At 71.6% G+C, this 56,653-nt stretch carries 50 protein-coding genes and 1 other RNA gene (2 of these 51 only partly in view); 25 read left to right on the plus strand and 26 right to left on the minus strand.

From position 1 onward, the window contains the following. The 7 genes from AC5WRL_RS14285 to AC5WRL_RS14315 form a co-directional block, all read right to left on the minus strand. On the minus strand, nt 1–1,940 hold the 5' portion of the coding sequence (locus AC5WRL_RS14285; RefSeq protein WP_496088869.1) for a CDP-glycerol glycerophosphotransferase family protein. It extends 229 nt beyond the left edge of the window; 1,940 of the gene's 2,169 nt are visible here — the first part of the coding sequence; the start codon lies at nt 1,938–1,940; the stop codon falls past the left edge of the window. 174 nt (nt 1,941–2,114) lie between these two features. Next, nucleotides 2,115–3,299: a methyltransferase domain-containing protein gene (locus AC5WRL_RS14290; RefSeq protein WP_496088870.1), complete on the minus strand. Its 1,185-nt coding sequence runs from the start codon at nt 3,297–3,299 to the stop codon at nt 2,115–2,117. Further along, the gene (gene tgmB, locus AC5WRL_RS14295) at nt 3,296–4,264 is read right to left on the minus strand and encodes an ATP-grasp ribosomal peptide maturase (protein ID WP_496088871.1); all 969 of its coding nucleotides are present in this window, start codon (nt 4,262–4,264) and stop codon (nt 3,296–3,298) included. Before tgmB ends, AC5WRL_RS14290 begins: the two co-directional genes overlap by 4 nt. Nucleotides 4,265–4,267: 3 nt before the next feature. Next, on the minus strand, nt 4,268–4,555 hold the full coding sequence (gene tgmA / locus AC5WRL_RS14300; RefSeq protein ID WP_496088872.1) for a putative ATP-grasp-modified RiPP: 288 nt from the start codon (nt 4,553–4,555) through the stop codon (nt 4,268–4,270). A gap of 47 nt (nt 4,556–4,602) precedes the next feature. Further along, nucleotides 4,603–4,968: a hypothetical protein gene (locus tag AC5WRL_RS14305; protein WP_496088873.1), complete on the minus strand. Its 366-nt coding sequence runs from the start codon at nt 4,966–4,968 to the stop codon at nt 4,603–4,605. Then, nucleotides 4,965–5,225, minus strand: coding sequence for a hypothetical protein (locus AC5WRL_RS14310; protein WP_496088874.1), 261 nt, complete (start codon nt 5,223–5,225; stop codon nt 4,965–4,967). Before AC5WRL_RS14310 ends, AC5WRL_RS14305 begins: the two co-directional genes overlap by 4 nt. After that, nucleotides 5,222–5,602 (minus strand): ATP-binding protein, encoded by a 381-nt coding sequence (locus tag AC5WRL_RS14315; protein ID WP_496088875.1) that lies wholly within the window; start codon nt 5,600–5,602, stop codon nt 5,222–5,224. The genes AC5WRL_RS14310 and AC5WRL_RS14315 overlap by 4 nt, the downstream gene beginning before the upstream one ends. A gap of 240 nt (nt 5,603–5,842) precedes the next feature. On the opposite strand from AC5WRL_RS14315, the gene AC5WRL_RS14320 reads away from it, so the two are divergent. The 3 genes from AC5WRL_RS14320 to AC5WRL_RS14330 all read left to right on the plus strand — a co-directional run bounded on the left by AC5WRL_RS14320 (nt 5,843) and on the right by AC5WRL_RS14330 (nt 8,250). Beyond that, on the plus strand, nt 5,843–7,108 hold the full coding sequence (locus tag AC5WRL_RS14320; protein WP_496088876.1) for an NsdA family TPR-like regulatory protein: 1,266 nt from the start codon (nt 5,843–5,845) through the stop codon (nt 7,106–7,108). Beyond that, nucleotides 7,105–7,671, plus strand: coding sequence for a GNAT family N-acetyltransferase (locus AC5WRL_RS14325; RefSeq protein WP_496088877.1), 567 nt, complete (start codon nt 7,105–7,107; stop codon nt 7,669–7,671). Before AC5WRL_RS14320 ends, AC5WRL_RS14325 begins: the two co-directional genes overlap by 4 nt. Before the next feature lie 93 nt (nt 7,672–7,764). Next, nucleotides 7,765–8,250 carry an SAM-dependent methyltransferase gene (locus tag AC5WRL_RS14330; RefSeq protein ID WP_496088878.1) on the plus strand — a complete coding sequence of 162 codons (486 nt, stop codon included), beginning with the start codon at nt 7,765–7,767 and terminating at the stop codon, nt 8,248–8,250. Nucleotides 8,251–8,404: 154 nt separating this feature from the next. Here AC5WRL_RS14330 and AC5WRL_RS14335 read toward each other — a convergent pair whose 3' ends face one another. After that, a complete protein-coding gene (locus AC5WRL_RS14335; RefSeq protein ID WP_496088879.1) occupies nt 8,405–8,959 on the minus strand; it encodes a TetR/AcrR family transcriptional regulator in 555 nt (184 codons plus the stop codon). A gap of 103 nt (nt 8,960–9,062) precedes the next feature. Between AC5WRL_RS14335 and AC5WRL_RS14340 the strand changes: the two genes are divergently transcribed. After that, the gene (locus AC5WRL_RS14340; RefSeq protein ID WP_496088880.1) at nt 9,063–9,986 is read left to right on the plus strand and encodes an NmrA family NAD(P)-binding protein; all 924 of its coding nucleotides are present in this window, start codon (nt 9,063–9,065) and stop codon (nt 9,984–9,986) included. A 62-nt stretch (nt 9,987–10,048) separates the two neighbouring features. On the opposite strand, the gene AC5WRL_RS14345 is transcribed toward AC5WRL_RS14340, so the two are convergent. Then, entirely contained in the window at nt 10,049–10,660 is a 612-nt protein-coding gene (locus AC5WRL_RS14345; RefSeq protein WP_496089151.1) for a DinB family protein, read from the minus strand. 100 nt (nt 10,661–10,760) lie between these two features. Between AC5WRL_RS14345 and AC5WRL_RS14350 the strand changes: the two genes are divergently transcribed. Continuing rightward, nucleotides 10,761–11,618 (plus strand): alpha/beta hydrolase, encoded by an 858-nt coding sequence (locus tag AC5WRL_RS14350; protein WP_496088881.1) that lies wholly within the window; start codon nt 10,761–10,763, stop codon nt 11,616–11,618. Between the two features lie 3 nt (nt 11,619–11,621). Here the strand turns inward: AC5WRL_RS14350 and cutA are convergent, their stop codons facing one another. The 5 genes from cutA to AC5WRL_RS14375 form a co-directional block, all read right to left on the minus strand. Beyond that, nucleotides 11,622–11,945 carry a divalent-cation tolerance protein CutA gene (cutA, locus tag AC5WRL_RS14355; protein ID WP_496088882.1) on the minus strand — a complete coding sequence of 108 codons (324 nt, stop codon included), beginning with the start codon at nt 11,943–11,945 and terminating at the stop codon, nt 11,622–11,624. Between the two features lie 118 nt (nt 11,946–12,063). Next, on the minus strand, nt 12,064–12,990 hold the full coding sequence (locus AC5WRL_RS14360; RefSeq protein WP_496088883.1) for a carbohydrate ABC transporter permease: 927 nt from the start codon (nt 12,988–12,990) through the stop codon (nt 12,064–12,066). Beyond that, complete coding sequence (locus AC5WRL_RS14365; RefSeq protein WP_496088884.1) at nt 12,987–14,297, minus strand: carbohydrate ABC transporter permease; 1,311 nt, start codon at nt 14,295–14,297, stop codon at nt 12,987–12,989. Before AC5WRL_RS14365 ends, AC5WRL_RS14360 begins: the two co-directional genes overlap by 4 nt. A 25-nt stretch (nt 14,298–14,322) precedes the next feature. Beyond that, entirely contained in the window at nt 14,323–15,723 is a 1,401-nt protein-coding gene (locus tag AC5WRL_RS14370; RefSeq protein WP_496088885.1) for an ABC transporter substrate-binding protein, read from the minus strand. A gap of 226 nt (nt 15,724–15,949) precedes the next feature. Then, nucleotides 15,950–19,390, minus strand: coding sequence for an FHA domain-containing protein (locus AC5WRL_RS14375; RefSeq protein ID WP_496088886.1), 3,441 nt, complete (start codon nt 19,388–19,390; stop codon nt 15,950–15,952). Between the two features lie 337 nt (nt 19,391–19,727). Between AC5WRL_RS14375 and AC5WRL_RS14380 the strand changes: the two genes are divergently transcribed. The 4 genes from AC5WRL_RS14380 to AC5WRL_RS14395 all read left to right on the plus strand — a co-directional run bounded on the left by AC5WRL_RS14380 (nt 19,728) and on the right by AC5WRL_RS14395 (nt 24,896). Then, on the plus strand, nt 19,728–21,428 hold the full coding sequence (locus AC5WRL_RS14380; protein WP_496088887.1) for a serine/threonine-protein kinase: 1,701 nt from the start codon (nt 19,728–19,730) through the stop codon (nt 21,426–21,428). Between the two features lie 136 nt (nt 21,429–21,564). Next, entirely contained in the window at nt 21,565–22,794 is a 1,230-nt protein-coding gene (locus tag AC5WRL_RS14385; RefSeq protein ID WP_496088888.1) for a serine/threonine-protein kinase, read from the plus strand. 46 nt (nt 22,795–22,840) lie between these two features. Further along, complete coding sequence (gene prfB / locus AC5WRL_RS14390; protein WP_496088889.1) at nt 22,841–23,947, plus strand: peptide chain release factor 2; 1,107 nt, start codon at nt 22,841–22,843, stop codon at nt 23,945–23,947. Nucleotides 23,948–24,197: 250 nt separating this feature from the next. Beyond that, nucleotides 24,198–24,896, plus strand: coding sequence for a hypothetical protein (locus AC5WRL_RS14395; protein WP_496088890.1), 699 nt, complete (start codon nt 24,198–24,200; stop codon nt 24,894–24,896). Between the two features lie 117 nt (nt 24,897–25,013). On the opposite strand, the gene AC5WRL_RS14400 is transcribed toward AC5WRL_RS14395, so the two are convergent. After that, complete coding sequence (locus AC5WRL_RS14400) at nt 25,014–25,214, minus strand: hypothetical protein (RefSeq protein WP_496088891.1); 201 nt, start codon at nt 25,212–25,214, stop codon at nt 25,014–25,016. A gap of 227 nt (nt 25,215–25,441) precedes the next feature. Here AC5WRL_RS14400 and ftsE point away from each other — a divergent pair, with 227 nt between their 5' ends. The 6 genes from ftsE (at nt 25,442) to AC5WRL_RS14430 (ending at nt 31,419) form a co-directional block, all read left to right on the plus strand. Next, nucleotides 25,442–26,131 (plus strand): cell division ATP-binding protein FtsE, encoded by a 690-nt coding sequence (ftsE, locus tag AC5WRL_RS14405; protein ID WP_496088892.1) that lies wholly within the window; start codon nt 25,442–25,444, stop codon nt 26,129–26,131. A gap of 46 nt (nt 26,132–26,177) precedes the next feature. Continuing rightward, nucleotides 26,178–27,089, plus strand: a complete 912-nt coding sequence (gene ftsX, locus AC5WRL_RS14410; RefSeq protein ID WP_496088893.1) for a permease-like cell division protein FtsX — start codon at nt 26,178–26,180, stop codon at nt 27,087–27,089. A 78-nt stretch (nt 27,090–27,167) separates the two neighbouring features. Next, complete coding sequence (locus tag AC5WRL_RS14415; RefSeq protein WP_496088894.1) at nt 27,168–28,343, plus strand: S41 family peptidase; 1,176 nt, start codon at nt 27,168–27,170, stop codon at nt 28,341–28,343. Between the two features lie 52 nt (nt 28,344–28,395). Beyond that, a complete protein-coding gene (gene smpB, locus AC5WRL_RS14420) occupies nt 28,396–28,896 on the plus strand; it encodes an SsrA-binding protein SmpB (protein ID WP_496088895.1) in 501 nt (166 codons plus the stop codon). 99 nt (nt 28,897–28,995) lie between these two features. After that, nucleotides 28,996–29,366, plus strand: a transfer-messenger RNA (tmRNA) gene (ssrA, locus tag AC5WRL_RS14425). 112 nt (nt 29,367–29,478) lie between these two features. Then, nucleotides 29,479–31,419: a penicillin-binding transpeptidase domain-containing protein gene (locus AC5WRL_RS14430; protein WP_496088896.1), complete on the plus strand. Its 1,941-nt coding sequence runs from the start codon at nt 29,479–29,481 to the stop codon at nt 31,417–31,419. On the opposite strand, the gene AC5WRL_RS14435 is transcribed toward AC5WRL_RS14430, so the two are convergent. Next, nucleotides 31,311–32,687, minus strand: a complete 1,377-nt coding sequence (locus AC5WRL_RS14435) for an MFS transporter (RefSeq protein WP_496088897.1) — start codon at nt 32,685–32,687, stop codon at nt 31,311–31,313. The genes AC5WRL_RS14430 and AC5WRL_RS14435 overlap by 109 nt on opposite strands. Nucleotides 32,688–32,790: 103 nt before the next feature. Between AC5WRL_RS14435 and AC5WRL_RS14440 the strand changes: the two genes are divergently transcribed. Then, the gene (locus AC5WRL_RS14440) at nt 32,791–33,789 is read left to right on the plus strand and encodes a LysR family transcriptional regulator (RefSeq protein ID WP_496088898.1); all 999 of its coding nucleotides are present in this window, start codon (nt 32,791–32,793) and stop codon (nt 33,787–33,789) included. A 428-nt stretch (nt 33,790–34,217) separates the two neighbouring features. Here the strand turns inward: AC5WRL_RS14440 and AC5WRL_RS14445 are convergent, their stop codons facing one another. Both AC5WRL_RS14445 and AC5WRL_RS14450 read right to left on the minus strand, forming a co-directional pair. Then, a complete protein-coding gene (locus AC5WRL_RS14445; protein WP_496088899.1) occupies nt 34,218–35,219 on the minus strand; it encodes a LuxR C-terminal-related transcriptional regulator in 1,002 nt (333 codons plus the stop codon). Then, nucleotides 35,220–36,149, minus strand: coding sequence for a helix-turn-helix transcriptional regulator (locus AC5WRL_RS14450; protein ID WP_496088900.1), 930 nt, complete (start codon nt 36,147–36,149; stop codon nt 35,220–35,222). A 402-nt stretch (nt 36,150–36,551) separates the two neighbouring features. Between AC5WRL_RS14450 and AC5WRL_RS14455 the strand changes: the two genes are divergently transcribed. The 5 genes from AC5WRL_RS14455 to AC5WRL_RS14475 all read left to right on the plus strand — a co-directional run bounded on the left by AC5WRL_RS14455 (nt 36,552) and on the right by AC5WRL_RS14475 (nt 43,773). Continuing rightward, nucleotides 36,552–37,832, plus strand: a complete 1,281-nt coding sequence (locus tag AC5WRL_RS14455) for an ATP-grasp domain-containing protein (RefSeq protein ID WP_496088901.1) — start codon at nt 36,552–36,554, stop codon at nt 37,830–37,832. Between the two features lie 13 nt (nt 37,833–37,845). Beyond that, nucleotides 37,846–38,856, plus strand: coding sequence for a DUF1015 family protein (locus AC5WRL_RS14460; RefSeq protein ID WP_496088902.1), 1,011 nt, complete (start codon nt 37,846–37,848; stop codon nt 38,854–38,856). Between the two features lie 43 nt (nt 38,857–38,899). Further along, nucleotides 38,900–39,859, plus strand: coding sequence for an LLM class flavin-dependent oxidoreductase (locus AC5WRL_RS14465; RefSeq protein WP_496088903.1), 960 nt, complete (start codon nt 38,900–38,902; stop codon nt 39,857–39,859). A 173-nt stretch (nt 39,860–40,032) separates the two neighbouring features. Then, nucleotides 40,033–42,243 carry an SF1B family DNA helicase RecD2 gene (gene recD2 / locus AC5WRL_RS14470; RefSeq protein ID WP_496088904.1) on the plus strand — a complete coding sequence of 737 codons (2,211 nt, stop codon included), beginning with the start codon at nt 40,033–40,035 and terminating at the stop codon, nt 42,241–42,243. Between the two features lie 225 nt (nt 42,244–42,468). Continuing rightward, nucleotides 42,469–43,773, plus strand: coding sequence for a citrate synthase (locus AC5WRL_RS14475; RefSeq protein WP_496089152.1), 1,305 nt, complete (start codon nt 42,469–42,471; stop codon nt 43,771–43,773). A 270-nt stretch (nt 43,774–44,043) separates the two neighbouring features. Here AC5WRL_RS14475 and AC5WRL_RS14480 read toward each other — a convergent pair whose 3' ends face one another. The 7 genes from AC5WRL_RS14480 to iolC form a co-directional block, all read right to left on the minus strand. Then, complete coding sequence (locus AC5WRL_RS14480) at nt 44,044–44,262, minus strand: heavy-metal-associated domain-containing protein (protein WP_496088905.1); 219 nt, start codon at nt 44,260–44,262, stop codon at nt 44,044–44,046. A 122-nt stretch (nt 44,263–44,384) separates the two neighbouring features. Continuing rightward, a complete protein-coding gene (locus AC5WRL_RS14485; RefSeq protein ID WP_496088906.1) occupies nt 44,385–44,573 on the minus strand; it encodes a helix-turn-helix transcriptional regulator in 189 nt (62 codons plus the stop codon). A gap of 207 nt (nt 44,574–44,780) precedes the next feature. Beyond that, nucleotides 44,781–46,274 (minus strand): CoA-acylating methylmalonate-semialdehyde dehydrogenase, encoded by a 1,494-nt coding sequence (locus tag AC5WRL_RS14490; RefSeq protein ID WP_496088907.1) that lies wholly within the window; start codon nt 46,272–46,274, stop codon nt 44,781–44,783. Between the two features lie 20 nt (nt 46,275–46,294). Continuing rightward, nucleotides 46,295–48,175: a 3D-(3,5/4)-trihydroxycyclohexane-1,2-dione acylhydrolase (decyclizing) gene (gene iolD, locus AC5WRL_RS14495; RefSeq protein ID WP_496088908.1), complete on the minus strand. Its 1,881-nt coding sequence runs from the start codon at nt 48,173–48,175 to the stop codon at nt 46,295–46,297. Next, nucleotides 48,172–49,098: a 5-deoxy-glucuronate isomerase gene (gene iolB, locus AC5WRL_RS14500; protein ID WP_496088909.1), complete on the minus strand. Its 927-nt coding sequence runs from the start codon at nt 49,096–49,098 to the stop codon at nt 48,172–48,174. Before iolB ends, iolD begins: the two co-directional genes overlap by 4 nt. Nucleotides 49,099–49,116: 18 nt before the next feature. Then, a complete protein-coding gene (locus AC5WRL_RS14505; protein WP_496088910.1) occupies nt 49,117–49,998 on the minus strand; it encodes a Cgl0159 family (beta/alpha)8-fold protein in 882 nt (293 codons plus the stop codon). Then, nucleotides 49,995–51,062, minus strand: coding sequence for a 5-dehydro-2-deoxygluconokinase (gene iolC / locus AC5WRL_RS14510; protein WP_496088911.1), 1,068 nt, complete (start codon nt 51,060–51,062; stop codon nt 49,995–49,997). The genes AC5WRL_RS14505 and iolC overlap by 4 nt, the downstream gene beginning before the upstream one ends. Nucleotides 51,063–51,246: 184 nt before the next feature. On the opposite strand from iolC, the gene AC5WRL_RS14515 reads away from it, so the two are divergent. The 4 genes from AC5WRL_RS14515 (at nt 51,247) to AC5WRL_RS14530 (ending at nt 55,246) form a co-directional block, all read left to right on the plus strand. After that, nucleotides 51,247–52,143: a sugar phosphate isomerase/epimerase family protein gene (locus tag AC5WRL_RS14515; protein WP_496088912.1), complete on the plus strand. Its 897-nt coding sequence runs from the start codon at nt 51,247–51,249 to the stop codon at nt 52,141–52,143. A gap of 31 nt (nt 52,144–52,174) precedes the next feature. Further along, nucleotides 52,175–53,221: a Gfo/Idh/MocA family protein gene (locus AC5WRL_RS14520; protein WP_496088913.1), complete on the plus strand. Its 1,047-nt coding sequence runs from the start codon at nt 52,175–52,177 to the stop codon at nt 53,219–53,221. Between the two features lie 34 nt (nt 53,222–53,255). Beyond that, nucleotides 53,256–53,996: a GntR family transcriptional regulator gene (locus AC5WRL_RS14525; RefSeq protein ID WP_496088914.1), complete on the plus strand. Its 741-nt coding sequence runs from the start codon at nt 53,256–53,258 to the stop codon at nt 53,994–53,996. A gap of 128 nt (nt 53,997–54,124) precedes the next feature. Then, nucleotides 54,125–55,246 (plus strand): DUF1996 domain-containing protein, encoded by a 1,122-nt coding sequence (locus tag AC5WRL_RS14530; RefSeq protein ID WP_496088915.1) that lies wholly within the window; start codon nt 54,125–54,127, stop codon nt 55,244–55,246. Between the two features lie 74 nt (nt 55,247–55,320). Here the strand turns inward: AC5WRL_RS14530 and AC5WRL_RS14535 are convergent, their stop codons facing one another. After that, on the minus strand, nt 55,321–56,653 hold the 3' portion of the coding sequence (locus AC5WRL_RS14535; protein WP_496089153.1) for a discoidin domain-containing protein. Its footprint extends 413 nt past the window's final position; the window shows 1,333 of its 1,746 coding nt (coding positions 414–1,746); the start codon falls outside the window, past its right edge; it ends in the stop codon at nt 55,321–55,323.

A 56,653-nucleotide genomic window follows, 5' to 3' on the forward strand; every position in this document is an offset into this window, starting at 1 on the left:
GGGGCGGCGGGGTCGGTGAACAGGGCGAGGAGTTCGTCCTCGGTACGCGTCACCGGTCCCGGCGGGCAGTCCGGCAGTTCCAGGCAGACGCCCTGGGCGGTGCGGTAGTCGGCCCAGTCGGCGGCGTGCACGACGATCGGCCGGTCCAGCAGCGCGTAGTCGAACAGGATGGGGTGGTAGTCGGTGATCAGCGCGTCGGCGGCCAGGCACAGCTCGACGAGGGAGGGGTGTTCGGCGGCGGGCACCTCGCGTACGCCGGGCGCGGGGTGCCCGAGCGGGGCGCGGGTCAGTAGCAGATGACCGGGGCCGAGGCGGGCGGCGAGGCCGGCCACATCGAGGTGCGGGATGGCCGGGGCCGGCTCGTACGGGCGCTCGACCGGCGCGTACAGCACGGCGAGCACCCCCGGCGGGATCCCGAGCCGGGCGCGCGCGGCGCGTACGTCCTCGGCGGTGGCGGTGAGCAGCCGGTCGGCGTGCGGGGAACCATACTCCAGCAGGGTGTACGCGCCGGGGTGCGCGCGGCGCGCGGTGCGGGTGGCGTGCGGGCCGGCGGACAGGGCGGACGTCCAGCAGTCGATCTGCCGCAGTGGGGTGCTTGGGGGGCGGGCGACGGTGCTGCCGGTGTGGGTCTGGAGCCGCTGCTGGCCGGCGCGGGGGGCGCGCGGCACCGGGTCGGGGAACGGGGCGTCGCTGATCAGATAGCGGGCGCGGGCCAGGGCGCGGGCGGCGGCGGGGGAGTGCGGGTGCAGGCGGCGCGGGCCGTCCGGAGGGAGGTGCGGGGCGTGTTCGGGGCCGGCCACCCAGACGGTACGGAGGTGGGGGGCGAGTGCGCGGGCCTTCGCCTCCAGGGCGGCGGGGTGGCCGGTGTAGGCGCCGGTGGCGGGCAGGAACACGGCCAGGTCGGGGAGGAGGGGGCGGTGCCGGTGGACCTGGTAGTGCAGGCGGAGCGCGGCGGCCCGCAGGTGGCGGGCGCCCGCGCGGGCGTGCGGCCGGAGGAACCGTACGGCGCGCCGCACGGCGTGGGCGGTGGCGGCGCGCAACCGGCGGGTGAGAACGGGGAGGCTGCGGGTACGGTCCCGGCCGTCGCTGAGCGCGGTGGCCCCGGCGGTGGTGCGGTGCCGGGCGCACAGCGCGGCGGCCTGCCGGAAGAACTCGGCGCGGGTGGCGGGCGGCAGCGGTCCCGGCCGCTGGTGGAGCTGGGTGAGGTCGGCCAGCATCCGCTGATAGAGCCGGGCCCGCCAGCGCGGCGCCGTTACCTGCTCGAACAGCCGGTCGTACTGGCGCAGGATGTCGAGATGCTCCCGGCCGTGCGGGCCGGTGGCGGGCGCGGCCGTACGGCGTACGCAGTCGCGATCCAGCACGGCGATGGACGTGGCGGCGAGCAGCGCGGACTGGGAGAACGGCAGATCCGCGTAATGGCCGGGCGGAAACCGCAGCCCGAGCCGGTTCAGCAACTCCCGCCGGTGCGCGCGACCGGCGACGTCCGGGTCCAGCCACAGCAGGCCGGGGCGGCCGGCGAGGGTCATGACGTCGGGGGGCTGCTGGCAGTACAGGGCGCGGTGCGTACTGCCATGCAGTGGGAAAAGCAGCACCTCGGGGTCACCGGTGGCCCGCAGCCGACGGTCCATGGCGGGCAGGGCGCCGGGGGCGAGGGCATGGGCGGCGGCGTCCAGAAACAGCACGTACTCCCCCCGCGCCCGCTCCACCCCGGCATTACGGGCGGCCCCCGCCCCGCCCGGGTACGGCAGCCGCACCCGAACGACGCGGTGGTCGACGGCCGCGTACCCCCGGATGACCTGGTCGCTGTCGCCGGAGGCGACATCGTCGACGGCGATGAGTTCGAGATCGTCGAGCCGCTGTCCGAGAACGGAGACGAGGGCGGCATGCACCTGCTCGGGCGGCGCCTGGCGGACGGTCACAATGACGCTGAAGCGAGGCACGGCACCACATCCACCGGACGAGGGAGCAATACACGGACCATCCGACAATCGCTCAAGCGCCAGTGGATTCCCCGCACCGCTGGGATATGACCGTCCGGGTCCCTCCATTCGGAGCAACGCCACCAGGCCGGCGCGGCGAGAACCCGGGCACCGACCTGGCAGGGGACCACGACATCAGCGCGGCAGAACCCAGTCCCTCCTGGCGTCACCGTCACCGTCACCGCGCGACAGCGTGTGCAGACCATCGGCGTCAACACGAAGCCGATAGGCACCGGGCGCCGGCCGCCCGGCCCGCTCCCACTCCGCGAGTCGCCGGATGCGCCCGGAGGCGAGGTCGCTCAGCGGGCCGCCCTGCTGGACGGTCAGGGTGGGGCCGTTCAGGGTCATGCGGGCCCACGACAGGGAGTCGGGGTGGACGAGGCAGTAGGTGTGGTGACCGTTTTTCTCGGCGAGCCGAAGGGACAGCACGTCGGGTTCGTTGAGATCTACCTCCTGTGCGTGGCCGAAGACCACTTGCCGCACGAAGTCATGCGGATCACCGACTTCGTCGGGAAGGGGGATCACGGTCTTGGTCTCGGGATCTGACTGCACCAGATCGACGTACCTGAACGCACTCCTCGCCGACTCGTCCGGCGAGGAACGAGCGTCCATGAATCCATAGGCTTCTTCCAGGAAGGTGCCCTCGGCCGCACCGTCGGCTGTCCTTTTCAGACAGGCGATGCCGGAGCCGATGTTCACCACGATGGGTGCTCCCGGGGCTGTGGCCCGCAGCCACTCGGTGGGGATCCGGCGGACGGCGCAGGTGGCGAGGATCCCGTTGAACTGGCCGGACGCGGGGAGTTCATCCCGGCCGTCGCCTGTCAGGATGGTCGGCTCGTACCCGAGGCCGGCCAGCCGTTCCCGGGCGGTCGCGGTGAGTTCCGGGTCGATGTCGATGCTGGTCACGTTATCCGCGCCGAGGCGATGGCACAGCAGGGCCAGGTTGTAGCCGGTCCCCGTGCCGACCTCCAGGGCGCGGTCGCCGTCGCGTACCGGGAACTCCTCCAGCATCATGGCCATGAGGGAGGGCATGGAGGAGGAGCTGATGCCCGTACCGTTCGTGTCCCACCTCGTGACAAGGGAGTCATCGGCGTACACGGCGTCCAGGAAGCCTTCGTCCCGCGGCTCGTAGAACGTCTCCTCCTGTTGTCCCTCCAGACGACGGCCGAATCGCGGGGTGAAAACCTCCCTCGGCGTCTCTTCGAACGCGGAGATCCACTCGGGGCTGCGGAGGGCGCCGCAGGAGATGAGTTCCTGCGTCAGCCGGTGTCGCGCGGGTTGTGACGCTTCGAAGCCACGGGTTGTGGCGGTGTCGGTCATGACATCTTTCCTTCCAGGAGATCGGCGATCGCGTGGGCGATGGGCTGGGCCAGCTCGGGTATGAACCCGTACTGGCCATTGGGGTTGACATCGACGAGATGCCAGATGTCGTCGTGGTCAACGAGGAAGTCCATCGCCGCGTATCGCAGATCGAAGGCCGACATGAGTCGCTGCACCCCCACCCTGATGTCGTCCGGCATGGTGCACACCTGGTAGGTGAGCGCGTCGTAGTCGCGCCGGAAGTCGATCCGGGACTCGTCCGAGTGGGCGTGGATCTCACCGGCGAACAGGCGTCCTCCCACGACAGTCAGCCGGACCTCGTGCTTCTTGGGGATCCACTGCTGGAAGGTGTGGGCGCTGAAGATGATTTCGTCGGTGAGATCGTCTGGTCCCAGCGGGGGACTCGTCCACACTGCGGCCTCCTCTCCGTTGAATGCCCGTTGTCCTTGGGGAGCGATGGGCTTGTACACGACCCTTCTGTCCGGCAGAGAGACGACGAAGGCTTGTGCTTCGCGGGGGTCGTTCGTGATGAGGGTGGGGGGAATGCGGAGCCCGCATTGTGCGGCGGTGGCCAGGGCGCGTGGTTTCGAGTCCGCGATGACGTTGTGCCGTGGGTGGTTGACCCACCGGCACCGCAAGGACTGCACGATGCCTCTGAACGCTGCCCGTGCCTCCGAGCGGGCCCACGTGGCGTCATCCTCGGAGAGGGCGGGATCAACCTCGTGCGGACTGGGGCGCCGGTAATACACCGCCGTGACCTCGTCGAGGGCAAGCTCCCGGTGCTGACCGCGCCAGCCGCCCACCCAATCGTGGTGTCCAGGTCCGATGCGGGCCGAGAGCATCACCTGCCCGGGGAAGTCCCCCGGGTCGATCCGATGTACGGGGACACCCCGCTGGTTCAGCTCGTGGACGACGAGATCGGCCGGACTCTCCACCAGTTGGCGGGTCAGCACCAGGACCGTCATTCCCTACTCCTCCTCTTCCGGCGCGTCGACATCGCTGTCGTCCACGGCGTCTTGAAACCACTGCATGTCCCACCTGGTCTGCTCGGTTGAGCCCTTCGCGGTGCCGGTGGCAGCGGCCGTGATGAGCGGCACGCCGTCGTCCGTCAGCGCGAGTTGCCGCTCGGGGCAGTAGGTGGTGTGCGGAATCACGGTCGTGTTCTCGGGGGTGATGGGCCGCGCCGTACGCAGGCCGAACGGGCGCTGAGGTAGCCCATCCCCTTGAACGTGGGCGGGCGTGAGCACGGAACTCATGCTGTTCCTCCTCTGATGATGGGATCTCTTGTTTTCTGTCGGGCGGTTCAGCGGACGGTCCACCACGTGTGCAGCAGGCTGGCTGCCATCGCGGTGATGCCCAGGAGGGTGATCGTGTGGAAGGCCCGGTCGGCGGTCGTCGGGCGGGTCTTGGTGGGGGCCGGGAGTTGGGAGGTTCCGCTGGCGTACCGGGTGGGTCCGCACGGCCCGGCCGCGTCGCCACGTACGAACTGAGCGAGCCTGTTCAGACAATCGGCGCAGGCCCGTACGGGACGGGACCGGCCGTACGCCACCACGGATCCGGCCCAGACCACCGGTACGTTCTCGGTCTGGCACATGGAGCAGGTGCCGGTACGGGTCCAGCCGGTGAACTCCTCGGCGACCAGCCAGGCCAGGGGGGTGGGGGCGGTCATGCGCGCGGGCCTTCGAACGGGACGGCGTCCTGCGGTATCTCGTTCTCCCGGACCGTTCGGGTCACCCGTACGAGTCGGCCGCTGCTCAGCGTCAGCCGGCCGCCGCGCATGAAGTGGATGCGGCGGCCGTTGTGGAGCACGGTCACCGACTCGACCCGTTCCAGCCGGCCGCCGACCTCGATGTAGTCCCACGCCTTCACCAGGCTCAACGCGACATCGAGCGTTACCTTCACCAGCCTCGGCTCGTCACGGTTCATCGCGTGTCCCCGGCGAGATCGCAGCTGAACCAGACGATCTTGCCGTGCTGGTGGCGGGTCCGCTCGCAGCCGAAGCGGGCGGCCATCTCGCGTAGCATCCACAGGCCCCGGCCGTCCTCCGCGTCCCAGTCGGGTGCCTTGCCGATGACCGGCAGCCGTACGGAACGGTCGAAGACCTGCACGGTCACCTCGCTGCCGATGAGCACGATCCGCAGGTAGCAGCGCGGGTGTTCCGTCACGTGCCGCAGGACGTTGGAGAGCAGTTCGCTCACTCCCAGCCGCACCAGCTCCACAACATCCGGCGCGGCCCCCCACCCCCGCACCACCTCCCCGGCTTCCCGCCGCCACCACTCGACACCTCTCGCATCGGCGGTCAAGGACCGCCCAAACACCTTCTGGTTGTGGACAACCAGCACCGGATTCCTCATCACACCTCCAGTCGAGGGAGCACACGGCTTGCGGAGTGAGGATCCGCCCCGTCCCGTCGCCCGCCTGAACAGTGAACGAGGCTTTGCCACGGAGCGTGAGGAAAAGTCTGTGCTTCTTACGGACGGTACAACCGGAAATTTTCAAGCGATCCAGTTTGCCGTGCGTTGCCTGGCGGCTACATTGAGTACGTGGAAGGCAACGGTGCACTCAAGGGGCGGATGAGTGAAGCGGGCTTCACTCAGACGGAATTGGCCGACGCGGTAAATGTCCATCTGCGAGCGGACGGGCGCGAGGGAACTGTCAGCGACCGCACTGTCCGCAATTGGTTGACCGGAAAAACCCGTTGGCCGCATGAGCGCCAGCGGGCCGCACTGGAGGCAGTATTCAACTGCCCGGTCGCAGCACTGGGTTTCATTTCGAGTCGAGGTTCCTCGTCTCACGCACCGCCGGAGGACTCAGTGCGTCGTCGCCGCTTCATTACCGTTTCTGCCGCCGCAACTCTCGCCGCTGCGACGGCTCCCGCTTATGCCTCCCAAAAGCGCTTCGGCATGAGTGACGTCGAGCGATTGCAAATCAAGTTCGCCGCTCTGGTCGCCACCGATTTTCGATACGGCGGCAGGCGGACCGTCGAAAATCAGGCGACCGAACTTGCCGAAGAAGCCCTGATGATTCAGAACCACGGGAAGGCGACACAACGTGTGCGCGGAGCACTGTATGGCTGCGCAGCGTCCTTTACCTCAAGCGCCATGTGGGCGGCCATCGATGGTAGGCGCTTCGATGCCGCACAGCGCCACTTCCACCGCGCATCGAGTCTGGCGGCGATGTCCAACGACTCGACCATTCAGTTCCGTATCTGGTCGCACGCCGGAAGTCTCTATCGCCACATGAATCGCCCGGCAGACGCTGTTGCGGCCAACGATGTGGCCAGAAACCTGCCCATCACCCGCCACGACCCGATGTTTGCCTGTCTCGGCCACGCCCGACATGCCGCCATCCGAGGCTTGACCAACGACTCTCAGGCGGTCCGGCAAGCACTCGGCTACGCGCAGGACGCCTTCGAACGAGCAGACGCTACGGAGAAGCGCCCGGTGTGGATGGCTGCTGTGTGTGATCGGGCCGAACTGGAAACCCTAGCCCTTTCCGCACATTTCAGCCTCGGTAACTTCGAGGAAGCAGAGGGCCACGCCCACCGGGGTCTCTCCCTGCTGCGCCCTGCCATGCAGCGCGACCGCGCGATCGTTACCGCTCGACTCGCACTTGCCCAGCTCGGTCAGGGCGAGCTGGAGAGCGCCGTGAACTCCGCCCTGAGCATCCCCAGTGGCAGCGACCGGCACCCGCGCGTCGGCCCATTGTTGCGCGAATTCAGCGACCTGCTGCATGTCGTCGCTCCCTCCAGTACGCCCACCCGTAACTGGGACGAATGCGTCCGCGAGAGCCAGAAGGGGGCCTCATGAGCTCCACCGGAATCGAGTTCCGTCGCACCCGTGATGCCGAGGGCATCATGGACACCCTTATCGACGTCTATGCCGAAGTCCGTGCGGATCGACTCCACGAACCCCACTACTCAACCACTCGGTATTCCGAACAACTGGCCCGTCATGCCTCGGAACCGGGATGGGAAGTCCTGATCGGCTACGACGGCGCCGAGCCCATCGGCTACGCCTACGTGAACACCCTCCATGCGGAGCACCGTTGGTGGCAGCGCATGACCACGCCCCTGCCCGCCGGATGCGCCGGCACACCCACTGTCGCCCTCAAAGAGGGCATGCTGCGCCGCCCCTGGCGGGGCCGTGGCCTCGCCAAGCGAGGCCACGATGAACTGCTGGCGGCACGGCCCGAGGAACAGACCACCCTTCTCGTCAACGCCCTTGCCGGGGATGGAAAGGTGAAGGCGCTCTACGAAGCCTGGGGGTACCGCGAAATCAGCGTCCAGCAACCCTCTGTTGACGGCCCCGTCCTGACCGCCATGCTCCGTCCGATCCATGAACCCGAGTCGACCGAAAGGGTTCACCCGTGATCAGGCAGCGGGACCTGTTGCTGGCCTGATGGGTCCCACACGAGTGGGGCCCGTAATCGAATCTGCATAAGGCGTATTGAAGGAGGGCCCCTGGTGAGTGCGGAGATGACGGTCGTTCCCGTCGGTCATGTCGTAGGAGGCCGGGCGGAACCAACCGATGACTATTGGGGGGACAGCCGGGCGATCATCCGCATCGATCCGGAGCGGTTCACCGAAGGCGCCGTTGTCGGGCTGGATGAGTTCTCGCATCTTGAGGTGGTGTTCCGCTTCCACCTCACAGACCTGGAGGACCTCCATCCCGAGCCTCGGCGCCCGAGGAACAACCCGGAGTGGCCGGCGGGTGGGATCTTCGCGCATCGCAACATGCGCCGGCTGAACTGGCTCGGGGTTTCGCGGTGTCGGTTGATCAAGGTGGATGGCCTCGATCTGCATGTGGCCGACCTGGACGCGGTGGACGGTACCCCGGTGCTGGACATCAAGCCGTGGTTCGTCGAGATGGGGCCCCGGGGCGAAGTCCGGCAGCCCGCTTGGCCGTCCGAGATGCTGGCCGACTACTACGCCGAACCACCTGCCCCTTGAGCCCTGTCGTCCACGCCTACGCTTCGCCGGGTGCGGCTGCGCGGTGAGTCGCCCGGCCTGGCGCCGACGGGGCCGGGCATGGCCGACGGGCGTTGCGAGCGCGTTGTTTCTGTGGTGAGTGCCCGTGCTCGGTTCTGCCGGTGGTGTGCCGTGTTCAGCTCTGTGGACTCAGTCCAGCCACGGCCAGCCGGAACAGCCGGTCCGCCTGGGCGGCCGGGTCGGGGTAGTGCTCCGTGGCCAGGGTGATGCCGACGATCAGCGTGATCAGGTCGGATACCGTGACGCCTGTCGCCAGCGCGTCGTCCTGTACGGCGCGGCGCAGCAGAGGGTCTGCCGCCTCTTCCAGTGCCGCCGAGCAACTGTTCTCGTGCACCGGGCCGTCGTAGGCCAGTGCGGGCGCCAGCCCCCGGGCGGAGACGCAGTAGGCGACGACGTCGGCAAGCCATTCCAGGAGCGCGTTCCGGCTGTCGCCCTTGCCGGTCAGTTCATGGGCACGGACGCACAGGGCCTCGATCCGTTTCCGGGAGACGGCTTCCAGCAGCGCGCGGCGCGTGGGGAAGTGTCGGCGCACGGTTGCTGAGCCGACCCCCGCGGTGCGGGCGATCTGTTCCAGGGAGGCGTCGGCGCCATGGGCGGCGACCTCCTCCTCGGCCACGGCGAGGATGCGCGTGTAGTTGCGTCGGGCGTCCGCGCGCTGGTGCTCGGGCATGGCGTCACCTCCAGGATTGATAAGTGGCGGGCTCCGCCGTATCGTACCGAAGTAGAAACGGCGGGCCCCGCCGTTTAGTCGGCGAGCAACCCGAGGGAGCCCCATGTCCACAGATCCCGCACCCGTCCTGGTCACCGGCGCTACCGGCAGGCAGGGCGGAGCCACCGCCCGCGCGCTGCTCGCGGCGGGTGTTCCCGTCCGCGCCCTGGTGCGCGACGCGGCCACCGACCGGGCCAAGGCCGTCGAGGCACTCGGCGCCGAACTGGTCACCGGCGACCTTCACGACCGCGATTCCGTGATCCGGGCCGCCGAGGGCGTCCGCGCCGTCTTCTCCGTGCAGATGCCCGCCATCACCGCGGAAGGCTTCGATTTCGAAGGGGAGGTGGCCCAGGGCGTCAACCTCATCGAGGGCGCGAAGGCCGCCGGTGTGCCGCAGTTCGTGCACACATCGGTCACCGGCGCCGGCCGGCACACCGAAACTCCCGGTTGGGCCGAAGGCCGCTGGGCTTCGATGGAACCCACCCTGGGCGCCAAGAGCGCGATCCAGGACCGGGTTCGCGCGGCCGGGTTCCCCCACTGGACCCTTCTCAAGCCGGGCTTCTTCATGGAGAACTTCCTCCCCTCCATGGCGTTCCTGTTCCCGCGCGGCACAGCGGGCGGCCTGGTGAGCGTTCTGCGCCCCGAGACGCGGCTGTCCCTGGTCGCGGCGGACGACATCGGCAGGGCAGCCGCCGCGGCCATCACCGCGCCGGAGCGATTCGACGGAGTGGAACTGGAACTGGCGAGCGACTATCTGTCGATGACGGAGATCGCGGAGGTCCTCTCACGTGCTCTGGGCACGCGACTGTCCGCGCCGGACATGACCGAGGAGGAGGCCCTCACCGCCGGAATGCCGGCGATGGGCGCCACCCACGAGTGGCTGAACGTGGCCGGCCAGCCGGGCCGCCCGCAGTACGCGAGGGACCTCGGCATCCCACTCACCAGCTTCGAGGAATGGACGCGGCAGCACTTGCGGCCCACCGCCTGACCCGGCCCCGTTCGCACTGCCATGCTCCGTCCCCTCCATGAACCCGAGTCGACCGAAAGGGTTCACCCCGTGATCACGTGGGACGACCTCTGAGCCTTGGTGGGTGTGGCCGACCCGGCGGCTCGCTCGATCTTCGCGCGGTGGGCCGCGCGGGCTTCTTCGTCGATCGGCTGCTCGTGTTCGGGGCGGAGGCCGGTGCGGCCGTCGAGGGATTCGCGGAGGATGTCGGCGTGGCCGGTGTGCCGGATGGATTCGCCGAGGACATGGACCATGACGGCGAACAGGTTGGTGTTGGAGTAAGGCTCCGGCCACCACGGAACGTGGCCGGGGGCGTCGAGGGGAAGCTCGTTGATCGTCGCGTCCGAGTGTTCCCACGTGCGCCGGTAGAACGCGATGATCTGATCGCGACTCTCGTCCCCGGCCGCCCACAGGTCGCTGCCGTCGGAGTCCTGCCACCGGGGCAGCGGTTCCGGGGAGGGGCGGCCGAAGACCTCGCCGAAGTATCTGGCCTCGACGGTGGCCACGTGTTTGACCAGGCCGAGGAGGTTGGTCCCGGTCACGGTCAACGGCCGGCGGGCGTCGTATGCGGACAAGCCGTCGAGTTTCCACAGCAGCGCCGCGCGGTCCCGCCGCAGTCTCCCGTGCAGGTGGTCCTTGGCGAATTCGTCGATCATGCGCCATGAGCCTGCCATGGGCCGATCGTGGTCTCAAGAATTCGCGGCTGGAGGAAAATCACTTGTGGCCACGGATGGTGATCGCCTTACGTTGCTGGCCGTGACCATCGAGATGCCCTACCGGCCGCTTCCGGTCGACCAGTTGGACGTGCGCTACGTCCATGGCCCCGATTCCGTGCGCCGGCCGGGCGTGCCCGCCGGTGAGACGATCGCGTTCGAGTGGCGGGACAGCGCGGTCTACCCCGGTACCTTCCGGACGTTCTGGGTGCATGTGCCCGCCCGGTACGATCCGGCGGAACCGGCGTCGCTGATGGTGTTCCAGGACGGCTGGTGGTATCTGGACCCGGCCGGGGAGGTACGCGGCGGGATCGTGCTGGACAACCTCGTGCACCGTGGCGACATCCCCGTCACCATCGGCGTGTTCGTCGATCCGGGCGTCTTCCCGGACGCGGACGATCCCAAGAACCGCAACAACGAGTACGACGCCTTCGACGACCGGTACGCCACCTTCCTCCGCACCGAGATCATCCCGCAGGTCGCCGCGCGGTACGCCATCGCCACCTCGCCCGAACAGTGGGGCATCTGCGGCGGCAGCAGCGGCGGCAACTGCGCACTGACCGCCGCGTGGCTGCGCCCGGACGCGTTCCGCCGTGTCATCGGCTACCTGTCCAGCTTCGCGCAGATGCCGGACGGCAATCCGTACCCGGATCTCATCACCCGCACCCCCCGCAAGCCGCTCCGCGTCTTCCTGCAAGCCGGCCACCGCGACCTCGGCTGGAACGCGCCCCAGGGGAACTGGCTCGCCGAGAACCTGCGGGTGGGGGCGGCCCTCGCCGAGGCCGGTTACGACTTCCGGCTCGTCCTGGGGGACGGCGGACACAGCCCCAACCACGGGGGCGTTCTGCTGCCGGACGCCCTGCGCTGGCTGTGGCGGCCCCTGCGCTCCCACCCGGCCTGAGTGTCAGTCCGTGGTGGTCTCTTCGCTCACCCAGGACAGATAGTCGGCGCTGCCGTGCGTGATCGGGGTGGCGATGATTTCCGGGGTGGCGTAAGGGTGGAGCCGCCTGATCTGCGCCTCCAGCTCCGGAAAGCGTTCGACCGTGGTCTTGTACAGCACGCGCCATTCCGGGTCCGTGCGGACCGCGCCCTGCCACCGGTACACACTCGTGATCGGCCCGTCGATCTGCGCGCATGCCGCCAATCGGGCTTCCACGGCACTGGAAGCCAGCGCCTGGGCACTCTCGGCGTCATCGGTCGTCGTCAGTACGGTCAAGTAGTCGGCCACACGGGCCTCCTTCACTGAGCGGGCGTCCTGGGACGGTACCCGGGCGGCCACGTTCTGACGCGACCCACACGAGGAAGGGGGCCGTCCCACCGGGACGGCCCCCTCTCCACTCCGCCGGCTACTTCACCGAGCCTGCCATCACGCCCGTGACGAACTGGCGCTGGAAGGCGAAGAAGATCGCCAGCGGGATGAGCATCGACAGGAAGGCGCCGGGCGCCAGCACTTCGATGTTGCTGCCGAACTGGCGCATCTCCTGCTGGAGGGCGACCGTCATGGGCGGGGAGCTGGAGTCGGCGAAGATCAGCGCCACCAGCATGTCGTTCCACACCCACATGAACTGGAAGATGCCCAGCGCCGCGATGGCCGGGCCGCCCAGCGGCATGACCACGCGGGTGAACAGCCGCAGTTCGCCGGCCCCGTCCAGGCGGGCCGCCTCCAGCAGCTCGCGCGGGATCTCCGCGAAGAAGTTCCGCAGCAGGAAGATGGCGAACGGCAGTCCGAAGGCGGAGTGGAAGATGACCACGCCCGCCGTCGTCTCGAAGATGCCGAGGGTGTTGAACAGCCGCGCCACCGGGATGAGTGCCACCTGTACCGGCACCACCAGCAGCGCCACCACCAGCACGAACAGCCAGTCCCGGCCGGGGAAGTCCAGCCAGGCGAAGGCGTACGCGGCCAGCGCGCCGAGCACGATGACCAGCACCGTGGAGGGCACCGTGATGGCGATGGTGGTCCACAGCGAACTCGTAAAGGCGTCATTGCTCAGCAGCGCGCTGTAGTTCGCCCCGGTCCACTGTCCCGGGTCGGTCAGCGCCTCCCACCATCCGGAGGACGCGATGTCGCGCGGGTCCCGGAAGGAGGAGGCCAGCAGTCCGGCCGTGGGCAGCAGCCACAGCACCGCCAGTACGGTCAGCACCACCCGTACGACGCTGCCGCCGGCGATGGTGCCGATGCGGGAGGCGAGGGACGGCTTCGGCGGCCCTGTGGGGGAGGTCGCGGCCGTGGCGACGGTGGCGGCCGTGGCGGCCGGTTCGGTTGTGGCGCTCACCGCTTCTTCTCCTCTCGCAGCCGCCGCACATTGACGATCATCATCGGGATGCACAGCGCCAGCAGCAGCACCGCGATGGCGCTGCCGAGTCCCTGGTTGGCCCCGCCGCCGAACGACGACCGGTACAGCTCAAGGGCGAGGACGTTGGCGTCCGCCTGCGACGAGCTGGGCGCGATGACGTACACCAGGTCGAAGACCTTGAGCACGTTGATCATCAAGGTCACCAGCACCACCGCGAGCAGCGGCGCCAGCAGCGGCACGGTGATCCGGCGGAACACCTGCCACTCGTTGGCGCCGTCCATCCGGGCGGCTTCCATGGTTTCCCGGGGTACGGAGGCGAGGCCGGCCGCGATCAGCACCATGGCGAAGCCGGCCCACATCCACACATAGCTGGCGATGATGGCGGGCGTCACCAGGGTCGGGCCCAGCCACTCCACGCCGTTGTACGCGGCGGTGAAGTTGCTGGCCGCCAGCCGCAGCTGGGTCCCGTCCGTGTCCTCGGCGGGCAGGCTGAACGTGCCGTCCCCGCCGGTGGTGGCCGAGCCGGCGACGCTGCCGTCCTCCCGTACCGCCTCGACCTTGAGCCCGGCCAGCGCCTTCTCGCCCGGGTCGATGACATCGGGGGTTCCGCCGCCGCCGGGTGCGAAGTCCAGCCAGACGGTGCCGGTGACCGCGCCCGGGTCGGCCGGGGCCGGCGCGGCGTCGGTCGCGTCCGCCACGGCGGCCGGCTTGACGCCGACCAGTGGCAGCAGCACCGGTTCCCCGGCGCGTACCGGGGACTCCAGCAGGTACGAGCCGTCCGGCTGCGCCGCCAGCTCGCCGTTGGGGCGGGGGCGGGCGTCGGGCCAGGCGGCGCCGTCGGAGAAGGTGTCGTGCACCGTCACCAGGGCGGCGTTCGCCAGGCCGCGGTCCGGGTCCTGTTCGTACACCAGCCGGAAGATGATGCCGGCGGCCAGCATGGAGATGGCCATCGGCATGAACACCACGAGCTTGAACGCGGTGGACCAGCGGATGCGTTCGGTCAGCACCGCGAAGATCAGCCCGAGCCCGGTGGCGATGGCCGGGGCCACCACGATCCAGATCAGGGTGTTGCTGAGCGCCTTCCGGGTGGCGTCATTGGTGAAGAGATCCTGGAAGTTGTCGAGCCCGACGAAATTGCTGCCCGAAGCATCGAAGAAACTGCGCTGGATCGAATACCCGATGGGGTACACGACCAGCGCGCCGAGCAGCAGCAGCGCCGGCAGCAGAAAGCAGGCGACGGCCCAGGGACGAGCCCTGATGACCGCCACTGCCTTGGCGGAAGCCATGGTGTGAAGTCAGCTCCGCCCCGCGTCAGTTGCCGTACGCGCGCACGGCCTGGGCTTCGAGGTACTCCTGGGCGCCCTCGATGTCGGCCGGGGCGCGCAGGAAGTTCTGGAGGCCCTGCCACATGCCCTGCCCGGTGGTGCCGCCGAAGGCAGCCGGCGCCTGGTCGGACATGTCGAAGCGGAAGTTGTCACCGGCCCCGATCAGCGCCGACGCGATGCCCTGGGTCACCTCGTCCGGGTAGGCGTCCAGTTCGAGGGAGTGGTTGGGGGAGAGGTAGCCGCCCGGGCCGGCCCAGATGCGCGCCGCGTCGGTGGAGGCCAGGAACGCCAGCAGCGCCTCCTGCGCCTCGGTGGCCGTGCCGTCGGTGGACAGCGCCACGGCGGCGTCGCCGGCGGTCACCACCGGGGCCTCGCCGTCACCCACCGCCGGGAACGGGAAGACCAGCGCGTCCTCGCCGACCACCGCGTTGGTGTTGCCCGCGATGAACGCCGCCACGAAGTCACCCTCGTAGACCATGCCGGAGGCCGGGGCCTCCAGGTCCGAGAAGGTGTTGGTGACGGAGGTCGGGAAGTCGGTCTGGAGCGCGCCGGAGGCGCCGCCCGCCATCAGGGCGTCCTCGCCGAAGAGTTCGCCGAGCGTGGTCAGCGCGTTGGTGACGGTCTCGTCCGTCCACGGGATCTCGTGCGCGGCCAGCTGGTCGTACGCCTCGGGGCCGGCCTGGGAGAGGTAGATGTTCTCGAACCAGTCGGTCAGCGTCCAGCCGTCCGCCCCGCCCACCGAGACCGGGGTGGTGCCCGAGTCGGACAGCAGCCACGCGGTGTCGATGAACTCCTGCCAGCTGGTCGGCTCGGTGGCGCCCGCGTTGGCGAAGGAGTTGGCGTTGTACCAGACCAGCGACTTGTTGGCGACCTTGACGTACACCCCGTACTTCTCGCCGTCGTACGCGCCCAGGTCCTGCCAGCCCTGCCCGAAGTTGGCGTCGAGCTGCTCCTGTACGGAGGGGCCCAGCGGGGCCAGCCAGCCCTTCTCGGCGAACTCGTGCAGCACGCCGACCTGCGGCACCATCACGATGTCCGGCGGGGCGCCGCCCTCGATCTTGGTGCCCACGAAGTTGGACACGTTGTCGCTGCTGGGCACGAAGCTGACCTTGGCGCCGGTGCGGTCCTCGAACTCCTTGAGGACGGCCACGAAGTTGTCGCGCTCGGTCCCGGTCCACACAGCCGCGACCTCAAGGGACTGGCCGCTGAGATCGGGCAGTTCTATGGAAGAGGTGTGGTCGTCGCCGTGGCCGTTGCCACCGCCGCCGTTCCCCCCGTTGTCGTTGCCGTCGCTGCTGCACGCCGCCGTGAAGGCGAGTGCGGATGCGACGGCCACAGCCGCGACCGCACGGGTCGCTCTCCGGGGTCCCCGAATCGAACTGCGCATGAGTTCCGTCCTCCATCATCTGGCGTGGCGGGCTCACGGCACTCAGTTGTGCGGTACCGGGCATGCCACGCCGCACGTCCTTGTGTCCCTCGTCCTACGCTCCGGCGCTGGGGCAGGCAAGAGCAGCCGCCTGGTGAACCCCCCTTTGTGATTACCCCGTTATCGGTTGTCGCAGCTCAGCGGGGGAAAGCGTTCGATTGTGTGGACGGATGTCGGAACGTGTGGGTCAGACGAGGGAGGCGGTGCCGGCGGTGTCAGCGGTGTCGTTACGCCCCGCCCGCGCCGCCGCCGAGGCGAGCAGCGCGATGTCGGTCGGCCCGTTCCCCAACTCCTTCACCGGGCGCCGCACCGGCGGATCTCCGGCCGCCGCCCAGTCGAGCCGGGTCACGGTCGGCCGCAGGGTCGCGGTACGCGGGATACGCCCGGTCACCCGCCCCACCTGGAACGGCACCGGCCGTCCGGTCCCGCCGGTGCGCAGTTCGGCGCGGCCGGCCGGCGTACCGGTGAGCAGCACGCGACTCCAGGCTTCGTCCGGAAGGTGCCCCCTGCCGCCGGTGCCGTCCTCCGGCAACCCGGCCCCGGCGGCGATCAGATGGACGCCGAGCCGGTGGCCGTCGCGGGCGATCGCCTCCAGCACCCGTATGACGGACCCGGCGGCCGGCCGGCCGGGGGCGCCGAGCGGCGGGGTCAGCAGCGCGTCCAGGTCGTCCACCAGGACCACCAGGCGGGGGAGTGGGCCGGTGGCCGGGCGGGTGCCGGTGGCCGGGCCGGTGCCGGTGGTGGTGGCGGTGGCGGTGGCGGTGGTGCCCGGGGTGTCGTCGGCGGGCGGCCGGGGCGCGACCAGGGCCGCGCCCGGCCCGTCCTCGCCCAGCAGCAGCGCGCGCCGCTTCAGTTCGTCACGCAACTCCTGCGCGAAGGCCCGCATCCGTACCGGGTCGGTGGCGGTCAGATGACCGGCCACCTGCGGCAGTTCGGCCGCCGGCCGCAGGCCGGGGCCGCCGGTGGCCGCGCCCTCGACCAGCAGCAGCGACAGCGCGGCCGGGCCCGCCGCGGCGGCGAGCGAGACGGCCAGCGCACAGAGCAGTTCGGTACGGCCGGAGGCGGGCGGCCCGGAAACCAGCAACGGGGCGCGGGCGGCGGCCAGATCGGCCTCGACCGGGCCCGTACCGCCCAGGCCCAGTACGAGGGGCAGGCCGGTGCGGCGGGCCCAGCGTTCGCGGAGGGTGGCCGGGGTGACCCGGGGCAGCGCGAGGATGTCGAGCAGCCGCACGCTGTCGGGGAGTGGCTGCCGGGCGGGTGCGCCGGGGGGTGCTTCCGTCTGCTCGCGCAAGGGTGCGAGTGCCCGCGCGAATCGCTCGGCCCACGCCGGGGAGACGGCGTCGGCGGTGACCACCGGACCCTGCCGCCCATCCGGGCCGGTCAGCCGCAGCGAGGTACCGACCGCGCCGGAGAGCACTCCGGCGGTGCCGCACGCGTCGAACGCGGCCAAGGCCCCGCGATCGGCCGCAGCGGGCACCTCCCGGACGGAGTGGGCGGAGTGGGCGGAGTCCGGGCGACCCTCGTGGAGCGGCGAGGCGGGGGCGCCCGGCGGGGTCTCGGCGAGCACGAGGAAGTGGACACCGGCGGAAGGCCCGTCCGCCGCCAGCCGGGCCGCGGCCTCGCGGGCGGCGGGCGTACCGGGATCGCCGTCCAGCAGCACCACGGTACGCGGACCGCCGTCCGACTCCCGTGCCTGCTGGGTGAGTTCCCGCAGCCGGGCGGTGATCCTGGCCGGGTCGAAACCGAGCAGCAGCCGGCAGTTCTCCCCCCGGGCGGGCCGCAGATGCGGCAGCCAGCCGAGCCAGGACCACTCGCGCTCGCGGCCGTCGGCGAGCACCACGATCCGCAGGGCGGCGGGCGGGTGCAGCGCGGCGAGTTGCGCCAGCACGGTACGGGCCAGGCCGGTCAGCCGATCCCGCGGCCCGGCCAGCCCCAGCGAACCCGCCGCCGGCAGGCCCACCGTGACCGGCAGCAGCGGCCCGGCGGGGCGCTGGGTGGTGCCCAGCCGCACGGTGAACGCCTCGGGGTGCGCGGCGTCCCGCGTCCACAGCCCGGCGTCGCCTTCGAGGGCGGACAGCAGTATGGCGGCCGGATCCGGCCACCGGGCCTCGGCGGCGGCGGCCTCGGCCCGCGCGGCGGCGGACTCACCGCCGTCATCGGCCCGGCCGGCGCCCCAGCCGACCCGCAGGGCCCACCCCACAATCCCCTTCCGCACCCGCGCGGCGGGCTGCGCAACGGGCTGCGCAAAGGACTGGCCGACGAGCGTCGCGTGCGCGTCGGCGTCGCCGGCCGGCCGCTGGTGGCCACCTGGTGCGGCGGCGGGCCCCGGCGCGCCGTGCGGGCGGCCCGGGTCCGCCGCATCCGCCGCATCCGCCGCATCCGGGGCGCCGGCGTCCGGGTGGCCGCTCGCGGTACGGCGGCGGGCCTCGTCGCCACTGCCGGCGGTGGAAGTCGCCGGGCGGGTGGTTTCCGCGCCGCCCCAGGCACCGGGGGCAGCGGCCGGAGAGGCGTAGGAGTGGCCCGGCCCCGGCCGGGCCCCGTCGTCGGCGTGCGACGGAGCGTCGTCCGGGCGGGTATGCGCGGGGCCGCCGCTCCGAGAAGAAGCCGGGGCGTCCGCGCTGCCCGCACCGGCCGGCGGGTGGGTGCCTGCCCGCCCGTACCCCGGCCCGGCGGGGTGACCGGGTGCGGCGTCCTGGCCGGTGTCGCCGGTCCGTGCGGCGGCCGGCGCGTACGCGGAAGGCCCCGGCCCCGGCCCCGGCTCCGGCCGGGCCGGACCGCCGGCCTGCCCGGCGTCGTCCCGCTGTCCTGGTACCCGGGCGTCCCGAGCGCCGGTCCGTGCCGGTGGCGCTCCGTACGCCGCAAGTCCGGCACGGGGGCCCGGGGGTGTCGGGTCCGGGTGGCCGGGCGCGGTGTTCCCGCCCGCGCCGCCGGCCCCCTCGGACGGCGAGGCGTACGAACGCCCCCGACCGCCGCCCGGCCCGGTCCCCCCGGGTGGCGATCCGTACGCGGACCCGTACGGGGTCCGCTCCGGGTCCCTCGCCGGTTCCCGTACCGGGGCCGGGGTCGGCACGACGCGCAGCGTCGATTCGCCCAGCCGCAGATCGGCGCCCGGGAGGAGAGGGGTGGCGGGGGCGGTGACCGGCCGGCCGTCGATCTGGGTCCCGTTGGTGGAGTCCAGGTCGGTGACCGTCACCGAGCCGTCGGCCGCCAGCGTCAGCGCGCAGTGCAGCCGGGACACATCGGGGTCGCGCAGCGCGACATCCGCGCCCGCCGACCGCCCGATCCGTACCTCGCCGCCGCTCAGCAGATGCACCCCGCCCGCGTCGGGCCCGGCCACCACCAGCAGCCTGGCCGCCGTGACCGGCGGCCGGGGCCCCGCCACCGGCTGGTGGAACGCCAGCACCGCGCCGTCCACCAGCGGTGCCCGCCCCAGCAGGCTGTGCTGCGGGTCGAGGCGCCGCTCCTCGCAGTACACGGCGGCCGGCGCGCCCGCGCCCGGGGTGACCGTGGCGGCCAGCGAGCCCAGCACCGCCGTCAGCGGGGTGTCGGCGGGGGCGGTGATCTCCACGTCCACCCCGCCGCCGGAGATGCCCCGCCCCAGAACGGTCAACCTGATCCGGATCGACATCGGCCCTCCCGCCGGCCCTGGCTGCTGCTCCTGCACCCGATCGCACCCGTTCGATCGCATCGGATGCTCATGGTGAAAGCATCCTCGCACCCGGTGCCGACAGCTGGCCCCGCGAGCCGCAGTTAATGATCTTGATTGCCCTGATGTGACCAGATCTGATCGCTCAGCCCGTCCGTAAACCGGGAACCACCACCCCGCGGCGCGGCATCGTAACCTTCCGAACAGACGGCCGCCCCGGGGGCACGGCGGCGGCATTAGAGTGGATGGCTCTGGTCTCGTCATCACCCGATATCCCCGTCAACACCAACCAGCACCAGCGAAGCATCAGGGAGCACACGTGCGGCCGGTCGGCAGCAAATACTTGCTCGAAGAGCCCCTCGGGCGCGGCGCTACCGGGACCGTGTGGCGGGGCCGCCAGCGCGAGACCGCCGGGGACGAGGCGGCCGTCGCCGGCGCCCCGGGCGAGCTGGTCGCCATCAAGGTGCTCAAGGAAGAGCTCGCCCACGACCCCGACGTCGTGATGCGCTTCCTGCGCGAACGCTCCGTGCTGCTCCGCCTCACCGACGACAACATCGTGCGCACCCGTGACCTGGTCGTCGAGGGTGAGCTGCTCGCCCTCGTCATGGACCTCGTCGACGGCCCCGACCTGCACCGCTACCTGCGCGACAACGGCCCCTTCAGCCCCATCGGCGCCGCCCTGGTCACCGCCCAGGTCGCCGACGCGCTGGCCGCCGCGCACGCCAAGGGCGTGGTGCACCGCGACCTCAAGCCCGCCAACGTCCTGATGGCCGGCGGCGGCCAGGACGGCGCGCCGCTGCGCCCGCTGCTCACCGACTTCGGGATCGCCCGGCTCGCTGACTCCCCGGGCGTCACCCGCGCCCACGAGTTCGTCGGCACCCCCTCCTACATCGCCCCCGAATCCGCCGAGGGCCGCCCGCAGACTTCGGCCGTGGACGTCTACGCGGCCGGCATCCTGCTGTACGAGCTGATCACCGGCCGGCCCCCGTTCGCCGGGGAGAACACCCTCCAGGTCCTCCAGCGCCACCTCAGCGAGCAGCCGGCCCGGATCGAGGGGCTGCCCGAGCCGCTGTGGACGGTCATCGAGCGCTGTCTGCGCAAGAGCCCCGGCGAGCGGCCGAGCGCGGTCAACCTGGGCCGGGCGCTGCGTACGGTGGTGGCCGGCATCGGCGAGAACGCCACCCGCGAGCAGGCCGACGCCGCGTACGGGGTGGCCGCGCTGCTGCTGCCCGACGCCATGCCGGTGAAGGTGACGGGCCCGGGCGGCACGGACGCGCAGCCGACGCAGGCGCTGGCCGGCGGCTCGTACGATCCCGCCGCCGCCACCAGCGTGCTGCCTGCCACCGGCGCCGGTGCGGCCGGTGCGGCCGGAGCGGTGGCGGCGGGTGGCCTGGACGGCACCCAGGTGATGCCCGCCCAGCCGGGCCCCACCGAGCCGCAGGCGCCGCCGCCGTGGGCGGACCAGATGCGCGCCGCCCGGGACCGCAACGAGCAGACCCAGTTCCAGGAGCTGGACCCCGAGCAGGACCCGCTCTACCGCGCCCCGCAGCGGCAGCCGCAGCGCCGCCGGCCCCAGCCGCCCCCGCAGCAGCCCCAGCGCCGTCCGCAGCGGCGCAGCACGGCGGCCGGGGCCGGGCACTTCGGGTACGCGGACGAGCAGCGCTATCAGCAGCAGCAGCCGCAGCAGTACCAGCAGCAGCCGCAGCGCTACCACGAGCCGCAGCCCCAGCGTTACCAGGAGCCCCCGCGCCGCCGGGAGCCCGAGCGGGACCGCGAGCCGCGCGGCCGTTCGCGCAGCGCCAATCCCATGAAGATCCCCGGTCTCGGTTGCCTCAAGGGCTGCCTCTTCATGGTGGTGATCATGGTGGTGATCGCGTTCCTGCTGTGGAACTTCACGCCGCTGCCGGACTGGGTGGCCGAGGGCCAGAGCTTCTGGGAAGCGACCAAGGACTGGTTCACCACGGTCGGGGAGTGGATCGGTCTGGTGGAGAAGGCGCAGGACGCCACCTCGGGGTCCTGAACGGCCCCCGACCGGTACCGACCTGGGGGATTTGTCGACTTCCGGGGATGGATTCCGGCCGCCGCATGCCATCAAACCAGGGCAAGCCGGACGGACGGGGCCGCCCCCTGTCGGACGGTCGTCGTAGCCTCACGCCATGGCACGGAACATCGGCAGCCAGTACACGACCCACCGCGTCCTGGGACGCGGAAGTGCCGGAACGGTGTGGCTCGGGGAGGGGCCGGACGGCCCCGTCGCCATCAAACTGCTGCGCGATGACCTCGCCGCCGACCCGGATCTCGCGGAGCGCTTCGCGCACGAGCGGCACGCCCTGCTCGGCCTGGAGCACCCGCACATCGTCGGCGTGCGCGATCTGGTCATAGGGGGTCAGGACGGCCAGGACCTCGCCCTGGTGATGGACCTGGTGCGCGGCCCCGATCTGCGTACCCACCTGGAGCGCGAGCGGCGGCTCGCCCCGCGCGAGGCGGTCGCCATCACCGCCCAGATCGCCGCCGGCCTGTCGGTGGCCCACGCGGCCGGGATCGTGCACCGCGACATCAAGCCGGAGAACATCCTGCTGGAGCCGGCACAGGACGGGGGCACCCCCACCGCGCTGCTGACCGACTTCGGCGTCGCCAAGCTGATCGACGAGCCACGGCACGGCGGCAAGGGCGGGGTGGTCGGCACCCCGGACTACGTCGCCCCCGAGATCGTCGAGGGCCTGCCGCCGCGCGCCGCCGTCGACATCTACGCCCTGGTGACGGTGCTCTACGAGCTGCTGGCCGGCTTCACCCCGTTCGGCGGCGGCCACCCCGGGGCCGTACTGCGCCGGCAGGTCACCGAGAAGGTGGCCCCGCTGCCCGGGGTGCCGGACACGCTGTGGGAGCTCATGCAGCAGTGCCTGGCGAAAGCCCCCGCGTCCCGGCTGCGGGCCGTGGAGCTGGCGTCCCGGCTGCGCGAGATGCTGCCCTCGCTGGAGGGGCTGCCGCCGCTGGACATCGACGATCCGGACGGCGCGGACGAGCCCCCGGCACCGGTGGAGAGCGCGCGGACCCCGCCGGGACCGCCGCCGGCCGCCGTACCGCTGGTACGGGCCGACGCCCCCGACGACGAACGCGCCACCCACACCCGGATGCGGGTCCCGGACGCCGCCGAACTGGCCGGCGGCGCCCACGGCACGGCCCGTACCCCCCGCGCCCCCGGCCAGGCCAGGGCCGGCTCGGCCCGCCACCAGGCCGCCGCCCGTCGCAAACGCCGGCTCGCGATCACGGTGGCGGCGGGGGTACTGGCGGCCGGCGCGGTGGGCGGCTGGATTCTGACCGGCGGCGACGAGGACCACGACACCGGCCGGAGCACCGAGGAACCCGACCTCCCGCCCGCCCCCTGACCGGCTGGCGGAGGGACGCGACGGAGCAGCCGTTACGCTGGTGTATGTGGCAGCCGTCGATGTATCCGAAGCTCTGAAGTCTCTCGCCTCCACCATGGAGTCGATCGAGGCCGTCCTCGACCTTGACCGGCTCAGGGCCGATGTCGCCGCGCTGGAGGAGCAGGCAGCGGCGCCGTCGCTGTGGGACGACCCCGAGCACGCCCAGCAGGTGACCAGCAAGCTGGCCCTGCTCCAGGGCCAGGTGCGCAAGACCGATGAACTGCACGGCCGGATCGACGACCTCGAAGTGCTCTTCGAACTGGCCGAGGCCGAGGACGACGCCGACACGCGCCGCGAGGCGGAGGCCGAACTCGCCTCCGTGCAGAAGGCCGTGGACGAGCTGGAGGTCCGTACGCTGCTGTCCGGCGAGTACGACGGCCGGGAGGCGATGGTCAGCGTCCGGGCCGAGGCGGGCGGGGTGGACGCGGCGGACTTCGCCGAGCAGCTTCAGCGGATGTATCTGCGCTGGGCCGAGCGCAAGGGGTACCCGACGGAGGTGCTGGACACCTCGTACGCGGAGGAGGCCGGCATCAAGTCGACCACCTTCACGGTCAAGGCGCCCTACGCGTACGGCACGCTCTCCGTCGAGCAGGGCACCCACCGGATGGTGCGGATCTCGCCGTTCGACAACCAGGGCCGGCGGCAGACGTCCTTCGCGGGCGTCGAGGTGCTGCCGGTGGTGGAGCAGACCGACCACATCGAGATCCCGGAGAACGAGATCCGGGTCGATGTGTTCCGCTCCTCCGGGCCCGGCGGCCAGTCCGTCAACACCACGGACTCGGCGGTCCGGCTGACCCACCTGCCGACCGGCATCGTCGTCTCCTGTCAGAACGAGAAGTCCCAGATCCAGAACCGCGCGGCGGCGATGCGCGTCCTCCAGGCGAGGCTGCTCGCACACCAACGCGCGCAGGAGCAGGCCAAGATGGACGCTCTCAAGGGCGACGGCGGCAATTCCTGGGGCAACCAGATGCGCAGTTACGTGCTTCAGCCTTACCAGATGGTGAAGGATCTGCGCACTGAGCACGAGGTGGGTAACCCGCAGGGCGTTCTCGACGGTGACATCGATGACTTCCTCGAAGCGGGAATCCGCTGGCGCAAACAGCAGGAGAAGTAGTCTTCACTCAATTCTCACGAGTTGAAGGGTATTTAACGGACATCCTGCTTGACGCTCGCATGACGAACGGGAAAGCTGTTCGCGGCATGCCTGTGTTCTGGGGTGCGTGTTGCAGCGGGGTACGTACATGCGAGCCGGCCTGAGCCGCCACGGATGCCCATCCCGCCGCACCGCCGCAGCCCTTGAGTGAGGCTGCGACCCCACGACAAGACATTGTCGAGAATCAATAACTACAGGGGGTAGTGGATTTATGGCCAGTTCCAAGACGCGGGCCAACGTCGCGCGGGTGGCCGCAGCGGCGATCTTCGCCGCCGGTGCGTCCCTCGCGGTGGTCGGCACCGCCAACGCGACCACCAGCAACAAGCCGGGCGAGGTGACGATCACCACGGGTGGTGACGACGACGGTGCGAACGTCGGCCTCGACATCATTGGTGGTGGCGGTGACGACGGCAGCACCGACGAGGGTTCCACCGGTGACGACGGCAGCACCGACGAGGGTTCCACCGGTGACGACGGCAGCACCGACGAGGGTTCCACCGGTGACGACGGCAGCACCATCGACGGCGTGAGCGCGGGTTCCGAGGGCGCCAGCGGTTCCACCGGCACCTCTGGTTCCACCGGCTCCACGGGTAGCACCGGCTCGACCGGCACCACCGGCTCGACCGGTTCCACCGGCGGTTCGGGTTCCACCGGCAACCAGCCCGGCCCCGACACCCAGGGTGGTTCCAGCCCGATCGAGCAGCAGCCGCCCGCCGAAGACATCACCGACGAGGTCCCGCAGGCCACCACCGGCGGCCAGACCCCGGCCGGCGAGCGCGGCGAGCTGGCCGAGACCGGTGCTTCCGGTGGCGAGGCTCTGCTGATCATCGGTGCCGCGACCATGATCGCCGGTGGGGTGGCCTTCCGCTACCTGCCGCGTCTGGTCAACAAGGGTGCCGCCGCCGCCTGACAACAGGCACGGCTGTCACTCTCGTAACGCGCACCACGCGCACCACGCACGCCCACGGGCCCGGAGCGATCACTCGCTCCGGGCCCGTACGGGTGTTCCCGGCGTCTCTCCGTGCGCTCAGGCGGGGCGGGCCACCAGCAGGGCCACGGCCGTCAGCGCCAGCAGCACGGCCACCAGCAGCGCCCCCGGGGCGCCCAGCGGGCCCCACGCCCCCCGCTCCTCGCGCATCCGGGCGAGCCGGTCGCGGCACACGGCGCACCGGCCCTCGCTCACGCGCCCGGCGCAGTTCGCGCACACCAGCCAGTCAGCGGCGGTCATGGCGATCCTCTCCTCTCATGTCCCCCTCCTCACCTACTGTGCCAGGCTTTGGCCGTAACCGCAGACGTCACATCGGGGCAAAAGAGGTGGAAGCGGTCGGCGTCTGCGCGCCGTGCGCCGCGTCGCGTAAGGTCTGTGCCCAGCGAGGGGGGCCTCCCCCCAGCCATCGGCCGGGAGATACCGCCAGGGCTTCCGCCGCATGTACCCAGCCTTGACGTGGTGTAACCGTGATCCGATTCGACAATGTCTCCAAGACGTACCCCCGGCAGACCGCGCCGGCACTGCGCGATGTCTCGCTGGAGGTCGAGCGCGGCGAGTTCGTCTTTCTGGTGGGCTCCTCCGGCTCCGGCAAGTCCACCTTTCTGCGGCTGCTGCTGCGCGAAGAGCGCTGTAGCACCGGCACCGTGCATGTCCTCGGCAAGGACCTCGGCCGGCTCTCCAACTGGAAGGTGCCGCAGGTGCGCCGCCAACTGGGCACCGTCTTCCAGGACTTCCGCCTGCTGCCGAACAAGACGGTCGGCGAGAACGTCGCCTTCGCGATGGAGGTGATCGGCGAGGCGCGCGGCAAGATCCGCAAGACCGTGCCCGAGGTCCTTGATCTGGTCGGCCTGGGCGGCAAGGAGGAGCGGATGCCGGGCGAGTTGTCCGGTGGTGAGCAGCAGCGGGTGGCGATCGCCCGTGCGTTCGTCAACCGCCCGATGCTGCTGATCGCCGACGAGCCCACGGGCAACCTCGACCCCGACACCTCCGTGGGCATCATGAAGCTGCTCGACCGCATCAACCGCACCGGCACCACCGTGGTCATGGCGACCCACGACGCGCAGATCGTGGACCAGATGCGCAAGCGGGTGATCGAGCTGGAGAAGGGCCGTCTCGTACGCGACCAGGCTCGCGGCGTGTACGGCTACCAGAACTAGTACCGACCTCCGGCGACGTTCACCACCCCTGCACTGAAAGGACGCCATGCGCGCCCACTTCGTCCTGTCGGAGATCGGAGTCGGTCTCCGCCGCAATCTCACGATGACGTTCGCCGTCATCGTCTCGGTTGCCCTCTCGCTCGCGCTGCTGGGCGGCTCCCTGCTGGCGAACCAGCAGGTCAACAGCATGAAGGACTTCTGGTACGACAAGGTCCAGGTGTCGATCTTCCTCTGCAACGAGAACGACTCCGACAATGTGCCGCAGTGCGCGCGCGGCGCGGTGACCGAGGAGCAGAAGGAGGAGATCCTCGGCGAGCTGGAGGGCATGCAGCTGGTCGAGGAGGTCTACCAGGAGTCCGCGAGCGAGGCGTACGACCGGTACCAGGAGCAGCAGGAGGGCCAGCCGATCGCCGCCGTGGTGACGCCGGACCAGATGCAGGAGTCCTTCCGCGTCAAGCTGGTGGATCCGGAGAAGTACGACGTGGTGGCGACGGCGTTCGCCGGCCGGGACGGCGTCTATTCGGTGGAGGATCAGCGGGCGCAGCTGGAGAACCTTTTCGCGCTGCTGAACGGCGTCAACTACGCGGCACTTGGTCTGATGGCGCTCATGCTGGTGGTGGCGCTGCTGCTGATCGTCAACACGGTGCGGGTGTCGGCGTTCAGCCGCCGCCGGGAGACCGGGATCATGCGGCTGGTGGGCGCGTCCAGCTTCTACATTCAGCTGCCGTTCATCCTGGAGGCGGCGATCGCGGGTCTGCTGGGCGGGCTGTTCGCGTGTGTGCTGCTGATCGCGGTGAAGTACTGGGCGATCAACAACTTCCTGGCGCAGGAGATCCCGCTGATCAATTTCATCGGCTGGGACGCGGTGATCTCGGTGCTGCCGTTCGTGCTGGCGGTGGGTGCGCTCATGCCGTCCGTCGCGGCGTTCTTCGCGCTGCGCAAGTACCTGAAGGTGTAATCCGGGTGTGATGAATCACGCCACGCACATCCGAACGGCCTTCCGCGCGCCCCCGTTCCGTGACCTACACTCCCGTCCATGTCAGGTCCGACTGATCGGCTGACGCCCCGGTCTGTCCGGCGTGGGGCGGCTTTGGCCTGTGTGTTCGCCGGGGTGCTGATGTCGGGCGCCGCCACCGGTTCCTGGATCGAGGAGCCGGCGGCGGGCGCCGATGGCACCGGGGGTGAGCGGGCGCCGCTCGCGGCGTCGCAGGACGGTGCGGGGCCGTCGCACGAGGCGGGTGACGCGGCGCGGCTGGTGAGCCGCAGCGGCGACCGGTGGGCGGCGGCGTACTCGCCGCAGGAGTACGAGCGGCTGCGGTTGTCCCTGGAGGGCGAGTACGTGGGCACCGGGATAGCGGTGAGCCGCACGGCGGACGGCCGGCTCCAGGTCAACGAGGTGCACAGCGGCAGCCCGGCCGAGCGGGCCGGGATTCTGCCGGGGGACGAGATCGTCACCATCGACGGCGCGGGTCTGGACGGCGGGGCGGTCACGGACGCGGTCGGGCGGCTACGCGGCAGCGACCGGCCGGAGGCGGCCGGGCCCGGCTCCACGGTGCGGATCGGGCTGGTGCGGGGCGCGGAGCGCTGGGAGACGGAGGTGGCCAGGGCCCGGCTGACGGCGGAGACGGTGACGGTGTCCCGGGAGGTGCCGGGGGTGACCCGGATCCATGTCTCCTCCTTCACCCGGGGTTCGGCCGGGCAGGTGCGGGAGGCGGTGGGCGGGGTGCCGGCCGGGGACGCGGTGCTGCTGGATCTGCGCGGCAACGGCGGCGGGCTGCTGACCGAGGCGGCGCGGGCTGCGTCGGTGTTCCTGGACGGCGGGCTGGTGGCGACGTACGACGTGCACGGCGATCAGCGGGCGCTGCACGCGGAGCCGGGCGGGGACACCCGTACGCCGCTGGTGGTGCTGGTGGACGGCGGCACCATGAGTTCGGCGGAGCTGCTGGCGGCGGCGCTCCAGGACCGTAACCGGGCGGTGCTGGTCGGGTCGCGGACCTTCGGCAAGGGCACGGTGCAGATGCCGAGCGAGCAGCCGGACGGTTCGGTGGCGGAGCTGACGGTGGGGTACTACGCGACGCCTTCGGGGCGGACGGTGGACGAGGAGCGGCCGGTGGAGCCGGATCTGCCGGTGGCCGCGGGGGAGGACGCGGTGGAGAAGGCGCGTACGGTGCTGGACGGTCTGGCGTCGGGGCCGGGTCCTGGGCCGGGGTGAGGGCATAAACGGGCGGCGGTGGCGGGACCTGGCGCCGTAGACTGGCGGGGCCATGGCTAAGAAGAAAAAAGAGACCGAGATCGGGTCCGGTCGGAAGATGATCGCGCAGAACAAGAAGGCGCGGCACGACTACGAGATCCTGGACACCTACGAGTGCGGTCTGGTGCTGACCGGTACCGAGGTGAAATCGCTGCGGCAGGGCCGGGCCTCGCTGGTGGACGGCTTCGCGCAGCTCGACGGGGGCGAGGCGTGGCTGCACAATGTGCACATTCCGGAATACGCGCAGGGGACCTGGACCAATCACTCGGCGCGGCGGAAGCGGAAGCTGCTGCTGCACCGGGCGCAGATCGACAAGCTGCTCGGCAAGGTGCAGGAGTCGGGGCTGACGCTGGTGCCGCTGGCGCTGTACTTCTCCGGTGGGCGGGTGAAGGTCGAGGTGGCCCTGGCGCGCGGTAAGCGGGAGTACGACAAGCGGCAGACGCTGCGGGAGAAGCAGGACACCCGGGAGGCGGACCGCGCGATGTCGGCGGCCCGCCGGCGGCAGCGGGCGTAGGCGCCGGGCCGCCGGAAATGCCTGGGCGCTCCGGCGCCCGGTGGCGTATACTCGGGCGAAGCAGGCCCCGAGGGGTTTGGCTGTTTGTTAATTCAACATGGGGATGATCGGTTTCGACAGCGGTTGTCGAAGCAGGGGAAGCGAGCCGAGGAAGCGACAATGATCTCGTAAACCATATGTCGCAAAAAAATAATCGCCAATACCAAGCGCGATTCCTTCACCCTCGCTGCATAAGTAGCGACTGGTGAGGTGCCAGTCCGGGCCTGTTCCCGTCCCGGTTCCTGGTATCAGCTAGGGGACTTTACCGTTAGCCTCGGTCACGGAGGCGCGCGGGACATTTAACAGTGACTGAGCCCGTCGGAGACTTGTCCGCGTGATCTCCGGGGCTGAGAAAATCGAAGCGGACTGCGCTCGGAGAAGCCCTCCTTCCACGTCGTTGGACGCGGGTTCGATTCCCGCCATCTCCACAGTTTCACCGTCAGGCCCCGGCCCGCGTTCGCGCGGACCGGGGCCTGTTCGTGCCTCCGCGTCTGTTCGAATCCGGGGGGTGGGCTGTCGGTGCGGCCCGGTAGGGTCACCGGCATGGGAGACAGCGCACCGGGGTGGGGTCCGCAGGGCCGCCCAGAGTCCGATACCGGCACCAACCGAACAAAGTGGATCATAGGGGCGGCGATCGGCGTCACCGTGCTGGCGATCGGCGCTGTCCTGGTGCTGCGCGCCGGTGACGGCGGCGACAGCAGGGAGGACGCGGCGCGCAAGGAGGCGCAGGCGTTTCTGACCGCCTGGGCGGACGGCGACCTGGAGGGCGCCGCCGGGCACACCGACGACGCGGAGGGCGCGGCCTCGCTGCTGGAGTCCGTCCAGCGCAATCTGGGCGCCGAGGAGACCCGGCTCACCGTCTCCGGCGAGCCGGTGCCCTCCGAGCCTGGCAGCGGCCGGCCGGAGGCGTCGTACGTGATGCCGTTCACCGCCTCCTTCACCCTGCCCGGGGTGGGGGAGTGGTCCTACGACTCCGTCATCACCGCCGTGCCGGACGGCGTTGAGGACGAGGGCTGGCATGTGCACTGGGAGTCGCCGCTGGTCCACCCCGAGCTGGCGGAGGGGCAGACCCTGGTGCTCAGCGTCGACCAGCCCGAGCGCGCCCCGATCCTCGCCGCGGACGGCAGCCAGCTGGCCGGGCCGTCCGCCGTGTGGGACCTGAGCATCTGGCCGGCCAGGCTGACCGACCCCGAGGCCGCCTACGCGGCACTGGACGGGCTCGACGTGGGTCTGGACACCGCGGCGCTCGCCGACCGGGTCGAGGCATCCGACCCGGAGCAGGCCGTCGCGGTGGTGAGCCTGCGCGACCAGGTCTTCCGGGAGCACGAGGACGAACTGCGGGCCGTGGAGGGCCTCCAGTTCGCGGAGGACAGCCGGCCGCTGGCCCATCTGGCCCGTACGGTGGTCGGCGGCATCGATCCGGCCACCGGCACCGGGTCCTCCGGGCTCCAGGGCCGTTACGAGGAGCAGCTGGCCGGCACGGCCGCCGCCGCCGTCGTGATCGCCGACCGGGAGTCGGGGGACGCGGTGGAGGTGCTGTACGAGCAGGAGGGCGGCGGGCCCGGCACCCCCGTGCAGACCACCATCGACGCCGATGTGCAGCGCGCCGCCGAGGCCGCGCTGGAGGGTACGGAGCAGGCGGGCTCGATCGTGGCGGTGCGGCCGTCCACCGGCGAGGTGCTGGCGGCGGCGGACTCCCCGCTGGAGGGCGGGGACCGGTCGCTCAGCGGCCAGCTCGCGCCCGGCTCCACCTTCAAGGTGATCACCACGGCGGCGCTGCTGGAGGGCGGCACGGCGGCGGACGAGGCGATCGGCTGCCCGAAGTACGAGACGGTCGAGGGGCATCGCTTCCAGAACCAGAACGAGTTCGAGCTGGGCCCGGCCACCACGCTGCACGACGCGTTCACCGCGTCCTGCAACACCGCCTACATAACCAACCGGGACCGCTTCGAGCCCGACACGCTGCGGCTGACCGCCGAGGCGTTCGGCATCGGCGTGGCATGGGACCTGGGCGCGGGCTCGTTCGACGGCAGTGTGCCGGACACCCAGGGCGCCAACGATCTGTCGGCCTCGCTGATCGGGCAGGGCCGGGTGCAGGCCAGCCCGCTGGTGATGGCCTCGGTGGCGGCGACCGTCGCCGAAGGGACCTTCCACCAGCCGGTGCTGGTGCCCGACGCGGTCACCGAGCCGGCGCGGGCGCCGAGCGAGCTGAGCGCGGGGACGGTCGCGGCGCTCCAGACGATGATGCGGGACACCGTCACCAGCGGCACCGCCACCGTGCTTGCCCAGGTGCCGGGTGGGCCGCATGCCAAGACCGGCACCGCCGAGTTCGACACCGGGGACGGCGAACTGTCCACCAACGCCTGGCTGATCGGCTATCTCGCGGACGCCGATCTGGCGTTCGCGGTGATGCTGGAGGACGGCGGCTCGGGCGGCGCCACGGCCGGGCCGATCGCGGTGGACTTCCTCACCGCCATCCAGTAGGAGCCGTGGGCGACCGCCGCCGCCAGCGCGGCGGCGGTCAGCGGCACGAGGTAGCCGGCCGCGCCGGCCGGCGCCCGTTCGGCCGCCCAGCCGCCGGCCGCCGCGCCCGCCGCGATGCCGGACAGCAGGGCGGTCACCGCCAGGGCCATGCCCTCGTTCAGCCGGGGCGCCGGGGTCAGCTCCTGGAGCAGCGTCATCCCGGTGACCATGGCCGGCGCGGTCGCCATCCCGGCGATCAGCAGCGCCGGCACCAGCGTGGGCAGCGCTCCGGTGGTGGCGGCCACCAGCGGCGGCAGCGCCATCAGCGCGGCCATCGCCGTCACCCAGCGCGTCAGCCGGCGCCGTACCGGGGCGTCGCCCTGCGGCAGCAGACCGAAGGCGAGACCGGCCGCCCCGGAGCCGGCCGCCTGTGCCGCCAGCACCACCCCGGCCCACGCCTGGAGCCCGAGACCGTCCGCGTACGCGATGGTTACCACCTCCAGCGAGCCGAAGACGGCCCCGGTGCACAGGAACACGACCAGCAGCGGCGGCATCCCGGGCAGCAGCAGCGGGGCCCGGCCCGGCCGGGCCCGGCGTGCTGCCCGGGGGGCGACCGGGGGCTCGGTACGGCGCTGCGCCGCGAACAGCAGCCCGCCGGTGACCAGCAGCGCGACCGCCGTGAGGGTGCCGGCGGCCGGGAACAGGGCGGTGCACAGGGCGGCGGCGAGCACCGGACCGAGCATGAAGCACAGCTCGTCCATGGCCTGTTCGAAGGAGTTGGCGGCGTGCCGGGCGGCGGGATCTGCCCGGTACAGGTGCGCCCAGCGGGCCCGGGCCATGCCGCCGGTGTTGGGGGTGGCGGCCGTCAGTGGCACACAGCAGAACCAGGCCCACAGTGGCGCGCCGCCGGTGACGCACAGCAGCAGCCCCAGTTGGCCGGTGGCGGCCAGCAGTACGGCCGGCACGGTGATCCGGGCCTGCCCGTACCGGTCCACCAGGCGGGCGAGGAGCGGGCCGCCGACGGCGGAGGCGGTGAGGGTGGCGGCGACGACCGCGCCGGCCAGCGCGTACGAGCCGTGCCGGGCGGTGATCAGCAGCACGGCGGCGATGCTGAACATGCCCATCGGCAGCCGGGCCAGCAGATTCGGCAGAGTGAAGGCGAGCGCGCCGGGGGCGTCGAACAGCCGGGCGTACGGGCCGCGCGGCCGGCGGGGGCGGCCGGGGCGGCGGTGCGGGTCGGGGGTGGAGGGGAGTGCGACAAGGGTGTGACCGGTGACGGCGAACTGCATGGGCACCACTCTCGGACCGGCCCGCGCGAGGCGTCCAACACCTGATCGGAGCCCATTGACACATATCGGTTGTGAATGGTGGCCGAGCTGCGAGAATGACGGGATGCCCGCCGCCCCAGACACCGACCCCCGGCTGCTGCGCGCCTATGTCGCGGTGGCCGAGGAGCTTCACTTCACCCGGGCCGCCGCCGCGCTGTTCGTCGCCCAGCAGGCGCTCTCCCGGGACATCCGGCGGCTGGAGGAGGAATGGGGGGTACGGCTCTTCGTCCGCAGCACCCGGCGGGTGACGCTGACCGCCGAGGGCGAGCGGCTGCTGGACCCCGCGCGGCGCGCGCTGGCCGCGCAGCGGGAGCTGGCGGCGGCCGTACGGTCCGGCGCGGCCGGGGCCCGGCCCCTGGTGGTGGACGTATCGGCCCCGGCGACCACGGCGCGCCGCGTCCTGGACGCCGCCCGCTCGGCGGCACCCGGGGTGGAGTTCGTGGCCCGCTTCCACAGCGGCCTGACGGGCGCGGTCGCCGAGATGACGCGCGGTCAGCTGGATGTGTCCTTCGGACGGTTCGCCGGCCTGGCCCCGGCGGTACGCGCGGGGCTGGCGCACCGGCTGATCCGGCTGGAGCGGGTGGCGGTCCTGCTGTCGGCCGATGACCCGCTGGCCGCCCTCCCCGAGATCCCGCTGGCACGGCTGGCGGGCCGGCGGCTGTACGCGGGGGCGGGCAACCCGGAGACCACCGAATGGACGGATTACGCGCGGCAGTTGTTCGCGGGCCGGGGCATCGAGGTGGCGCCGCCGTTCCCTCGGATCGACGGCGAGGAGGAGTTCGTCCGGCTGGTGAGGGCGCACGGCTGGTCGGTGCTGGCCAGCGAGGAGTTCACCGAGGTCCCGGGCATGGTGCTGCGTCCGCTGACCGCCCCCGTACCACTGTCCCCGGTCTCGATGGTGTGGCCCCGCCCCCTGCACCACCCCGGCCTGCCCGCCCTGCGCGCGGCGGCGGCCCGGCTGGCGGCCGAGGAGAACTGGCTCGACCACCCGTCGGACGCCTGGCTCCCCGAACCGGACCGGTCGGTTGGCCCAGGGAGCCAGGGGGCGGCTGCCATCGGGTAGGACCGCCCCCGTACCCGCCAACGCGGTGCACAGGGCGAGCGCCGGTTCGTCCGTCCAGGGCGATCTCCAGCTCCCCGCCCAGCAGATGAACCACCTCCTAGGGGCCGTTCTTCGTCAAGGCGATGCGGAACAAGCCGGGTGGGCGGCGGGATCAGATGTTGCGGGAGCGGGACATGAATCCGCACGTCCGCTCGCTCGCGCCGGCGTTGCTGTGGTGGGCGGAAGACAGCGAATGGATCGTGCTGGGGTTTGAGTTCGCGGCGGGACGGGAGGCCGATTTCACGCCCCCAGGGCCATCGACGCGTTCGTGGTGGCCTATGTGCGCATGCTGCGCTATCGGGCCGACCGGAAGCCCGATGAGCCGTGGCTGAGGGCCATGGAAGAGACGGGGTGGGCCTGGGCCAGCCACCGAAGGCCGGCCTCCCCCGTCAGGTGAGCCAGCCGTTCAGGGCCGCCCGCGCGCCGGCCTGGAAGCGGCTGGTGGCGCCCAGCCGGGTCATCAGCTGCGAGACCAGGCGGCTCACCGAGCGGCGGGAGGTGCCGAGTTGGTCGGCGATGTCGTCGTTCGACTTGCCGGCCGCCATCAGATGGAGGACCTCGCGTTCCAGGCCGGTCAGCAGGCCCTCGCCCGGCTCCAGGGTGCCCGGGGTCAGCGGGATGTCGATGGCGTCGTCCCAGCAGTGGTCGAAGACCTGGCACAGGAAGCTCAGCGCGGACGGGTCCCGGATCAGCGCCACCCCGGCGCCGGTGTGCAGGGGGTCCAGCGGCAGCACCGCGCACTGCCGGTCGTAGATCAGCATCCGCTGCGGCAGTACCCCGGCGCTGCGCACCTGGGCACCGGCCGCGCCGATGGTTTCCGCGTAGCGCAGGCCGATCCTGTGGGTGCGGGCGCTGTGCTGCATGAGGGTGCGGATGCGGGTGCCGCGGGCCAGCAGTTCCAGGTCCAGCGGGATGGCCGCCTCGATCGCCTCCTCGCTGGGGATGCCCGGGATCAGCGCCTCCAGGGAGCCGGTGCAGGTACGGGCCAGGTCGTCGATGACGGCGCGGGTGTTGTCGATGCCCTCGACCACCTCGACGCTGATCTCGGCGGACCGCATGCCGCGCGCCTCGACGTAGGCGCCGGACAGCGACTGGAGCTGCTCCCTGGCGGCGGCCATCGTGATGCGCCGGCTCAGGATGTCCGCCTCGATCGGCGCGAGCAGCTGGTCGGCGGCGCTCTCGGGGCTGACCGCCACCCAGCCGCCGGCCGGGGACGGCTGGAGCAGGCCGAGCCCGTACAGCAGCGCCTCGGCGCGGGCCACTTCCTCGGGCCGCAGTCCGGCGCGGGCCGCGAGCCGGCCGGCGTCGTCCGCCGGGTGCCGGACGCGCAGCAGATAGACCTGGAGGGCGCCGGCGTCGATGTCCGCCGTGGTGTCGTCGAGTTCGTGCATCTAGGAGAGCCAGCCGTTCAGCGCGGCGCGGGCGCCGGCCTGGAAGCGGCTGTCGGCGTCGAGTTGTTCGAGCAGCCGGGCCACCACCCGGCTGACCGAGCGCGGGGACATGCCCAGCTGGTGCGCGATCGCCTCGTCCTTCTTCCCGGCGGCCATCAGCACCAGCACGTCGCGGTCCACCCCGACCGGTGCCGAGCCGGACTTCTTGTGGCCCTCGACGAAGTCGACCGCCCGGTCCCAGTAGTGCTCGAAGAGCTGCTGGAGAAAGCCGAGCACGGTGGGGTCACGGACCAGCGCCACGCCCGACTTGGTGTGCAGCGGGTCCAGGGGGAGTACGGCGCAGCTGCCGTCGTAGATCAGCATCCGGGAGGGGAGCGCGGAGATGCTGCGGACCTGGGCGCCGGCCTCGATGAGGGTGGTGACGTAGCCGACGGTCGGCTGGTGCCGGCGGGCGGTGTGCTGCATCAGTGTGCGGGCCTTCACACCGCGTTCGAGGATCTCCAGGTCGCCGGGGGTGGCGGCCTGGATGGCGGCCATGCTCTGGCCGCCGCCCGGGTGCAGGGCGTCCACCGATTTGGCGCAGGTACGGTCCAGGTCGGCGATGACCGCGCGGGTGTTGTCTATGCCCTCGACGACCTCGATGCTGCTCTTCGCGGAGCGCATGCTGCGGGCTTCGAGGTAGTCGCCGGACAGCGCGTGCAGCCGGGCGCGGGTGGCCGCCATGGCGATCCGGCGCTGGAGGATGTCCTGTTCGATGGGGGCCAGCAGGGCGTCGGCGGCGCTCTCGGGGGAGATGGCGACGAGTCCGCCGCCGGGGGAGGGCCGAAGCAGTCCCAGTTCGGTGAGCCGGGCCTCGGCGGATTCCGCCTCGGCCGTGGTTATGCCGGCGCGGGTGGCGATCTGCGCCACCGAGTCTGTGGGATGAATCACGCGAAACCGGTAAACTCGGGTAGTCGCGGCGTCTATTTCCCCGGGTTCGTACACACTCATCTTCCTCGCATGACGTCACTGAGTCCCTTGGCGTCAACTGGACAGGCGAGATGATGCCACAGGGACTCTATCGACTTCCTCGTGAATGCTCGTGAGCATGATTGGGCCAACATGCCATTCATGTTCGCCTATGTGGACACGGAAGAGGGATCCCGTGAAGAAGTTTGCTCTGAGCGTTATCGCAGCTCTCCTGCTCGTGGGTGCCTCCGGTGGGGTCGCCATGGCTGCCGGTTCGCCGGACGCCAAGGGTGGCGTCGTGACCCCCGACAGCCTCTGGGACTGACCCGGGCCCCTGATCGCTGACACGGAACCGGGATCGGTGGACAGGAAAGTGGTGCGGTGATGCCTCAGGCCCCGCTGGCGGTGCTGCTCAGTCCGCGCCTGCCGGAGGTGCGGGCGGCCCGGGGGGTCGGTGCCCGCACTCTTGTCCTCGCTCCTGATCTGGCGGCCGAGGGGATCCGCGAAGCGGTCGCGGCGGCGCATGACGCGCTGACCGTGGACTGGCGGGATCACCCGGGGCTGCTGATGGCGATCGGGCACCTGGCCGGACATCCCGCCAGGGTCTCGGTGTTCGGCTTCGCGGAGGCCAGTGCGCTGGTCGCCGCGCGGGTGAACGAGGCTCTGCGGTTTCCCGGCAATCCGCACGCCGCTGTCGCGTACCTCACGGACAAAGTGGCGCTGCGCGGCAAGGTCAATCAGCTCACCGGTACCCCCGTCCGGTTCGAGCAGTGCGACCGGGTGACGCATCTGGTGGCCGCCGCCGAGCAGGTCGGCTTCCCCTGTGTCGCCAAGCCGCGCACCGGTTCCGGTGGCCAGGGGGTGCATCTTCTGCGCAATGTCGCGGACGCCGCACTCCTGGCCGCCGAACTGGTGAGCGAGCCCGCGCTGATCATCGAAGAATTCCTGGCGGGGCCCGAGTACAGCGTGCTCGCCCACTCCAGGGACGGCGAACACACCGTCCTCGCCGTGGCCAGAAAACATCTGTCGGACGACTCGGAGGACCCGGACTGCCCCGGGTTCGCCGAGGCGGGCCACGATCTGCCGGCCGACCTCGGCCCGGACGACGTGACCCGGATCGCCGACCTGGCGACCGCCACCCTCAGCGCCGCCGGCCACCGGGCCGGACTGTCGCTGACCGAGGTGGTCCTTACCGCACAGGGCCCGCGACTGATCGAGTCGCACGCCCACCCCGGCCCCGGCCGGCTGGGCGATCTGCCGGCCCTGGTCACCGGCACCGACCCGGTGGCGCTCGCCGTGGCCACCGCGCTGCGGCTGCCCCCTCCGGCACCGCGCCCCACGTCCGGCGGGCGGTACGCGGGCATCCGCACCCTGCGGCTGCCCCCCGGCCGGCTCGACGCCGTGCACGGGATCGACGAGGCGTACGCCCTGCCGGGCGTCGCCGACATCGGGATCACCGTTCGCGTCGGAAGCCATGTTCCGGAGGCCACCAGCCGGGCCGCCGGGCATGGCTTCATCACGGCCGTCGCCGGCTGCCCGCAGGAACTGGCGGCGCTGCTGGACAAGGCGCTGGGCCTGCTGCGCCCGGTGGTCGGCGGCGCGGAGGCCGGGGCGCCCGAGCGGCCTGGGAAGAGCGAGAAGGAGGAGGAGCACACTGCTGCCTGAGCTGCTCCCCGGGATGGGCTTCCCCGCTACCCCGGCCCCACGGGCAGACCTGCTGCTTCCCTTCCCCGGCCTGATCACCGGACCACCCGCCCGCTCCGCCTATGTCGTCCTGGAGCGCCGGAACGTGCTCGGCGAGGTCGAACAGCGCGGCGTCCTGGGCGCGCTGAGCCTGCACGGCACCGAAAGCGGCCACGTACTGCGCCATCAGCAGGTGGGCGAGCCCGAAGTACAGCTGCACACCAAGCTGCTGCGCGAGCGCCGCGCCCCGATGGACCCGCTGCTGCTGGCGGCCCCCGACCCGGGCGCGTTCCGCCAGTGCATCGACGAGACGGTCCGCCGCACGCCCGACCGTACGGTCCCCACCTCGCGCGGCGGCACCCAGCGGCTGTGGGCGGCGGACGGCGAGTGGACCCGGCGGCCCCCCGCGCTGCCGCCGGTGCTGCTGGCGGACGGCCACCACCGGTTCGAGGCGGCCCGCCGGCTGCACCGCGCGCAGCCGTCCGTGATGGGCGACCGGCTGCCCGCCCTGGTGGTGGACCACGGCCGCTATCCGCTGCGGCTGGCCGCCACCCACCGGACGATGCCGGGGCTCGACCCGTACCGGGCGGCCGATGTGGCGGCCCGCTTCGCGCGGGTGAGCGAGCTGCCGGCCGGCTCGCCGCGCCCGGTGCCGCGCGCGGGCACGTTTTTACTCACCGGCAAGTCCCGGGTCTGGGCCATCTCCCGGATCTCCCCGGTGACCACCGCGCGCCGGCTGCGGTTCCTGCCCTCGGAGTGGGCCGAACTGTCGGCCGCCATCAGCGACCACGTACTGATCCCGATCCTGTGCGAGGACCAGGGGCTGCACGCGGCCCCCGGCTACACGGAGCGGCATCCGGCCGATGACGAGGCCGGGCTGATCCTGCCGCCGCCCACCTGGGAACAGATCTGGTCGGGCGCGGCCGGCGGCACCGTCATGCCGCCCAGGACGACCTCGCTGGGCCCCGCCCCGCTGCCCGGGGCGCTGCCGCCGCTGCCCTGCTGACGCACCATGGTCGGCCTACGGGCGGGCACATACGCTCACCCGTATGACGGATATCGGAGTGATGGCGCCACGGGATCTGGCGGCCGGGGAGTTCACGGGGTTCGTGCGGCGGGCCGAGGAACTGGGCTTCGCCGAGGTGTGGGTGGTGGAGGACTGCTTCTTCCGGGGCGGCTTCGCGCAGGCGGCCGTCGCGCTGGCGGTCACCGGGCGGATCCGGGTGGGGATCGGCATCCTGCCGGCCGTGCTGCGCAATCCGGCGCTGACGGCGATGGAGGCGGCGACGCTGGCGCAGTTGTTCCCGGGGCGGCTGGTGCTGGGGGTGGGCCACGGCATGCCCGGCTGGATGCGGCAGGTCGGCGCGTACCCGGCGAGCCCGCTGGCCGCGCTGGGCGAGCATCTGCGGACCGTACGGGCGCTGCTGCGCGGCGAGACGGTGACGGACGATCGGCTGGCGGCGGTGACACTGGATCTGCCGGTGGAGGTGGTGCCGCCGGTGCTGGCCGGGGTGCGTGGGCCCAAGTCGCTGGCGCTGGCGGGACGGGAGGCGGACGGCACGATCCTGGCCGAGCCGGTGACGCCGGAGTATCTGGCGGCGGCGCGCGGGCACATCGGCGCGGCGGCGGCCGGGGACGGGGCAGGGGCAGGGGCCGGGCACCGGGTGGTGGCGTACAACGTGGCGGCGGTGGACGACGATCCGCGGGTGGCGCGGGCGGCGGTGCGGCCGTACCTGGAGTGGATCGGCGAGCCGGACTGGACGCCGCACCTCGCCCCGCTGCCGTTCGCGGGTGAGTTCGCCGCGCTGCGCGCGGCCAGCGCGGACCGGGCGGAGTTCGCGCGGCGGCTGCCGGACGCGTGGGTGGATCAGCTGGCGGTCACCGGCACCCCGGAGCAGGCCCGTACGCGGATCGCCGAACTGCACGCGGCGGGTGCGGGGTGTGTGGTGCTGACCCCGGCCGGGCCCGATCCGGTGGTGGCGCTGGAGGCGCTGGGACGGGTGTGCTGAGCCCGAACTCAAATTCTGCTCAACTCGCTGCAACCGTTCGGGGTTGATCGGTGTCGTAGGGGTCGGGGAAGCACGGGGGTGCAGGAGGGGAGCGAAGGGCCCGGCGGGGGAGCCGGGCCCTTCGGAGTTTCGCAGCGAAGCGCGCTGTCGGTGGGGACCGTTACCTTCGGTGCATGTCGTCGCAGAACGCGGTGCTTGAGGGGGTCCTTGAGCGCATCACGTATGCCAATGAGGAGAACGGATACACCGTCGCCCGGGTGGACACCGGGCGCGGTTCCGGTGAACTGCTGACCGTCGTCGGGGCGCTGCTGGGCGCTCAGGTGGGGGAGTCGCTGCGGATGGAGGGCCGCTGGGGTTCCCATCCGCAGTACGGGCGGCAGTTCACGGTGGAGAACTACACGACGATACTGCCCGCCACCATCCAGGGCATTCAGCGCTATCTGGGGTCCGGGCTGATCAAGGGCATCGGGCCGAAGACCGCCGAGCGGATCGTGGCGCACTTCGGGGTGGCCACCCTGGAGGTCATCGAGGCCGATCCGGGGCGGCTGATCGAGGTGCCGGGGCTCGGGCCCAAACGCACGAAGCTGATCGCGGCGGCGTGGGTGGAGCAGAAGGCCATCAAGGAGGTCATGGTCTTCCTCCAGAGCGTGGAGGTGTCCACCTCCATCGCGGTGCGGATCTACAAGAAGTACGGGGACGCCTCGATCTCCGTGGTGAGGAACCAGCCGTACCGGCTGGCGGCCGATGTGTGGGGCATCGGCTTTCTGACCGCGGACCGGATCGCGCAGGCGGTCGGCATCCCGCACGACAGCCCCGAGCGGGTGAAGGCCGGGCTGCGGTACGCGCTGTCGCAGGCGAGCGATCAGGGGCACTGTTTTCTGCCGGAGGAGCGGCTGATCGCGGACGCGGTGAAGCTGCTCCAGGTGGACACCGGGCTGGTCATCGACTGTCTGGGGGAGCTGACGGCGGATCCGGAGGGGGCGGTCCGCGAGCCGGTGCCCGATCCGGACGATCCGGCGGCCCCGCTGATGGCCGTGTATCTGCCGCCGTTCCACCGGGCCGAGCTGTCGCTGTCGGGGCAGGTGCGGCGGCTGCTGCGGGCCGAGGAGGACCGGCTGGCGGCGTTCGGGGAGGTGGACTGGGGGCGGGCGCTGGGGTGGCTGGTGGAGCGGACCGGGTCCGAGCTGGCGCCGGAGCAGGAGGCCGCGGTGCGCCTGGCGCTGACCGAGAAGGTGGCCGTGCTGACGGGTGGCCCGGGGTGCGGGAAGTCGTTCACGGTGCGCTCGATCGTGGAGCTGGCGCGTGCGCGGCGGGCGAAGGTGGTGCTGGCGGCGCCGACCGGGCGGGCGGCGAAGCGGCTGGCGGAGCTGACCGGCGCCGAGGCGTCCACGGTGCACCGGCTGCTGGAGCTGAAGCCGGGCGGGGACGCGGCGTACGACCGGGACCGGCCGCTGGACGCGGATCTGGTGGTGGTGGACGAGGCGTCGATGCTGGATCTGCTGCTGGCCAACAAGCTGGTGAAGGCGGTGCCGCCGGGGGCGCATCTGCTGCTGGTGGGGGATGTGGACCAGTTGCCGTCGGTGGGCGCGGGTGAGGTGCTGCGGGATCTGCTGGCGGACGGCTCGCCGGTGCCCTCGGTGCGGCTGACCCGGATCTTCCGGCAGGCGCAGCAGTCGGGGGTGGTGACGAACGCGCACCGCATCAATGCCGGGAAGCCGCCGGTGACGCGGGGTCTCGCGGACTTCTTCCTGTTCGCCGAGGAGGACACGGAGACGGCCGGGCGGCTGGCGGTGGAGGTGGCGGCACGCCGGGTGCCGGCGAAGTTCGGGCTCGATCCGCGCCGGGACGTCCAGGTGCTGACCCCGATGCACCGGGGCCCGGCCGGGGCCGGGGCGCTGAACGGGCTGCTCCAGGAGGCGGTGACCCCGGCCCGGCCCGGGCTGCCGGAGAAGCGGTTCGGCGGGCGGGTCTTCCGGGTGGGCGACAAGGTCACCCAGATCCGCAACAACTACGAGAAGGGCGCGAACGGCGTCTTCAACGGCACGGTCGGGGTGGTGACCGCGCTGGACGTGGATGAGCAGCGGCTGCTGGTGCGTACCGACGAGGACGAGGAGGTCGGGTACGAGTTCGGTGAGCTGGACGAGCTGGCGCACGCGTACGCGGTGACGATCCACCGTTCGCAGGGCAGCGAGTATCCGTGTGTGGTCATTCCGGTGACGACGAGTGCCTGGATGATGCTTCAGCGCAATCTGCTGTACACGGCGGTGACGCGGGCCAAGCGGCTTGTGGTGCTGGTGGGTTCGCGGCGCGCCCTCGATCAGGCGGTACGCAGCGTCTCGGCGGGGCGGCGGTTCACCGGGCTCGACATGCGGCTCGCGGGGTGATGTCGGTGGCTGCCGACGGGTGGTCGGCGGGCGCCCGCGCGGTGGCCGGGGCAGAATAGTCCGCATCATCCCGGTTCCAGCGGCACGCCGTGCCAGAAACTGGGCCGATTGCCGACCCTGAGTGCACATATTGGCCCCGGATGGGGGACACTGGGAGGGAGTCAGGGCACCCCGAAGGAAACTCGAAGGACCTCGAAGAAGAGGACAACGTCGGTGAGGGATGACGTGAGCGAACACCGCGACGGCGCACAGTCCGTAGAAGTCAACTACGACGGCGCCACCTACAGCTACCCGATTGTGGACAGCACCATCGGGGACACCGGCTTCGATGTCAGCAAGCTGCGTGCCCAGACCGGTCTGGTGACCCTGGACTCCGGTTATGGCAACACGGCGGCCTATAAATCGGCGATCACCTATCTCGACGGTGAGCAGGGCATCCTGCGTTACCGGGGCTATCCGATCGAGCAGCTCGCCGAGCGCGGCTCGTTCCTGGAGACCACCTATCTGCTGCGCAGCGGTGAGCTGCCCACGGTGGACGAGCTGGCGACCTTCCGCAACGAGATCACCACGCACACGCTGCTGCACGAGGACGTCAAGCGTTTCTACGACGGCTTCCCGCGCGACGCGCACCCGATGGCGATGCTGTCCTCCGTGGTCAGCGCGCTGTCCACGTTCTACCAGGACAGCCACGACCCGTTCGACGCCAAGCAGCGGCACATCTCGGCGATCCGGCTGCTGGCCAAGCTGCCCACCATCGCGGCGTACGCGTACAAGAAGTCCGTGGGTCAGCCGGTGGTCTACCCGCGCAATGACCTCGGCTATGTGGAGAACTTCCTGCGGATGACCTTCTCGGTGCCCGCCGAGGACTACATCCCGGACCCGGTGGTCACCAACGCGCTGGACAAGCTGCTGATCCTGCACGCGGACCACGAGCAGAACTGTTCGACCTCCACGGTGCGGCTGGTCGGCTCCTCGCAGGCCAATCTCTTCACCTCCGTCTCGGCCGGCATCAACGCCCTGTCGGGTCCCCTGCACGGTGGCGCGAATGCCGCGGTGCTGGACATGCTGGAGTCGATCCAGGCCAGTGGCGGCGATGTGGATGCCTTCATCCGCAAGGTGAAGAACAAGGAGGACGGTGTCCGCCTGATGGGCTTCGGGCACCGCGTCTACAAGAACTTCGACCCCCGGGCGAAGATCATCAAGGCGGCGGCGCACGATGTTCTCTCCGCGCTGGGCAAGTCCGACGCGCTGCTGGACATCGCCCTGCGGCTTGAGGAGCACGCGCTCAGCGACGACTACTTCGTCTCCCGCAACCTGTACCCGAATGTCGACTTCTACACCGGGCTGATCTACCGGGCGATGGGCTTCCCGACCAGCATGTTCACCGTGCTGTTCGCGATCGGCCGGCTGCCCGGCTGGATCGCCCAGTGGGAAGAGATGATCACCGAGCCCGGCTCCCGGATCGGCCGTCCGCGGCAGATCTACACGGGTGTCGTGGAGCGCGACTTCGTTCCCGTCGAGCAGCGGTAATCGCGCCCGAGGGGTGCCGTTGGACGCACGCCCGGGGATGTGACGCAGGTCACATCCCCGGGCGTGCAACCTTTTGCCTGTCTGCGGGTCTAACCGGGCAACGACAGCGCGAATTCGGCTGGATTCACGCTGTCGGTCGTCCGGCCGGGGTCCCGTGGGGGGACGCTTCGAACGGACGGCAGGAAGCGCCCCGCTTCGGGCCCTGTGGGGGGACCCGCTGCGGGGCGCATTTCCATGTCCGGGGACGGATCGGCGATCAGCCGGCCCCCGTCACTCGGCCGCGCGGCCGACCAGCTCGAAGCCCGCCTCGTCCACCGCGGCCCGCACCGCCTCGTCGTCCAGCGGGACCTGCGAGATGACGGTGACCAGACCGCTGCTCGCCTTCGCGGTCACCTCGCTCACCCCGTCCAGCGCCGAGATCTCGCTGCGCACGGACGACTCGCAGTGGCCGCAGGTCATGCCGGAAACCTGGTAGGTCGTGGTGCTCATGGGTGGATCCTCGTTCCTCTCCAGGGGCCGCTTCATGCCGCCCGCCGCCATCGGCAGCTTATACCCCCACCGGGTATTGAAGCTACCCGGTGGGGGTATCCCGCCCGCCTGATGCGGCCGGCTCAGCGGCGATTCCCCGGGCGCTGGGCGACCCACTGCCGGATGGTGTGCGGATACCAGAACGGCCGCCCGCCCTCCGTCACATCCGGCGGCGGCAGCAACCCGTGCTTGCGGTACGAGCGCACCGTGTCCGGCTGCACCCGGATGTGCGCGGCGATCTCCTTGTACGACCACAGTCCTGCGTCGGCCATCGTCCACACCTCTTCGCGCTCGGCGGCTGATGATCACCACCGACCCTGCGCCGCCCCGCCCGCCCCGGCGGCGCGCGGAGCGGGCCTGTTGATCAGCTGTGACGGCGAAGGCGCGTAACGAAGACCGCTGTTGCGGATCGCTGATAGTGCGCTGATGACCTCATGACCTCATGCGCTCATGCGCTCGAACGATCGTCGGCCGCCGCCTCAGCGGCTGCTCGGGAAACCCAGATCGATCCCCCGGTCCGCCGGGTCCGGCCACCGGGTGGTGATCACCTTGCCCCGGGTGTAGAAGCGCACCCCGTCCTCACCGTAGATGTGCTGATCCCCGAACAGTGACTCCTTCCAACCGCCGAACGAGTGATGCGCCACCGGCACCGGGATCGGCACATTCACCCCGACCATCCCCGCCTCCACCTCCAGCTGGAACCGCCGCGCCGCACCCCCGTCCCGGGTGAACACCGCCGTGCCATTGCCCCAGCGCGAGGAGTTGATGAGCGCCAGCCCCTCCTCGTACGAGCCGGCCCGCACCACACACAGCACCGGCCCGAAGATCTCGTCGCGGTACGCGTCCATCTCCGGCGTCACGTGGTCCAGCAGTGACACCCCCAGGAAGAAGCCGCCCTCGTGCCCGGGGACGGTGTACTCCGTGCCGTCCACCACCACCCGCGCGCCCTGCGCCCGCCCGCTCGCCACATAGGACGCGACCTTCGCCCGGTGCTCCGCCGTGATCAACGGCCCCATCTCCGAGGCCGGATCACCCCCGGGACCGATCCGCAGCGCCGCCGCCCGCTCCGCGATCCGCGCCACCAGCGCGTCGCCGATGTCCCCGACCGCCACCACCACCGACACCGCCATGCAGCGCTCACCCGCGCTGCCGTACGCCGCGTTGATCGCGTTGTCCGCCGCCACCTCCAGATCGGCGTCCGGCAGCACCAGCATGTGGTTCTTCGCCCCGCCCAGCGCCTGCACCCGCTTGCCGTGCTCCACCGCACCGCGCTGGATCGCCCGCGCCACCGGCGTGGAGCCGACGAAGCTCACCGCCGCCACATCCGGATGCGCCAGCAGCGCCTCCACCGCCGCCCGGTCGCCGTTGACCGCGTTCAGCACCCCCTCCGGGAAGCCCGCCTCGGCCGCCAGCTCCACCAGCCGCAGCGCCGCGCTCGGATCCTTCTCGCTCGGCTTCAGCACGAACGTGTTGCCGCACGCCACCGCCAGCGGGAACATCCACAGCGGCACCATCGCCGGGAAGTTGAACGGGGTGATCCCCGCCACCACCCCCAGCGGCTGCCGGATGGACGCCACATCCACCCCCGTCGACACCTGCGTCGACAGCTGCCCCTTCAGATGCTGCGGAATGCCGCAGGCCAGCTCCACGATCTCCAGCCCGCGCGCCACCTCACCCAGCGCGTCCGCGTGCACCTTGCCGTGCTCGGCGGTGATCAGCCGCGCCAGCTCGTCACGCCGCGCGTCCAGCAGCTCCCGGTAGCGGAACAGCAGCGCCGTGCGGCGCCCCACCGGCACCGTGTGCCAGGAGGCGTACGCCGCCCGCGCCGCCGCCACCGCCGCGCCCACCTCCGCCTGCGACGCCAGCCCCACCCGGGCCGGCTGCTCGCCCGTCGCCGGATCGAAAACGGGCGCGTACCGGCCGGAAGCGGGCGCCACCGGCTTGTTGTCGATGAAGTGACCGATGGTCTTCATGGGGTTCTTCGCTCTCCTCGTCACAGATAGCGGCGGCGGGCAGCCGCCTCCCGCTCATAGCCGGCCCGCGCCGCCACCGCCGCCGGCCGGGCCGACGCCCCCGCCACCGGCACGTCCCACCACGCCCGCGCCGCCGGCGCGTTGGACTGCGGATCGGTCTCCACGTACACCGCCACCGGCCCGGTGGCCGCCCGCGCCGCCGCCAGGGCGTCCCGCAGCTCCGCGTACGTACCGGCGCGCAGCACCGTCATCCCCAGCGAGGCGGCGTTGGCCGCCAGATCGACCGGCAGCGGCGCCCCGGAGAACGCGCCGTCCGCCGTACGGAAGCGGTAGTCCGTACCGAACCGCTCCGCGCCGGTGGCCTGCGACAGGCCGCCGATGGAGGCGTAGCCGTGGTTCTGGATCAGCACCAGCTTGATGGGAAGGCCCTCCTGCACCGCCGTCACGATCTCGGTGGGCATCATCAGATACGTGCCGTCACCCACCAGCGCCCACACCGCGCGCCCCGGGGCGGCCAGCGCCACTCCGATGGCGGCCGGGATCTCGTACCCCATGCAGGAGTAGCCGTACTCCAGGTGGTACTGGCGCGGCGAGCGGGCCCGCCACAACTTGTGCAGATCGCCCGGCAGCGAACCCGCCGCGTTGATGATCACGTCCTCGTCGCCGACCGTGGCGGCCAGCGCGCCCAGCAACTGCGGCTGGGTGGGCGCGGCGTCCTCGGTACGGGGCGTGGTGACCTCGTCCACCACCGCCGCCCAGCGCTCCTTGCCCACCGCGTACTCCGCCTCGTACGCCGCCGGGACCCGGTGGCCGGCCAGCGCGGCGGTGAGCGCGGCAAGACCCGTACGGGCGTCCGCCACCAGCGGCAGCGCGGCCAGCTTGTGCGCGTCGAGGGCGGCGATGTTCAGGTGCACGAAGCGCACCGCCGGGTCCGCGAACAGGGTGTGCGAGGCGGTGGTGAAGTCCGTGAACCGGGTGCCCACGCCGATGACCAGATCGGCGGTACGGGCCAGGTCGTTGGCCACCGCCGTGCCGGTGTGCCCCACCCCGCCCACCTCGGCCGGGTGATCGTGGCGCAGCACGCCCTTGCCGGCCTGGGTGGTGGCCACCGGGATGCCGGTCGCCGCCACCAGCGCGCGCAGCGCCTCCTGCGCCACGCTGTGCTGCACCCCGCCGCCGGCGATCAGCAGCGGGCGGCGGGCGGCCCGTACCAGCGCCGCCGCCTCGGCCAGCGCGTCCGGATCGGGCGCCGGGCGCGGCACCCGCCACACCCGATCCCGGAAGAACTCCGCCGGCCACTCGTACGCCTCCGCCTGGACGTCCTGCGGCAGCGCCAGGGTGACCGCGCCGGTCTCCACCGGGTCGGCCAGCACCCGCATCGCGCCCAGCGCCGCCGGGATCAGCGCCTCGGGGCGGTGCACCCGGTCGAACCAGCGGGAGACCGGGCGCAGCGTGTCATTGACGGAGATGTCGCCGGCGCCCGGATGCTCCAGCTGCTGGAGTACGGGGTCGGCGGGGCGGGTGGCGAAGGTGTCGCCGGGGAGCAGCAGCACCGGCAGCCGGTTGATGGTGGCGAGCGCCGCGCCGGTGACGAGGTTGGTGGCGCCCGGGCCGATCGAGGTGGTCACCGCCTGTGCGGAGAGCCGGTCGCGCTGCCGGGCGAAGCCGACCGCCGCGTGCACCATGGCCTGCTCGTTGCGGCCCTGATGGAACGGCAGCGGGGCGTCGGGCCCCTGTCCCGACTCGACGAGCGCCTGGCCCAGGCCGGCCACGTTGCCGTGGCCGAAGATGCCCCAGCAGGAGTCGATCAGCCGGTGCCGTACGCCGTCCCGTTCGGTGTACTGCACGGCCAGGAAGCGGACCAGCGCCTGGGCGACGGTCAGCCGCGTCGTGCGGGTCATGAACGCACCTCCGGGGCGCGGTAGAAGGGCAGCCGGGGGTCGGTGGTCTGGTCGCGCCAGCTGTCGCGGATCCAGGCGTGGTCGGGGTGGTCGCTGATCAGCCAGGCGCGCTCGGCGCCGGGCCCCGCCATCACGTTCAGGTAGTACATGGGGTGGCCGGGGGCGGCGATGGACGGGCCGTGCCAGCCGTCCGGGATCAGCACCACGTCCCCGGTGCGTACTTCGGCGAGTACGTCCGTACCCGTGCCGCCGGGGCCGGAGGGGGAGACCCGCTGATACCCGAGGCCGCCCTCTCCGGCGATCTCGAAGTAGTAGATCTCCTCCAGCTCGGCCTCCCGCCCGGGGTGGAACACGTCGTGCTTGTGCGGGGGATAGGAGGACCAGTTGCCGCCCGGGGTGAGCACCTCGACCGCGATCAGCCGGTCCGCCTCGAAGGTGTCGGCGGCGGCGAAGTTGTTGACCTGGCGGGAGCAGACCCCGGCGCCGCGCAGCTCGACGGCGACGGAGGCGGCCGGGCGGTAGCGGGCGGGCAGCTGCCTCGTACAGCGGGCGCCGGTGAGGGCGAGCCGTACCCCCGGGCCGGCGGCCGGGGCGGTCAGTGTCACCTCGGCGTCGCGCGGCACGTAGGCGAAGTCGGAGACCCCGGCGAAGACGTTCTCCCGGCCGTGCAGCGTGAACTCCGCGCCGTCCGCGCCGTCCGCGCCGTCCTGGCCCGCGACGGTGACCCGGGCGCCGCCGCCGGCCAGCGGCAGCACGATCCACTCGCTGTCGCCGGTGGCGAAGGTGTGGGTGCCGCCGGGCGGCAGCGCCAGCACCCGCAACGCGCAGTACGTCCAGCCGGCGTCGCGCGGCGAGATGTCCAGCAGATACGGGCCCGCGCCGGCGCTCCCGGCCGGGCGGTGCGCCGTCGTCCTTGTCGTCATGCGTCAGTGTGCCTCTCGTCAGAGCAGGGAGACGGCGGTGTCCACGGCCTTCGCCACGTCGCCGTCCGCCGGGTAGAGGAGGGAGCGGCCGACCACCAGGCCGCGTACGGTCGGCAGCCGCAGCGCCGTGCGCCACCTCTCGTACGCGCCCTCCTGATCGCCGTGCACCTCGCCGCCCAGCAGTACGGCGGGCAGGGTGGAGGTCTCCATCACCCGCGCCATCTCATCGGGGTCGGCGGTCACCGGGACCTTCAGCCAGGTGTAGGCGGAGGTGCCGCCCAGCCCGGAGGCGATGGCGATGGAGGTGGCGACGGCCGTGGCGCTGAGGTCGTTGGTGACCTTGCCGTCTATGCGGCGGGACAGGAACGGCTCGACGAACACCGGCAGCCGGCGTTCCGCCATGGCGTCGATGGCGCGGGCGGTGGAGTGCAGGGTGCTCAGCGAGCCGGTGTCGGCGTGGTCGATGCGCAGCAGCAGCTTGCCGGCGTCGAACCGCAGCCGGGCCAGGTCCTCGGCGCGGTGGCCGGTGAAGCGGTCGTCGAGCTCGAAGGCGGCGCCGGCCAGGCCGCCCCGGTTCATGGAGCCGATGACGACCTTGTGTTCCAGGGCGCCGAGCAGCAGCAGATCCTCCAGGATGTCGGCGGTGCCCAGCACGCCGTCCACGCCGGGGCGGGAGAGCGCGAGCACGATCCGTTCCAGCAACTCGGCGCGGTTGGCCATGGCGAGCCGGTCGCCGCCCACGGCGAGTGCGCCGCGCGCCGGGTGGTCCGCCGCGATGATCATCAGCCGCCCGGTGTCGCCGGTCAGCGGGCGGCGTTCGCGCCGTGCCGCCGCCTCGGCGATCGCCTCGGGGTGCTGGACGCGCACCGTGACGAGGTCGGAGATGCTGATGCCGCTCACGGGAAGCTCACTTTCGCGGTAGTGGAATGCGGGTTGGGGTTGGGGTTGGGGTTGGGGTCGGCGTCCGGGCCGGGGGCGATGCCGCCGAGCAGGGCCTGGACCTCGGCGGGGTAGGGCATGGCGGTGGAACAGGCGAGCCGGGCGGCGACGATGGCGCCGGCCGCGTTGGCGTACCGGGTGAGCCGGTCCGGCTGCCAGCCGGCCAGCAGCCCGTGGCACAGCGCGCCGCCGAACGCGTCGCCCGCGCCGAGGCCGTTGACCACCTCGATGGGGTGCGGGGGCACTTCGGCGCTGCGGCCGTCGCGGTGCAGGGCGAGGACCCCGGCCGGTCCCTGTTTGACGATGGCGAGTTCGACGCCGGCGGCCAGCAGGGCCTCGGCGGCGGCGCGGGGTTGGCGTTCGCCGGTGGCGATCTCGCACTCGGCGAGGTTGCCGACGGCGACGGTGGCGTGCGCGAGGGCCGCCGCGTAGTGCGGGCGGGCGGCGGCGGCCGGGTCCGTACCGCCGTCGCCGTCACCGTCGCCCCAGAACATCGGGCGCCAGTCGAGGTCGAAGACGGTGGCGACATGGTCCGGGTGGCCCGGGTCGCGGGCGGCCAGCGCGGCGAGCGTGGCGGTACGGGAGGGCTCCTCGCTGAGCCCGGTGCCGGTCATCCAGAAGATCCGGGCGGCGCGGATGGCGTCCAGGTCCAGCTCGTGCGGGTGGATGACCAGATCGGGCGCCTTGGGCCGCCGGTAGAAGTACAGCGGGAAGTCGTCGGGCGGGAACAGCTCGCAGAAGGTGATCGGGGTCGGGTACGCGGCCACCGCCGTCACCCACCGGTCCTCCACGCCGAACTCCCGCAGCGCCCGGTGACAGTAGTCGCCGAACGGGTCCGCGCCGGTGCGGCTGATGACGGCGGTGCGCCGGCCCAGGCGGGCCGCTGCCACCGCCACATTGGTGGCGGAGCCGCCGAGGAACTTGCCGAAGGTATCGACGTCGGACAGCGGAACCCCGGTCTGGAGCGGGTAGAGATCGACCCCGATGCGGCCCATCGTGATGAGGTCCATGGCGGTGACGGTCATGGAGAACGGTCCCTTTCCGTTGCCGGTGCTGTTGTCCTGACGTGCGGATCGCCTCCCAGATGTAGACGCGGCCGGGAGCAGCTGTCAATGGTTTGTCTTTACATAATGACATCCATACTCCCTCGGAGGTACGGTCGTTACCGGCGTGGACGACGTGGACGACGTTGGGAAGGCAGACGTGCGCATGAACCTCGACCGCATCCGGATCGGATCCGCCCCCGACTCCTGGGGCGTGTGGTTTCCCGAAGACCCCCGGCAGACCCCCTGGCAGCGCTTCCTCGACGAGGTCGCCGAAGCCGGCTACCGGTGGATCGAGCTGGGCCCGTACGGCTATCTGCCCACCGACCCGGCGCTGCTGACCGACGAACTGACCCGCCGCCGGCTCACCGTCTCCGCCGGTACGGTCTTCACCGCGCTGCACCACGGCCCCGCCGTGTGGGACGCCACCTGGGAGCATGTCGCCGAGGTCGCCGGGCTCACCGCCGCCATGGGCGCCGGGCACCTGGTGGTGATCCCCGAGTTCTGGCGCGACTCGGTGACCGGCGAACAGACCGAGCCCGAGCAGCTGACCCCCGGTCAATTCCGCGAGCTGGCGGCCGGGATGGAGCGGCTGGGCCGGGAGGTGCGCGAACGGTACGGGCTGACCATCGTCGTCCACCCGCACGCCGACACCCACCTCGCCACCGAGGACGACGTGACCCGCTTCCTGGACGCCACCGACCCCGCCGCCGTCAGCCTGTGCCTGGACACCGGGCACTACGCGTACTGCGGCGGCGACAGCGTCAAGCTGATCGAGACGTACGGGGAGCGGATCGGCTATCTGCACCTCAAGCAGGTGGACCCGGCGATCCTGGCCGAGGTGCACAGCAACGGCACCCCGTTCGGCCCGGCCGTCGCCGGCGGCGTGATGTGCGAACCGCCGCGCGGCGTACCGGACCTGCCGCCCGTGCTGGCCGCCGCGCAGGGCCTGGGCGTGGACCTGTTCGCCATCGTGGAGCAGGACATGTACCCCTGCCCGCCCGACCAGCCCCTCCCCATCGCCACCCGCACCCGCCGCTACCTGCGCTCCTGCGGGGCGTAGCGCAAGCCCCTTCAGGCACGAAAGGCACGCCGTGAACACCGAGAACCAGCTGGGCATCGCCGTGATCGGGACCGGGAAGATGGGCGCCGATCACGTACGGCGCGTCGACCGGCTCATCAGCGGCGCGTATGTGGCCGCCGTCGCCGATGTGGACGAGGGCCGGGCCAAGGAGATCGCCGGTACGGTCGGCCCCGGCTGCACCGCCCACACCGATCCGGCCGCCGCCATGGACGCGCCGGGGGTCGGCGCCGTACTCATCGCCTCGCCCGGACCGGCCCACGAGGCGCAGCTGCTCGCCGCGCTGGAGCGGGATCTGCCGGTGCTGTGCGAGAAGCCGCTCACCCCCGACCCGGCGGGCGCGCTGCGGGTCATGGCGGCGGAGCAGGCGCTCGGCCACCGGCGGATCCAGGTCGGCTTCATGCGCCGCTTCGACCGCGAGTACGCGCAGCTGAAGGAGTTGCTGGCGGCCGGGCGGTACGGGCGCCCGCTGATGCTGCACTGCCGGCACCGCAACACCACCGCGCACCCGATGTTCACCACCGAGATGCTGATCAATGACTCGGTGGTGCACGAGATGGACGCGGCCCGCTGGCTGCTGGAGCAGGAGATCACGGCCGTCACGGTGCTGCGGCCCACGCCGTCCTCCGCCGCGCCCGAGGGGCTCGGCGATCCGCAGCTGGTGATCTTCGAGACCAGCGGCGGCGCTCTCGTGGACGTGGAGATCTTCGTCAACTGCGGCTTCGGCTACCAGGTGCAGGCCGAGGCGGTGTGCGAGCACGGCACGGCCCGGATCGGGGACGCGCACGGGCTGCTGTCCAACACGGCCGGGCGGTGGGGCGGGGAGATCGCCGACGACTTCACGGCGCGGTTCGCCGACGCGTACGACCGGCAGGTACGGGAGTGGGTGGACGCCACCCGGGAGGGGCGGGTGACCGGGCCGAGCGCCTGGGACGGGTACGCGGCGGCGGCGGTCTGCGCGGCCGGGGTGGCGGCGCAGCGCGATGGGCAGCGTACGGCCGTGGAGATGGTGGAGCGGCCGGCCTTCTACGGGCCAGTATCGTATGTAAGGACAAACTGATCGGAGCACGGTGATGACGAGAGGGTGACCCCGGGTGGACCTGGCGTTCCGCATCGACCGAGGCAGTCCGGTACCGCTGTACTTCCAGCTGTCCCAGCAGCTCGAATCCGCCATCGAGCGCGGCGAGCTGCTGCCCGGCACCCTCCTGGGCAACGAGATCGAACTGGCCGGACGGCTGGGGCTCTCCCGCCCCACCGTCCGGCAGGCGATCCAGGTGCTGGTCGACAAGGGCCTGCTGGTGCGCCGCCGCGGGGTCGGCACCCAGGTGGTGCACAGCCAGGTCAAACGCCCGCTGGAGCTGAGCAGCCTCTACGACGACCTGGAGACGGCGGGCCAGCGGCCGGCCACCCGGGTGCTGGCCATCGAGGAGACCACCGCCCCGGCGGAGGTCGCGGCGGCGCTCGGCATCGCCGAGGGGGCGCCGGTACGGCGGGTGGAGCGGCTGCGGCTCACCCACGGCGAGGATCCGATCGCCCGGCTGCGCAACTATCTGCCGCTGGATCTGCTGCCGTTGACCCGGGAGGAGCTGGAGGCCACCGGCCTGTACCGGCTGATGCGGGCGGCGGGCACCACCTTGCACAGCGCGCGGCAGTCCATCGGCGCCAAGTCGGCCACGGCGGCGGAGGCCGCCGTGCTGGGGGAGGAACCGGGCGCCCCGCTGCTGACCATGCAGCGCACCGCCTTCGACGACACGGGGCGGGCGGTGGAGTACGGCACGCATCTGTACCGCGCCTCGCGCTACGCCTTCGAGCTGCAACTGCTGATCCGGCCATAAGGCGGCGTTGAGCGGGTCTTAACCCGCAGGGTGTTGACACCCCGTCAGCGGCGCCGAAACACTGCCGAGGACGGGAGAGCGCTCTCAGGACGCGCTCCGACCCCCACCAGCTAGGGAGATTCTGTCCGATGCTGCTCAAATCACGTGCGTGGCCCATTGTGTTGGCGATCATGGCCTTACTCGTGGCGGGCGCCGGGCTCGGGTTCATGGCGAACTCGGGCCAGGCGAGCCAGGACACGAAGCCGGGCGACGCGCATGCCGCCGGTGACGCGCCCGCCGAGGACGCGCATGCCGGGCACACCCCGGCGGACGGCGCGCAGGCGGACGGCGCGCAGGCCGAAGAAGAGCATGACATGGCCATGATGCCCTTGGGCGAGTGGATCCTCGCGCCCGTGCCGGGCGTCCCGCGCGAGCCGAAGGCCGACCCGCCCTTCGCCGAGCACCGCGAGTTCCAGGCCAACTGTTCGGTGACCCACCAGGCGCCCAACGACCCCATCGTGTACCCCGGCCAGCCCGGCGCCTCGCACGAGCACACCTTCATGGGCAACGACACCACCGACGCCCACAGCACCGTCGACTCGCTGCGCGCGGGCAACACCTCCTGCGTCGTCCCCGGCGACAAGTCGGCGTACTGGATGCCCACCATGTACAACGGTGACCAGGTCATCAACCCGACCGGCCCGCAGGTCATCTACTACAAGTCCGGCATCCGCGACCAGACCGCCGTGCAGCCCTTCCCCACCGGGCTGCGCTACGTCGTCGGTGACCCCCACCAGAGCGCCCAGGACTTCATCGACGGCTCGGTCGAGGGCTGGGAGTGCGGCGACTCCTACAAGAACGAGGACTTCCCCGCGCACTGCCCCGAGGGCAGCCAGCTCAATGTCCGCTACCAGTCGCCCAGCTGCTGGGACGGGCTGCACCTGGACTCGCCCGACCACCAGTCGCACATGTCCTACCCGGTCGTGATCGACGGCGCCGACGTCTGCCCGTCCTCGCACCCGGTCGCGGTGCCGATGGTCGAGTTCAAGATGGCCTTCCCGGTCTCCGGCGACATGTCCCAGGTGCGGCTGTCCAGCGGGCGCGGCTACTCGTTCCACTACGACTTCTTCAACGTCTGGGACGAGCCCACCCTCGCCAGGATGGTCGAGCACTGCATCAACGGCGGTCTCCAGTGCAACACCCGCGGCTACGACCAGTTCCACCCGGAGCGCGGCGCGGCCCTGGACGAGAACCACGAACTTCCCAAGTAGGCCGGTGCGATCCGGGCCGACCGCACTGCCGTGTGCGGCCGGCCCGGCCCGCTGTCCGGTCCGAGCGCCGTCGCTCAGGAGCGGTAGACGCCGAACTCGTAGAGCGAGTAGCCCCATCCGGTGCCGCGCTCGGTGCCCAGCATCCGCACATAGCGGCCGGTGCCGTTCACCTGAAGCGTCTCCACGCCACCGGTGCCGCCCGCCACCTCCCGTACCGTCGTCCAGTTCTGCCCGTCGACCGAGGTCTCGATCCGGTACGCGCGGGCGTACGACGTCTCCCACACCAGCTGCACCGCTTGGAACGAGGTGACCTCGCCCAGGTCCACCCGGAGCCACTGCGGGTCGCTCCAGTCACTGGCCCAGCGGGTCGCCGGGTTGCCGTCCGTGGCGTACTCGGGGAAGTACGGGGCGCCGTCGCCGGTCTGCTGGAAGGAGGAGGCGGTGGTCGGCTTGCCCCGGGCGATGTCGGTGCCGGGGACGGCGGGCGGCACGATCCGTACGGTGGTGGTCTCGATGCCGATGTTGCCGCGCCCGTCCCGGACGTTGAGGTACACCTTCCACACGCCGGGGCGGTTGGGGGCGGTGACGGTGAACGAACCGTCCGCGTTCCGGGTGAAGTCGGCCGGCCGCAGCGCGCCGTCGTTGTCCACATACTTGCTGTTGAGCTGCACGCTGTAGCTCAGCGGATCGCCGTCCGGGTCGCGGACGTCGGCGGTCAGCCGGAAGGTGCCGCCGGCCGGTACCGCCGTACGGTCTCCCTCCACCGTCAACCGGCTGATCTCCGGTGGGGTGTTGCTGCCCGGGCTGCCGCCGTACGCCTGCGCCACCGCGTAGTAGGCCAGCCGCCGCTCGCCGGCCGGCAGCAGGTTGAACCACACGCCGCCGAAGTCCGATTCGAGGCCGTAGTGGAACAGGGTCGCGCCCAGCGCCACCCCCTGATGGGCCATCAGGCAGCGCCATGCCTCGGTGTAGCCGTCACGCTTCTCCAGGTCGGTGGGCTCGTCCGGTACCCCGTTGATGTCGTTGGGCACCTCCCACTCGCCGGGCGGGCCGCCCTCGGTGAGGAGGTAGGGCTTGTCGTAACCGCCCGCCGCCCACTGGTCCTTGATGTTGCAGACATCGCCGTAGGAGTTGACCGTGTAGAGATCGAGATCGGGGGAGTTGGCCTTGTAGTAGTCCCAGGCGCCGGTCCACGCGTCGGTGGAGGTGACCGGGTGCCGGCTGTCCAGTGCCTTGATCTCCAGCGCCGCGTCGTTCACGTACCGGGTGTAGGCGGTGCGCTGGGCTTCCAGCTCGGCGCCGGAGTAGCAGTTCTGGAGGCCCAGGATGGACTCGTTGCCGACGCTCCACATCAGCACGGCGGGATGGTCGCGATAGGCGCCCACCCACTCGTTCATCTGGTAGAGC

It is taken from the genome of Streptomyces sp. NTD107, from assembly GCF_059510435.1.

Excerpts from the sequence above, each read along its gene's own strand:
- AC5WRL_RS14530 (WP_496088915.1), top strand. The coding sequence starts at position 54,125 with ATGCTGCTCAAATCACGTGCGTGGCCCATTGTGTTGGCGATCATGGCC.
- AC5WRL_RS14310 (WP_496088874.1), bottom strand. The coding sequence starts at position 5,225 with ATGAACCGTGACGAGCCGAGGCTGGTGAAGGTAACGCTCGATGTCGCG.
- ftsX (WP_496088893.1), top strand. The coding sequence starts at position 26,178 with ATGCGCGCCCACTTCGTCCTGTCGGAGATCGGAGTCGGTCTCCGCCGC.
- AC5WRL_RS14415 (WP_496088894.1), top strand. The coding sequence starts at position 27,168 with ATGTCAGGTCCGACTGATCGGCTGACGCCCCGGTCTGTCCGGCGTGGG.
- AC5WRL_RS14385 (WP_496088888.1), top strand. The coding sequence starts at position 21,565 with ATGGCACGGAACATCGGCAGCCAGTACACGACCCACCGCGTCCTGGGA.
- iolC (WP_496088911.1), bottom strand. The coding sequence starts at position 51,062 with ATGACCGTCACCGCCATGGACCTCATCACGATGGGCCGCATCGGGGTC.
- AC5WRL_RS14345 (WP_496089151.1), bottom strand. The coding sequence starts at position 10,660 with ATGATCGACGAATTCGCCAAGGACCACCTGCACGGGAGACTGCGGCGG.
- AC5WRL_RS14485 (WP_496088906.1), bottom strand. The coding sequence starts at position 44,573 with ATGGCCGACGCAGGACTGTGGTCGTACAAGGAGATCGCCGCGCACATC.
- AC5WRL_RS14465 (WP_496088903.1), top strand. The coding sequence starts at position 38,900 with ATGACGGATATCGGAGTGATGGCGCCACGGGATCTGGCGGCCGGGGAG.
- AC5WRL_RS14335 (WP_496088879.1), bottom strand. The coding sequence starts at position 8,959 with ATGCCCGAGCACCAGCGCGCGGACGCCCGACGCAACTACACGCGCATC.
- smpB (WP_496088895.1), top strand. The coding sequence starts at position 28,396 with ATGGCTAAGAAGAAAAAAGAGACCGAGATCGGGTCCGGTCGGAAGATG.
- AC5WRL_RS14290 (WP_496088870.1), bottom strand. The coding sequence starts at position 3,299 with ATGACCGACACCGCCACAACCCGTGGCTTCGAAGCGTCACAACCCGCG.
- AC5WRL_RS14400 (WP_496088891.1), bottom strand. The coding sequence starts at position 25,214 with ATGACCGCCGCTGACTGGCTGGTGTGCGCGAACTGCGCCGGGCGCGTG.
- AC5WRL_RS14515 (WP_496088912.1), top strand. The coding sequence starts at position 51,247 with ATGAACCTCGACCGCATCCGGATCGGATCCGCCCCCGACTCCTGGGGC.
- AC5WRL_RS14445 (WP_496088899.1), bottom strand. The coding sequence starts at position 35,219 with ATGCACGAACTCGACGACACCACGGCGGACATCGACGCCGGCGCCCTC.
- AC5WRL_RS14435 (WP_496088897.1), bottom strand. The coding sequence starts at position 32,687 with ATGCAGTTCGCCGTCACCGGTCACACCCTTGTCGCACTCCCCTCCACC.
- AC5WRL_RS14370 (WP_496088885.1), bottom strand. The coding sequence starts at position 15,723 with ATGCGCAGTTCGATTCGGGGACCCCGGAGAGCGACCCGTGCGGTCGCG.
- AC5WRL_RS14375 (WP_496088886.1), bottom strand. The coding sequence starts at position 19,390 with ATGTCGATCCGGATCAGGTTGACCGTTCTGGGGCGGGGCATCTCCGGC.
- AC5WRL_RS14340 (WP_496088880.1), top strand. The coding sequence starts at position 9,063 with ATGTCCACAGATCCCGCACCCGTCCTGGTCACCGGCGCTACCGGCAGG.
- recD2 (WP_496088904.1), top strand. The coding sequence starts at position 40,033 with ATGTCGTCGCAGAACGCGGTGCTTGAGGGGGTCCTTGAGCGCATCACG.
- iolD (WP_496088908.1), bottom strand. The coding sequence starts at position 48,175 with ATGACCCGCACGACGCGGCTGACCGTCGCCCAGGCGCTGGTCCGCTTC.
- AC5WRL_RS14480 (WP_496088905.1), bottom strand. The coding sequence starts at position 44,262 with ATGAGCACCACGACCTACCAGGTTTCCGGCATGACCTGCGGCCACTGC.
- tgmA (WP_496088872.1), bottom strand. The coding sequence starts at position 4,555 with ATGAGTTCCGTGCTCACGCCCGCCCACGTTCAAGGGGATGGGCTACCT.
- AC5WRL_RS14430 (WP_496088896.1), top strand. The coding sequence starts at position 29,479 with ATGGGAGACAGCGCACCGGGGTGGGGTCCGCAGGGCCGCCCAGAGTCC.
- AC5WRL_RS14460 (WP_496088902.1), top strand. The coding sequence starts at position 37,846 with ATGGGCTTCCCCGCTACCCCGGCCCCACGGGCAGACCTGCTGCTTCCC.
- AC5WRL_RS14325 (WP_496088877.1), top strand. The coding sequence starts at position 7,105 with ATGAGCTCCACCGGAATCGAGTTCCGTCGCACCCGTGATGCCGAGGGC.
- AC5WRL_RS14365 (WP_496088884.1), bottom strand. The coding sequence starts at position 14,297 with ATGGCTTCCGCCAAGGCAGTGGCGGTCATCAGGGCTCGTCCCTGGGCC.
- AC5WRL_RS14395 (WP_496088890.1), top strand. The coding sequence starts at position 24,198 with ATGGCCAGTTCCAAGACGCGGGCCAACGTCGCGCGGGTGGCCGCAGCG.
- AC5WRL_RS14490 (WP_496088907.1), bottom strand. The coding sequence starts at position 46,274 with ATGAAGACCATCGGTCACTTCATCGACAACAAGCCGGTGGCGCCCGCT.
- iolB (WP_496088909.1), bottom strand. The coding sequence starts at position 49,098 with ATGACGACAAGGACGACGGCGCACCGCCCGGCCGGGAGCGCCGGCGCG.
- AC5WRL_RS14455 (WP_496088901.1), top strand. The coding sequence starts at position 36,552 with ATGCCTCAGGCCCCGCTGGCGGTGCTGCTCAGTCCGCGCCTGCCGGAG.
- tgmB (WP_496088871.1), bottom strand. The coding sequence starts at position 4,264 with ATGACGGTCCTGGTGCTGACCCGCCAACTGGTGGAGAGTCCGGCCGAT.
- AC5WRL_RS14305 (WP_496088873.1), bottom strand. The coding sequence starts at position 4,968 with ATGACCGCCCCCACCCCCCTGGCCTGGCTGGTCGCCGAGGAGTTCACC.
- AC5WRL_RS14440 (WP_496088898.1), top strand. The coding sequence starts at position 32,791 with ATGCCCGCCGCCCCAGACACCGACCCCCGGCTGCTGCGCGCCTATGTC.